Origin of the sequence: Nocardia fusca NBRC 14340 (genome assembly GCF_001618425.1) — a bacterium.
In the GTDB taxonomy this organism is placed as follows: domain Bacteria; phylum Actinomycetota; class Actinomycetes; order Mycobacteriales; family Mycobacteriaceae; genus Nocardia; species Nocardia fusca.
In genome coordinates, this window is the sequence record NZ_BDCU01000008.1 from 230686 (window position 1) to 288356 (window position 57671).

At 68.2% G+C, this 57671-nt stretch carries 51 protein-coding genes and 1 tRNA gene (2 of these 52 only partly in view); 33 read left to right on the forward strand and 19 right to left on the reverse strand.

The annotated features are described in order from the left end of the window. The 3 genes from NF4_RS02540 to NF4_RS38980 all read right to left on the reverse strand — a co-directional run. A protein-coding gene (locus NF4_RS02540; RefSeq protein WP_063125651.1) for a glycerophosphodiester phosphodiesterase crosses the window boundary here: on the reverse strand, positions 1-207 show its start. 579 nt of this gene lie to the left of the window's left edge; the window shows 207 of its 786 coding nt (coding positions 1-207); the start codon lies at positions 205-207; its stop codon lies beyond the left edge, outside the window. Next, on the reverse strand, positions 204-1199 hold the full coding sequence (locus tag NF4_RS02545; protein WP_063814480.1) for a DUF4328 domain-containing protein: 996 nt from the start codon (positions 1197-1199) through the stop codon (positions 204-206). Before NF4_RS02545 ends, NF4_RS02540 begins: the two co-directional genes overlap by 4 nt. Before the next feature lie 81 nt (positions 1200-1280). Then, positions 1281-1643, reverse strand: a complete 363-nt coding sequence (locus tag NF4_RS38980) for a rhodanese-like domain-containing protein (protein ID WP_063125653.1) — start codon at positions 1641-1643, stop codon at positions 1281-1283. 491 nt (positions 1644-2134) lie between these two features. Here NF4_RS38980 and NF4_RS02555 point away from each other — a divergent pair, with 491 nt between their 5' ends. From NF4_RS02555 to NF4_RS02565, 3 genes are all read left to right on the forward strand, one after another. Next, positions 2135-2773: a hypothetical protein gene (locus NF4_RS02555; RefSeq protein WP_063125654.1), complete on the forward strand. Its 639-nt coding sequence runs from the start codon at positions 2135-2137 to the stop codon at positions 2771-2773. Positions 2774-3075: 302 nt separating this feature from the next. Then, complete coding sequence (locus NF4_RS02560) at positions 3076-3699, forward strand: superoxide dismutase (protein WP_063125655.1); 624 nt, start codon at positions 3076-3078, stop codon at positions 3697-3699. Between the two features lie 173 nt (positions 3700-3872). Continuing rightward, positions 3873-4400: a hypothetical protein gene (locus NF4_RS02565; RefSeq protein WP_063125656.1), complete on the forward strand. Its 528-nt coding sequence runs from the start codon at positions 3873-3875 to the stop codon at positions 4398-4400. A gap of 82 nt (positions 4401-4482) precedes the next feature. On the opposite strand, the gene NF4_RS37440 is transcribed toward NF4_RS02565, so the two are convergent. After that, positions 4483-4941: a hypothetical protein gene (locus NF4_RS37440; protein WP_157119895.1), complete on the reverse strand. Its 459-nt coding sequence runs from the start codon at positions 4939-4941 to the stop codon at positions 4483-4485. Positions 4942-5476: 535 nt separating this feature from the next. On the opposite strand from NF4_RS37440, the gene NF4_RS02575 reads away from it, so the two are divergent. Further along, a complete protein-coding gene (locus NF4_RS02575) occupies positions 5477-6205 on the forward strand; it encodes a TMEM165/GDT1 family protein (protein WP_063125658.1) in 729 nt (242 codons plus the stop codon). Between the two features lie 123 nt (positions 6206-6328). Continuing rightward, a complete protein-coding gene (locus NF4_RS02580) occupies positions 6329-7096 on the forward strand; it encodes an SDR family NAD(P)-dependent oxidoreductase (RefSeq protein ID WP_030524392.1) in 768 nt (255 codons plus the stop codon). Between the two features lie 97 nt (positions 7097-7193). Here NF4_RS02580 and NF4_RS02585 read toward each other — a convergent pair whose 3' ends face one another. The 4 genes from NF4_RS02585 to NF4_RS02600 all read right to left on the reverse strand — a co-directional run bounded on the left by NF4_RS02585 (position 7194) and on the right by NF4_RS02600 (position 12636). Then, positions 7194-7601: a hypothetical protein gene (locus tag NF4_RS02585; protein ID WP_063125659.1), complete on the reverse strand. Its 408-nt coding sequence runs from the start codon at positions 7599-7601 to the stop codon at positions 7194-7196. Positions 7602-8139: 538 nt separating this feature from the next. Further along, positions 8140-8958, reverse strand: a complete 819-nt coding sequence (locus tag NF4_RS02590; protein WP_063125660.1) for a class I SAM-dependent methyltransferase — start codon at positions 8956-8958, stop codon at positions 8140-8142. A gap of 75 nt (positions 8959-9033) precedes the next feature. Further along, the gene (gene htpG / locus NF4_RS02595; protein WP_063125755.1) at positions 9034-10992 is read right to left on the reverse strand and encodes a molecular chaperone HtpG; all 1959 of its coding nucleotides are present in this window, start codon (positions 10990-10992) and stop codon (positions 9034-9036) included. Between the two features lie 15 nt (positions 10993-11007). Further along, positions 11008-12636, reverse strand: coding sequence for a TM0106 family RecB-like putative nuclease (locus tag NF4_RS02600; RefSeq protein ID WP_063125756.1), 1629 nt, complete (start codon positions 12634-12636; stop codon positions 11008-11010). Positions 12637-12961: 325 nt separating this feature from the next. On the opposite strand from NF4_RS02600, the gene NF4_RS02605 reads away from it, so the two are divergent. The 8 genes from NF4_RS02605 to rraA all read left to right on the forward strand — a co-directional run bounded on the left by NF4_RS02605 (position 12962) and on the right by rraA (position 17840). Then, positions 12962-13606 carry a DUF6474 family protein gene (locus NF4_RS02605; protein WP_063125661.1) on the forward strand — a complete coding sequence of 215 codons (645 nt, stop codon included), beginning with the start codon at positions 12962-12964 and terminating at the stop codon, positions 13604-13606. 146 nt (positions 13607-13752) lie between these two features. After that, positions 13753-14382, forward strand: coding sequence for a hypothetical protein (locus tag NF4_RS02610; protein ID WP_063125662.1), 630 nt, complete (start codon positions 13753-13755; stop codon positions 14380-14382). After that, complete coding sequence (locus tag NF4_RS02615) at positions 14343-14996, forward strand: YcnI family copper-binding membrane protein (RefSeq protein WP_063125663.1); 654 nt, start codon at positions 14343-14345, stop codon at positions 14994-14996. The genes NF4_RS02610 and NF4_RS02615 overlap by 40 nt, the downstream gene beginning before the upstream one ends. Next, positions 14993-15547, forward strand: coding sequence for a copper resistance CopC family protein (locus NF4_RS02620; protein WP_063125664.1), 555 nt, complete (start codon positions 14993-14995; stop codon positions 15545-15547). Before NF4_RS02615 ends, NF4_RS02620 begins: the two co-directional genes overlap by 4 nt. Further along, positions 15544-16470, forward strand: a complete 927-nt coding sequence (locus NF4_RS02625; RefSeq protein ID WP_063125665.1) for a CopD family protein — start codon at positions 15544-15546, stop codon at positions 16468-16470. The genes NF4_RS02620 and NF4_RS02625 overlap by 4 nt, the downstream gene beginning before the upstream one ends. Before the next feature lie 9 nt (positions 16471-16479). Continuing rightward, complete coding sequence (locus NF4_RS02630) at positions 16480-16863, forward strand: DUF5313 family protein (RefSeq protein WP_063125666.1); 384 nt, start codon at positions 16480-16482, stop codon at positions 16861-16863. A 52-nt stretch (positions 16864-16915) separates the two neighbouring features. Next, positions 16916-17302, forward strand: a complete 387-nt coding sequence (locus NF4_RS02635) for a DUF5313 family protein (RefSeq protein WP_063125667.1) — start codon at positions 16916-16918, stop codon at positions 17300-17302. A gap of 55 nt (positions 17303-17357) precedes the next feature. Next, complete coding sequence (rraA, locus tag NF4_RS02640) at positions 17358-17840, forward strand: ribonuclease E activity regulator RraA (RefSeq protein WP_063125668.1); 483 nt, start codon at positions 17358-17360, stop codon at positions 17838-17840. 47 nt (positions 17841-17887) lie between these two features. On the opposite strand, the gene NF4_RS02645 is transcribed toward rraA, so the two are convergent. Then, positions 17888-18109: an RNA-binding S4 domain-containing protein gene (locus NF4_RS02645; RefSeq protein ID WP_039821345.1), complete on the reverse strand. Its 222-nt coding sequence runs from the start codon at positions 18107-18109 to the stop codon at positions 17888-17890. 257 nt (positions 18110-18366) lie between these two features. Between NF4_RS02645 and lysX the strand changes: the two genes are divergently transcribed. The 3 genes from lysX (at position 18367) to NF4_RS02660 (ending at position 23015) form a co-directional block, all read left to right on the forward strand. Next, on the forward strand, positions 18367-21702 hold the full coding sequence (lysX, locus tag NF4_RS02650) for a bifunctional lysylphosphatidylglycerol synthetase/lysine--tRNA ligase LysX (protein WP_084532801.1): 3336 nt from the start codon (positions 18367-18369) through the stop codon (positions 21700-21702). 116 nt (positions 21703-21818) lie between these two features. Next, positions 21819-22256, forward strand: coding sequence for a hypothetical protein (locus tag NF4_RS39735; RefSeq protein WP_157119897.1), 438 nt, complete (start codon positions 21819-21821; stop codon positions 22254-22256). A 147-nt stretch (positions 22257-22403) separates the two neighbouring features. Further along, the gene (locus tag NF4_RS02660; RefSeq protein WP_063125670.1) at positions 22404-23015 is read left to right on the forward strand and encodes a histidine phosphatase family protein; all 612 of its coding nucleotides are present in this window, start codon (positions 22404-22406) and stop codon (positions 23013-23015) included. Here the strand turns inward: NF4_RS02660 and NF4_RS02665 are convergent, their stop codons facing one another. The 3 genes from NF4_RS02665 to gltB form a co-directional block, all read right to left on the reverse strand. Beyond that, the gene (locus NF4_RS02665) at positions 23016-23915 is read right to left on the reverse strand and encodes a cutinase family protein (RefSeq protein ID WP_063125671.1); all 900 of its coding nucleotides are present in this window, start codon (positions 23913-23915) and stop codon (positions 23016-23018) included. It abuts the gene before it with no gap. Positions 23916-24298: 383 nt separating this feature from the next. After that, positions 24299-25768, reverse strand: a complete 1470-nt coding sequence (locus NF4_RS02670; protein ID WP_063125672.1) for a glutamate synthase subunit beta — start codon at positions 25766-25768, stop codon at positions 24299-24301. 56 nt (positions 25769-25824) lie between these two features. Beyond that, positions 25825-30477, reverse strand: coding sequence for a glutamate synthase large subunit (gltB, locus tag NF4_RS02675; protein ID WP_063125673.1), 4653 nt, complete (start codon positions 30475-30477; stop codon positions 25825-25827). A gap of 915 nt (positions 30478-31392) precedes the next feature. Between gltB and NF4_RS02680 the strand changes: the two genes are divergently transcribed. The 5 genes from NF4_RS02680 (at position 31393) to NF4_RS02700 (ending at position 37422) form a co-directional block, all read left to right on the forward strand. After that, positions 31393-33066, forward strand: a complete 1674-nt coding sequence (locus tag NF4_RS02680) for a DUF4407 domain-containing protein (protein ID WP_232330280.1) — start codon at positions 31393-31395, stop codon at positions 33064-33066. A 116-nt stretch (positions 33067-33182) separates the two neighbouring features. Further along, positions 33183-34091 (forward strand): hypothetical protein, encoded by a 909-nt coding sequence (locus tag NF4_RS02685; RefSeq protein WP_063125675.1) that lies wholly within the window; start codon positions 33183-33185, stop codon positions 34089-34091. Beyond that, positions 34088-35122 (forward strand): DUF4129 domain-containing protein, encoded by a 1035-nt coding sequence (locus NF4_RS02690; RefSeq protein ID WP_063125676.1) that lies wholly within the window; start codon positions 34088-34090, stop codon positions 35120-35122. The genes NF4_RS02685 and NF4_RS02690 overlap by 4 nt, the downstream gene beginning before the upstream one ends. Further along, positions 35119-36123, forward strand: a complete 1005-nt coding sequence (locus NF4_RS02695; protein WP_063125677.1) for an AAA family ATPase — start codon at positions 35119-35121, stop codon at positions 36121-36123. The genes NF4_RS02690 and NF4_RS02695 overlap by 4 nt, the downstream gene beginning before the upstream one ends. A 3-nt stretch (positions 36124-36126) precedes the next feature. Then, positions 36127-37422: a DUF58 domain-containing protein gene (locus NF4_RS02700; RefSeq protein WP_063125678.1), complete on the forward strand. Its 1296-nt coding sequence runs from the start codon at positions 36127-36129 to the stop codon at positions 37420-37422. Between the two features lie 17 nt (positions 37423-37439). On the opposite strand, the gene NF4_RS02705 is transcribed toward NF4_RS02700, so the two are convergent. Then, a complete protein-coding gene (locus tag NF4_RS02705; RefSeq protein ID WP_063125679.1) occupies positions 37440-38240 on the reverse strand; it encodes an RDD family protein in 801 nt (266 codons plus the stop codon). Positions 38241-38414: 174 nt separating this feature from the next. Between NF4_RS02705 and NF4_RS02710 the strand changes: the two genes are divergently transcribed. Continuing rightward, positions 38415-39404: a stage II sporulation protein M gene (locus NF4_RS02710; protein WP_063125758.1), complete on the forward strand. Its 990-nt coding sequence runs from the start codon at positions 38415-38417 to the stop codon at positions 39402-39404. Positions 39405-40243: 839 nt separating this feature from the next. On the opposite strand, the gene NF4_RS02715 is transcribed toward NF4_RS02710, so the two are convergent. Next, a complete protein-coding gene (locus tag NF4_RS02715; protein WP_063125680.1) occupies positions 40244-41011 on the reverse strand; it encodes an SDR family NAD(P)-dependent oxidoreductase in 768 nt (255 codons plus the stop codon). 216 nt (positions 41012-41227) lie between these two features. Further along, positions 41228-41310 (reverse strand) — tRNA-Leu (locus NF4_RS02720). Between the two features lie 249 nt (positions 41311-41559). Between NF4_RS02720 and NF4_RS02725 the strand changes: the two genes are divergently transcribed. From NF4_RS02725 to pknB, 7 genes are all read left to right on the forward strand, one after another. Beyond that, positions 41560-42918 (forward strand): FHA domain-containing protein, encoded by a 1359-nt coding sequence (locus NF4_RS02725; protein WP_063125681.1) that lies wholly within the window; start codon positions 41560-41562, stop codon positions 42916-42918. Between the two features lie 202 nt (positions 42919-43120). Continuing rightward, complete coding sequence (locus NF4_RS02730; protein ID WP_030524421.1) at positions 43121-43588, forward strand: FHA domain-containing protein FhaB/FipA; 468 nt, start codon at positions 43121-43123, stop codon at positions 43586-43588. Then, positions 43585-45087 (forward strand): PP2C family protein-serine/threonine phosphatase, encoded by a 1503-nt coding sequence (locus tag NF4_RS02735; protein ID WP_063125682.1) that lies wholly within the window; start codon positions 43585-43587, stop codon positions 45085-45087. The genes NF4_RS02730 and NF4_RS02735 overlap by 4 nt, the downstream gene beginning before the upstream one ends. Beyond that, positions 45087-46565 carry an FtsW/RodA/SpoVE family cell cycle protein gene (locus NF4_RS02740; protein ID WP_063125683.1) on the forward strand — a complete coding sequence of 493 codons (1479 nt, stop codon included), beginning with the start codon at positions 45087-45089 and terminating at the stop codon, positions 46563-46565. The genes NF4_RS02735 and NF4_RS02740 overlap by 1 nt, the downstream gene beginning before the upstream one ends. Then, positions 46562-48028, forward strand: coding sequence for a peptidoglycan D,D-transpeptidase FtsI family protein (locus tag NF4_RS02745; RefSeq protein WP_063125684.1), 1467 nt, complete (start codon positions 46562-46564; stop codon positions 48026-48028). The genes NF4_RS02740 and NF4_RS02745 overlap by 4 nt, the downstream gene beginning before the upstream one ends. A 37-nt stretch (positions 48029-48065) precedes the next feature. After that, a complete protein-coding gene (locus NF4_RS02750; protein WP_063125685.1) occupies positions 48066-49565 on the forward strand; it encodes a serine/threonine-protein kinase in 1500 nt (499 codons plus the stop codon). Then, a complete protein-coding gene (pknB, locus tag NF4_RS02755; protein WP_063125686.1) occupies positions 49562-51469 on the forward strand; it encodes a Stk1 family PASTA domain-containing Ser/Thr kinase in 1908 nt (635 codons plus the stop codon). The genes NF4_RS02750 and pknB overlap by 4 nt, the downstream gene beginning before the upstream one ends. 78 nt (positions 51470-51547) lie before the next feature. Here pknB and NF4_RS02760 read toward each other — a convergent pair whose 3' ends face one another. Continuing rightward, positions 51548-52189, reverse strand: a complete 642-nt coding sequence (locus NF4_RS02760) for an aminodeoxychorismate/anthranilate synthase component II (RefSeq protein ID WP_063125687.1) — start codon at positions 52187-52189, stop codon at positions 51548-51550. Between the two features lie 154 nt (positions 52190-52343). On the opposite strand from NF4_RS02760, the gene crgA reads away from it, so the two are divergent. Together crgA and NF4_RS02770 are read left to right on the forward strand one after the other, a co-directional pair. Further along, the gene (gene crgA / locus NF4_RS02765) at positions 52344-52610 is read left to right on the forward strand and encodes a cell division protein CrgA (RefSeq protein ID WP_063125759.1); all 267 of its coding nucleotides are present in this window, start codon (positions 52344-52346) and stop codon (positions 52608-52610) included. Positions 52611-52702: 92 nt separating this feature from the next. Continuing rightward, positions 52703-53164, forward strand: a complete 462-nt coding sequence (locus tag NF4_RS02770) for a PH domain-containing protein (protein ID WP_063125688.1) — start codon at positions 52703-52705, stop codon at positions 53162-53164. 116 nt (positions 53165-53280) lie between these two features. On the opposite strand, the gene NF4_RS02775 is transcribed toward NF4_RS02770, so the two are convergent. Continuing rightward, positions 53281-54162: a rhomboid family intramembrane serine protease gene (locus NF4_RS02775; protein WP_439956722.1), complete on the reverse strand. Its 882-nt coding sequence runs from the start codon at positions 54160-54162 to the stop codon at positions 53281-53283. A gap of 187 nt (positions 54163-54349) precedes the next feature. On the opposite strand from NF4_RS02775, the gene NF4_RS02780 reads away from it, so the two are divergent. Then, positions 54350-54574: a hypothetical protein gene (locus tag NF4_RS02780; protein ID WP_063125689.1), complete on the forward strand. Its 225-nt coding sequence runs from the start codon at positions 54350-54352 to the stop codon at positions 54572-54574. On the opposite strand, the gene NF4_RS02785 is transcribed toward NF4_RS02780, so the two are convergent. Further along, complete coding sequence (locus NF4_RS02785; protein ID WP_063125761.1) at positions 54564-55358, reverse strand: ABC transporter permease; 795 nt, start codon at positions 55356-55358, stop codon at positions 54564-54566. The two genes, NF4_RS02780 and NF4_RS02785, sit on opposite strands and share 11 nt — an antisense overlap. A gap of 59 nt (positions 55359-55417) precedes the next feature. After that, entirely contained in the window at positions 55418-56512 is a 1095-nt protein-coding gene (locus tag NF4_RS02790) for an ATP-binding cassette domain-containing protein (protein ID WP_084532804.1), read from the reverse strand. Positions 56513-57385: 873 nt separating this feature from the next. Between NF4_RS02790 and NF4_RS02795 the strand changes: the two genes are divergently transcribed. Beyond that, a protein-coding gene (locus NF4_RS02795; RefSeq protein WP_063125690.1) for an oxygenase MpaB family protein crosses the window boundary here: on the forward strand, positions 57386-57671 show its beginning. It continues 620 nt past the right edge of the window; the window shows 286 of its 906 coding nt (coding positions 1-286); its start codon is at positions 57386-57388; its stop codon lies beyond the right edge, outside the window.

Sequence of the window (57671 nt, forward strand, 5' to 3'; positions counted from 1 at the left end):
GGTGCGGTCCACCGTGCGGTCGTGAACGCACACCAGATGTCCGTCGCGGGTGAGCCGGACATCGCATTCCACCCCGTCGGCGCCCTCTTCCAAGGCCAGTTCATAGGCCGCCAGGGTGTGCTCGGGGCGCGCCGCCGAGGCACCTCGGTGCGCGACCACGAACGGCGCACGGCCGTTCTGAACCGACTGGTCAGTGCCCTCGCTCACTTGGCCACAACCTCCTGTGGTGCTCGGTCGGCGCCGTCGGGGGAATCGGCGCTCTCGGCGTCCGCCGCGGTGCTCACCGTAGCGGTCGTCCCCGGGTGCACCGGTTCGATCAACGGTGTCGCCGGATCGACGGCGATCACCCAGCGCTGGGCGAGCCGGCGGCGACCGCGCAGGTCGCGGCCCTCCAGCGTGCGTACGACCCACAGCGTCAGCATCGCGACGGCGGCGGCCACCGCGTCGGCGAATGCGGTGAAGAGCACACCGTCGGCCTTCGCCTGCAGCGAGTCCGCGGTCCGCCAGTACAGCGCCGCGACGGTGACCAGCCCACCGAACACCCAGGCCGCCCACCAGACACGGACCGCGATTCGGGCCCGCGGGTCGGTACGGCCGGACACCATCTCGGTCAGGAACACTCCGGGCCAGATCAGATTGACGACCGGGATCAGGCAGCCCAGCGCGAGCATGCGCGGTGAGCGGGGATCGCGGCGTCCGGCCGCCGCGAAGGCGGCGCGCCGGGCTTCGATCAGCCACCCGAGCGTGGCCACCGCGGCGACGAGGGCCATGATCAGGGCGAACAGCGCCGCGGTGTTCACCAGGGCGTCGGAGAACCACAGCAGCGGCGGTTCGATGAGGCGGGTGCGGTTGCGCAGCAGGATCAGGTAGCGCACCGATTCGGCCACGGCGGATACCGCGAACAGTACGGCCGTGGCGAAGAGGGCGGCCTGCGTCCAGCGGGTCAGCGTGCTGAGCGGGCGGGGGTGGTGGTGCCGGTCCGCTTCGCGATCCGGGGCGGGCCGATCCCGCAGACCCCAGCGCGGGATCTCGGTGTAGCGCGGAGTCCCGGCGCTCGGCCGGCCGATGGCCGTGCCCCGGGACGGGTGACCGGCCCGGCCGGGCCGGCGGGCGACCCAGCGGTAGTTACGGCGTTCCGGCGGGGCATCGATCGGCCCCGGTGAGAGGAGTACCCCGCGGCAGCGCGGGCACCAGTGCATCGGCGGACCCTGCACCGCCCAGCGTGTACCGCAGCGGGCACATGGCTGCACCACCGTACTCACCGCGCACCTCGCTTTTCGTCAGTAGATCTTCGCGGGCTCGTCACCCTCGGCGGTCAGTGGACGACCGGTCTGCTGCCAGGCCACCATCCCGCCTGCCACGTTCACCGCTTCATAACCCACGTTCGCGAGGAACTTCGCGGCCTCCAGCGAACGACCGCCCTGCCGGCAGACCACGTACAGATCGGCGTCGGGGTCCAGTTCGCCGTAGCGTGCGGGTATATCGGCGAGCGGGATGTGCACGGCGCCGGGTGCGTGGCCGAGCTGCCATTCGTCGTCTTCGCGCACATCGAGCAGGACGGCGGCAGCCGCCTCCCCGGGCGGATGGTCGAATTCAGTGGGTACGGCCTCGACCGGTACCGACGGGACTCCGAAGCTCGTCACCCCCTTGATCCTGCCATAACCACCTCCGAGGCCGCCCGGCTCTCGGGGGAGCGGGCGCCCGGGCAGTACCTGCGCGCCCGGAGCCGATCGGCCGGGCGCCGCGGACGCCGACACGCCGGACGATGCGACATATTCGCCGACTGCCACCCGCCCCCGCGAAACCCACCCGAAGCCGGTGCAGCGTCGGTAGCCTCTCATGAGTTATGCGCATAACCCACTACGAAAGTCTCTGGTATCAGCTATCATTCAGCGCACCAATATCCCAGGTAACTCACCAAATGCCCAATGACCTGCGATAACGATGCAACCGTACGGCCGATCCGGTACTCCCCTCCAAAAATCCCGGAGCGGCCGCCCGGCCACTCGATCGGGTCACGCACCGTTGCGTGACCCGATACCGAGTTGGACGCAAGGAACCCCGGATCGGTTCCACCGGAACCGGAAATCGCGAAATCCCTTGTTCCCGGCCATGACCTCGGTAACCTGGCGCCATGACATCGACCAGGGGGTTACTCGACGGATTGGACGCGGCCGGCCTCGACAAGGCGCTGTCGGAGGCCGGATGCCTGGGATTGGAAATCGATTCCGAGGCCAAACGACTGGAGCTCGACCTGGAGGTACTGAGCCTACCGGAGCAAATTTCCGGCATATCGGAAGAACAACCGGAATCGGGTAGCGGTTGCCGGCGGGTTCGGCTGGTATTCCAGGGAGTCACCAGGATTGCCGCATCGTTGCGGATACAGCGGTGGGGCGACCTGGCGCCGCGGGTCCTGCCGCTGGAGCTGCCGGGACTACCCGCTGCCGTCGCGAGTTTCGGCGGTAGCCGCCTGCACGGCTGGGAATTCGTCGATCTGGACGACAGCAGCTGGACCCTGTGGAGTGAGCTGCTCAGTTTCGATACCACCATCGACACCGGGATCGCCCGGCATGTGCTGGAGTTCTCCCAGGAGGAGGGCATAGATCCGCGGGCCCTCGACGTCCGGGTGTGGTTCGACACCGTCACCGCACAGACCACCGGCGGCCGGCCCGTTCCGCTCCCGGAGCTCGTCGCCGGATCCGAACGCTGGTGGGTCGCACACGCCAAAGGCGATCCCCGGGCCACCCATCCCGGTATCGCACCCCCGCTGTAGCGCCGGGTCCCGGCGCTGCCCGAGCTGCGTATCGACCGGATACCGCGCGGGCGGCGCCGGAGTAACAGTCGACGGGCGCGACGCTTCGCCGCCCGGCTCGGCGCGGGCGCGGGAGTCGACCTCGTACCGCTCCGGAGCAGGTTTCGCCGGGCCGCGCGGCATGGGTCCGTTCGATCTCGAATGGTCGGTGGTGACCCGATGTGGAATGGTGGGGCGTCGGGGCGAGTTGGACCGATCGGGTGTACGAATGGTCGGGAGCATCCCGTACAGGACGCACTCGACCCGACAAGGAAGGGACATTCGTGGCTGAGTACACGCTGCCAGATCTGGATTACGACTACGGCGCCCTGGAGCCGCATATCTCCGGGCAGATCAACGAGATTCACCACTCCAAGCACCACGCGGCCTATGTCGCCGGAGTGAACACCGCGCTGGAGAAGCTCGAAGCCGCGCGCGAAGCCGATGATCACGGCGCCATCTTCTTGCACGAGAAGAACCTCGCCTTCCACCTCGGTGGCCATGTCAACCACTCCATCTGGTGGAAGAACCTCTCCCCCAACGGTGGTGACAAGCCGACCGGTGAACTGGCCGCCGCCATCGACGATCAGTTCGGCTCCTTCGACAAGTTCCGGGCGCAGTTCACCGCCGCCGCCAACGGCCTGCAGGGTTCGGGCTGGGCGGTGCTCGGTTACGACACCCTGGGCCGGAAGCTGCTGACCTTCCAGCTCTACGACCAGCAGGCCAACGTGCCGCTCGGCATCATCCCGCTGCTGCAGGTCGATATGTGGGAGCACGCCTTCTACCTGCAGTACAAGAACGTCAAGGCCGACTATGTGAAGGCCTTCTGGAACGTGGTCAACTGGGCGGACGTCCAGGAGCGCTTCGCCAAGGCCACCGGCCAGGCGCAGGGCCTCATCTTCGGCTGAACGATCGCTTTCGCGAAGGACCCGTGGGCCGCCGAGCCCGCGGGTCTTTTGCCTTTTCCGCCCGAATTGGCACTCTCTGGTACTTGTGTGCCAGATGCCTTCTGCGCGATCCTCTTCTTCCACGACAGTTCGAGGACGGGCAAAGCCGCCCCCGGTTACGCACGGGAGGCCTCATGCGCAGCAACAGTCCGATCGGCGTCACGCCGTTCCACGCCGGTGGCACGCTGCGCGGGTTCGTCATCTCCGGACGCTGGCCCGACACCACCAAAGAGTGGTCGCAGCTGCTGGTACTCGCCGTGCGGGTGGCGTCCATGCCCGGCCTGCTGACCACCTCGACCGTTTTCGGGGTCCGCGAGGAACTACCCGACGAGCCGGAGCCGGATACCGTCGGCCTGGTGATCGCCGAGGGCCCGGTCCTCGGTGAGGACGGGGTGCGGCCCGGCCGGTTCGCCGAGCACATTCCGCCCGCCCTGTTCATGCTGCACCCGCCCGCGGAGACCAATCCGTCCCTACCGGAGTGCACCGGCGTCGCCTCCGGGTGCGTACTGCTGCCGGGCCTGCCCCACCTGGGGCTCGAGCATCGGGCGGCCTGGGCCGAGGCGGAGGCGGACGGTACCGTCACCTCGCTGGTGAGCCGGGTCGGTCTGGATCCGATCAGCGACCCCGATACCGCCGTGCTGGCCATGCTGCTGGCCGCCTGAGCCGGCCGCCGAGCCCGGGAGAGTGCCGGGCTCACGTCGATGCCGGCACGGCCCGCTCCCCCGGAGACGACCGATCCGCAGGTTACGTCAGCTTCGACAAGACTTCCGCGAGCCTGTCCATGACGGCTTGCTGGCCCGCTTCGAGCCGCGCCTGCCCGCCACGCAGTTCCTGGACATCGCCACGCAGTTCCTGGACGTCGCCACGCAGTTCCTGGACGCCGCCACGCAGTTCCTGGACGCCGCCACGCAACTCCTGGACATCCCCACGCAGCTCCGTCTGCCCGGCCTCGAGCCGGGCCTGACCGGTCCGCAACTCCTGGACATCCCCACGCAGCTTCGTCTGCCCGGCCTCGAGCCGGGCCTGACCGGTCCGCAGATCCTGGACATCCGCGTGCAGACTGCCGAGTTCGCCCAGGACCGCATTGTGGTTGCTGTCGATCCGAGCTCGAAGGGCCCGGACCGAATCCGGCTCCCGATCCCGCTCGTTGATGATCTGCACGACCTGGGCTTCCAGGACGGCAAGGCGGTTCTCGATCGACATCTGGAGTGATCCTCTCGTTGGTCGGTAGTGTACCGATCGACCGGTTCCGTCAGGCTTCTGTCCGGTCTCGCGGCACCGTTTCTTTCGATGATTCGGCTGTTCAGCGGCCGGTGGCACTTCATGACTCATGGGGACGCTTCCGCCCCCGGTGCGATAGTCGCGGCCCCCCACGCCGCGGTTCAGGGCTCTCGATCGGTTTGCTGTAGCGATGCCATAAATCCGTTCCGGACGACCGGACAACGGTTATCAGGGCCCCCTAACTATGCCGCTACCTTAACCAAACTTATTGTCAGAAGCCATGTTTCGCCGTTGCGTAATTGCGACACCGGAGTGGGTGCGGTAGAGTTGCCGGCAGCGAAGGGGAGTAGCCCCCAATCACGCGGTCGACATACTGACCCACCACTCGTCGGTGGGTCCGGTCGCGTGAACCGGTCATTCCGGTGGGCGAGACCTTCGGCCGAACAGCTATTTCGTTGTCGGCCGGAGGCGAATCCGTTTCCGGCCGGTGTATCGGAGGATCGGGAGCACTCGTCAGATGATCGCCACCGTCGGGCTCGCCATCGGCATTGTTTTCCTGGCCGAATTGGGCGACAAGTCCCAACTCATGGCCCTGACGTTCGCCCTGCGCTACCGCTGGTGGGTGGTGCTGGGCGGGATCGCCACCGCCACCGCTGCGGTGCACGTCATTTCGGTCGCCGTCGGGCATTTCCTGGGCGCGGCACTGCCTACCACCGCCATCGCGGCGGTGGCATCGATCACATTCCTCGCCGTGGGCCTGTGGACACTGCGCGAGCTGGTCGGCGGCGCGGACGACGAGGAGGAACCGGCCCCGTCCCGGTTCGCCACCACGGCCCCCTTCTTCGTCGTGCTCTCGGCCTTCCTGCTGGCCGAACTCGGTGACCGCACCATGTTCGCCACCGCGGCACTGGCCACCGACAACAACTGGGCGGCGGTCTGGCTGGGTTCGACGATCGGCATGGTCGCCGCCGATGCCCTGGCCATCGCCGCGGGCATCCTGGTGGGCAAACACCTGCCCGAACGCGCCATCGGCTTCGGGTCGGGGTTGCTGTTCCTCTTCATCGGCGCACTCACCGGCATAGCTACCGCGGCCCCCGCACTCGGGTTCGCCGGTGCGGCCGGTATCGCCCTGCTCGTACCGGCGGTGGCGGCTCTCGCGCTCTGGCTGCTGCGGACACGCCGCGCGGCCGCGGATCGGCTCGCTACCGAGGCGGCTGCCACCGAGATTTCGCAGCGCTGGACGTAGCGCCTTTACTGAGTACGATTTGGCCGATCAGCGCAAGGGGACCGTCCACGAACTCTCCGCACGCACCGGTTAGGGTGCAATTGACGTTAGGCCAACTGGCTTGTCACGAACGAGAGGACCATCGTGGAGATTTCGGGTTCCGCCGCCATCGTTACCGGGGGAGCGTCCGGTCTGGGCGCCGCCACCGCCAAGCGTTTCGCCGATCTGGGCGCCACCGTCTTCGGGCTCGATGTACCGCAGTCGATCGAGCGCGCCGGCGACAATGTCCCCGACGGGGTCACTCTGCTCGCCGCCGATGTCACCAGCCACGACGAGGTCGCCGCCGCTGTCGCCAAGGTGGTCGAATCGGGTACGCCGCTGCGTATCGTGGTCAACTGCGCCGGGGTCGGCTGGGCCGGGCGCATCCTGTCCAAGAACGGACCGCACGATCTGGAACTGTTCCGCACGGTCATCACCGTGAACCTGCTCGGCACCTTCAACGTGATGCGCCTGGCCGCCGACGCCATCGCCAAAACCGACGCCGTGGACGAGGCCGGCCAGCGCGGTGTCGTCATCAACACCGCGTCGGTGGCGGCGTTCGAAGGCCAGATCGGCCAGATCGCGTACTCGGCGTCCAAGGGCGGGGTGCACGGTATGACCGTGCCGGCCGCGCGTGACCTCGCGCAGTTCGGTATCCGGGTCAACACGATCGCCCCCGGCATCATCGACACCCCGATGCTGGCCGGTGTCACCGAGGAATACCGGCAGGGCCTCGAGGCCGGTGTGCCGTTCCCCTCCCGGCTGGGTCGGCCGGACGAGTACGCGCAGCTCTCGCAGTACATCGTCGAACACGATTACCTCAACGGCGAGACCATTCGCATGGACGGCGCGCTGCGAATGGCGCCGCGCTAGGCCCACTCCGCAGTACGCGCCCGCCGCCCCGCCGTAAAGCCGGGACGGCGGGCGTTCGCGTACCGGGCGGGCGTGGCCCGGCGGCGCCGCGTACGGATCAGCCGGCGCTGCCGGTCGCCGGGCGTGCCCTCCAAGCATCACAGACCGCGCGGTCGGCCCCCGGCCGATCCTTGCCGTCGGCGCGGCATCCCGCGCGTGTATATCCCTCGCGGTCGAGCCCGGAGCGGTCGAAGCCGGCGTGGTCGCGGCCCCACCGGTCGAAACCGAACCTGTCGTAACCGAACCGGTCGAACCCGGCGTGGTCGCGGCCGGCGTGGTCGCGGCCCGACCGGTCGTAGCCGGACCTGTCGTAACCGAACCGGTCGAAGCCGAACCTGTCGTAACCGAACCGGTCGAACCCGGCGCGGTCGAACCCGGAACGGTCGTAACCGAAGTTGTCGTAGCCGTCGGGGCCGTACGGATCGTGCGGGGCCGGAGGAGGGGGGCAATCCGGCCCGACGGGCACTACGCCGCCCGGGCACGAGGGGACTGGCCCGGGTGTCGCCGGCGAAGTGCCGGGCGCTGTAGTTCCAGGAGCGCTCGGCGCTGTGGTCCCCGGAGCGCTCGGCGGCGTGGCGTCTGGGACGCTGGGCGGGGTTGTGGCCGGAGCCACCGGTTCCGGTGGCCCGTCTTCGAGGTCCACGGGAGTGGGTTGCGTTGTGACCGGTACAGCACCCGGATCCGCCGAGGCAGGTGTGACCGCCGAAGCGGGGGCGAGTATCAGCGCGCCCAGCAACGCGATCCGAAGCGAGGCCTGGCGCACTCCGCGGTATGCCACGGTAGTGGTCGACATTATCGATCTCCTGTCCGGAACACTCTCGCGCGTTCCGGACGATCTATCGTCTATACACCCTGACGGTTTACAAACCGCAGGTGAACCGTACCTCGACGGGTTTCGGACATCCGCGTCCGAAACCCGAGGCACACAACACGATCCGGATCACCGAACCGGCGGCGGCACGCTCTGTACAGCTCGAGGAACGCGGACCCGGCAGCGGTATCCGTTACTTGTGGCCGATCCCGAGATAGGCGGTGGTGGTCAGCGGGCTACCCGGACGGTAATGCTCGGTCAGGTAGGAGCGCATGGCTTCGATCCGGGCCGCCATCGCGCCGTCGCCGATACTGCGCCGCATCAACTCCAGCGGCGCGATACCGCGGGTGAGCCGGCCCAGCAGCTCCTCGGCGTCGGCGAAAATCATCTCCACGGTGTGCGGCACCACGGACACCCGTTCGAACCCCGCCGTGCGCATCTCACGATCGAACACCTCGGGGTTCTCCAAGCCTTCCGGATTCGGCGCCGGTGGCCGGATATCCGGATCGGCGGAGCCCAGGGCGCGCCACGACATCTGCATCCAGGTGGACCGATCGATCGGCGCCCAACTCGACACCACCGCGACACCACCGGGTCGCAGTACCCGGAACAGTTCGGCGAACCCGCGGGGCCGGTCCGGGAAGAACATCAGCCCGAACATGGAGAATCCGGCATCGAACTCGGCGTCGGGGTAGGGCAACGCCTGACCGTCGCCGACCCGGGCCGCCACATTGCCGAGGCCGGCTGCCCGCACCGCGTTCTCCAACTGCGCGATCATCGGCGCGGAGAAATCGAGTGCCTCCACCCGCTCGGCGTATTCGGCGGCCGGCAGGCTCAGCGTGCCCGGTCCCGCCGCGATATCGACCACCCGGGGCGGCACCGGCCGATCGGCGAGCCCGGCCAACTCCACTGCCCGCAGCGCGAACGGCTGCATCACCGAGATCGTGGAAGCGGCGTAATCCTCGGCCACCAGGTCCCATGGGTCCACGGCGGCGAGCGGGTTGTCGGGCACGAGCGATATCCGTTCTATTCGATTGCCGCCGATACGGGCGGAGGCCACGAAACGAGTCGCGGCCTCCTTCCCGCCTCAGAGCGTACGCGTCAACCGGTCGGCGAGGATCTGCGCGAATTTCGCCGGATCCTTCAGCTCGCCACCTTCGGCCAGCACCGCCGTGCCGTACAGCAGCTCGGCCGTCTCCGTGAGCTCGGGGACCTTGCCCGCGTCGGCGTCGTCCTTGCGGGTGTCGTACGCGTCGCGCAGTCCGGTCACCAGCGGATGGGTCGGGTTGAGTTCCAGAATGCGCTTGAACTGCGGCAGTTCCTGACCCGAGGCCCGGTACATCCGTTCCAGCATCGGCGTCATATCGAAGACGTCACCCACCAGGCACACCGGCGAGCTGGTCAGCCGCGAGCTGAGCCGGACCTCTTTGACGCTGTCCTCCAGAGTTTTACCCAGCCAGGTCAGCACCTCGGCGAAATCCTTGTCCTGCTGTTCGCGCAGGGCCTCGGATTCCTTCTTCTCCTCCTCGGTCTCCAGATCGACCTCGCCCTTGGCGATCGACTGGAAGGGCTTGCCGTCGAAGTCCGTTACCGAGCCGACCCACATCTCGTCCACCGGATCGGTGAGGATCAGCACTTCGCGGTCCTTGGCGCGGAACGCCTCCAGATGCGGCGACTTCTCCACCTGCTCACGGGATTCACCGGTCATGTAGTAGATGGCGTCCTGGCCCTCGGGCATCCGTTCCACATACTGCGCCAGCGTGGTCGCCTCGGAATCGGAATGGGTGGAGGCGAAGGACGACACCTCCAGGATGGTTTCCCGGTTGTCGAAGTCGGAGAGCAGGCCCTCCTTCAGCACCCGACCGAATTCCTGCCAGAAGGTGCGATACTTCGCCTGGTCCTCGGCGCCCTGCAGATCCTTGACACTGCTCAGCACCTTCTTGACCAGACGTTTGCGGATCATCTGGATCTGCCGGTCCTGCTGCAGGATCTCCCGGGACACGTTGAGCGAGAGGTCCTGCGCGTCGACCACACCCTTGACGAAACGCAGGTACTCCGGCATCAGCTCTTCGCAGTTGTCCATGATGAACACGCGCTTCACATAGAGCTGGACACCGCGTTTGTGTTCGCGGGTGAAGAGATCGAACGGTGCCTGCGAGGGCAGGAACAGCAGCGCCTGATACTCGAACGTACCCTCGGCCTTGAGCGGGATGACCTCCAGCGGCTCGTCCCAGGCATGGCTGACATGCCGGTAGAACTCCTGGTACTCCTCCTCGGACACCTCGCTGCGCGGGCGGGTCCAGAGTGCCTTCATCGAGTTGAGCGTCTGCTCCTCGACGACGGTTTTCTCCTGCTTCTCCTCACCCTCGCCCTCGGTGACCGTGCGCTCGACCTGCATCCGGATCGGCCAGGCGATGAAATCGGAGTACTTCTTGACGATCTCGCGGAGCTTGTGCTCCTGGGTGTAGTCGAAGAGATGGTCCTCGGGGTCCGCCGGCTTCAGGTGCAGCGTGACGGCGGTCCCCTGCGGGGCCTCGTCGAGGGTTTCGATGGTGTAGGTGCCGGAACCGGCGGTCGACTCCCAGCGGGTGCCGGTGGTCTCCCCCGCCCGCCGGCTGGTGAGCACCACCTTGTCGGCGACCATGAAGGTCGAGTAGAAGCCGATACCGAACTGGCCGATCAGCTCCCCGGCCGCGGCCTCGGATTTCGCCTCGTTCAGTTTCCGGCGCACCTCGGCGGTACCGGATTTGGCGAGGGTGCCGATCAGGTCCACCACCTCGGCACGGGACATGCCGATACCGTTGTCCCGGACGGTGAGGATCCGCTGATCCTTGTCGACCTCCAGCTCGATGTGTAGGTCGTCGGTGTCTACGTGCAGATCCTTGTCCCGGTAGGACTCCAGTCGCAGCTTGTCCAGCGCGTCGGAAGCATTCGAGATCAGCTCCCGCAGGAACGTGTCTTTGTTGGAGTAGACCGAGTGGATCATCAGCTCGAGCAGCTGATGGGTCTCGGCCTGGAACTCGAGTTGTTCGACGTGCTCTGTCACGGTGGACAATGGTAATCAAGCCTGCGCGGAACTCGTCCACAGGTCGGGTGGTGTTCCGGGCGGCGCGGCGAAGTCGCTCAGCGCGGGGACCTCACGTTCGGCGCTGTGCTCCCGCGGTACCCGGGGGTTCATCCACTCGCGGAGGACCGCGGTGGCCCGGACATCGTCCTCGTTGTACTCCAGCAGCCGGGTGCGCTGGGTGAGGTCGGGCTCGGCGTCGTAACCGACCGCACGCCGATACCAGCTCATCGACGCCTCCCCACCCGCCTCGGGATCGCGCCAGGCGAAACCGGCCACGGGTGCGATCTTCTTGAGCCCCTTACCGCTCGGGCAGATGAACTGATCGGTGACCGCCTGGAACATATCGACCCATTGGATCGAATCGACGAACTCGGTGACCTGCGCTTCGGTCGGCACCCCGGGACGCCCGGCGAACCGCCGCGCCGACTCGTAGAGCCATTTGTCCTCGGCGCTGCGCGAATAGCAGTAGGCGGCGAAGGTCTTCCCGGCGGTCAGGGCCTGCGCCCTGATCTCCATCAACCAGGTCCAGAACTCGCCGAAGGAGCGGCCCTCGTCCTCGGTGGGTAGCGGATCCCAGGTGACGAACGCCCGGTACCGCCCGTCGAGCAGGGTCCCCCACAGGTAGGCGCCCTCCTCCTGATAGCTCTCCAGATCGACATCCACCTCGACGTCGGCCCGGCGCACCCAGACCCGGTCGAACCGGCGCACCAGTGGGGCCTGCACCAGCCATGCCCGGGCGGTGACGACGGCCTCTTCGAACGGCCCGTGCTGCCAGTCCACGGGTTCGGGCCCGGACCAGGCGGCCAGTTCGTCGATGGTCCGCACGCCGTGCCCGCGCAGCACCTCCGCGCGCGAACCCGGCGCCACCACGCTCACATCACGATGCTCGTTCAACCAGGCCTGGCACCCGCCCTCGGTGCCCCGGCTCCACCAGATGCACTGGCGGCATTCGGGGACCTTCGAGGGCACGGTTTCCAGCTGCCCGCGCACCACCGCGATCCGATCGGCGAAACGGCTGTCGTAGTCGGGGAGGACCGCGGTCAGATCGTGGACGAGGATCCGGTCGAAATGGAAGCCGATGACCCCGCCGACCCGGGCGGCCGGCGCCAGCCCGTGCCGCTCCAGCATCCGGTACACATGGGCCAGCCGCTGCTGGTCGCGGGGTTGCTGGCGGAGTTTGCGGGCGCGGTCGGGAACGGGGTTCCAGGAAAACAGATCCGAGGTCAGCGGGTGAAATTCGGCCGGATCCGGTCGGCGCGGGTCGGTCACCTTGTGATTGACCACGATGACCGGGATATAGCCGCCGCCCCGCTCGTCGCGCAGCAGGATCTCGGCGCCGCCGCGGCGCCCGGTATCGGGCTCCTGCGGCAGCAGCCCACCCCAGATCCGGGGTGCACCCGCCGCGCAGGCACGCAACGTGGCCGCGGCACGCGCGCTCGCCGGCAGCGCCGGGTCGATGATCACCCAGCCACCCGGGTCGGCCGCGACCAGAGTGTCACGGACCCGTTCGCGATGTGCCTGCGCCGCCGCGCGCCGCTGCTGTACCCCCGTGTCCTCGCGCACCTCGGCGAGCAGTTCCGGGTGCGCGGCGTCCATCCCGAGCCGATGCCGGCAGCCGATCAGACCCCGGGCGTCGAGGAACGCGAGCCGGCCCGCACCGGCGGAAACCCGCCCGGCCGGCTCGGCGGACTCCCGCCGCTCGTGATCGGCGTGGGAGGGGTCTTCGCTGTCGATACTGCCCGGTTGCACGCAAGCAGTATGGTCCCTGTCCCCGACAGACCACCCAATCGAGCACCCGGGAACAGCGTCGCCGCACCGCCGCGGGCAGAGTCTCTCGCCGCCGCGGCCGGTAACCCGATAGGGTGTCCGCGAACCGTGTGACACGGGTGGACGGTGCGGTTTTCCGTGTCGTATCGCCGTAGCGAACCAGCATTACGGAGGGCCTTCGATGGGGTTGTTCACCAAGCGCAAACGGCGGCCGAGTCGGCGGGCCGAGGCCAAGGCTCTCAAGCACAAGGCCGCCATGGAGGCCAAACTCGGCGCGAAGAACGATCGGAAACGCCGACGGGCGGAGGCCCGTTCCCAGCGCAAGGTCGCCAAGGCCCAGGTCGCCACGCTGCAGGCCGAGGAGAAGGCGGCCCTCAAGGCGGCCGCGCGGGCGGAACGTGATCCGTTCAGCCCCGCCCAGATCAGGAAGTACATCGGGGTGGCACGGGTGCTGGTTCCGGTGCTCGCCCCGCTGGCCTACCGCGGCGCGACCTATCTGCGTGGACAGCTCGACGCCCGCCGCGCCCGGCAACTCGGCATCGGGGTGAGCCAGCTCGGCGACTACGCCGGGCACGGCGGCCGGTTGCAGGCCCGGATCGGCAGTACCGAGGCCGCACTGGACAAGATCGCGGACGGGCGATTCGGTAAGGAGAAGGACACCCAGCAGTTCGTCGCCGACGCCCGTAACCGGCTCGACGCACTCACCGCCGCCGTCCGCACCGCCGACCAGATGCCCGCCGGGCGGCGGCGGTCGGTGTACGCGTCCATCAGCACGGAGCTGTCCCGGATCGAGGCGGACGTCCTCGCTCGCCTCGGCGTCGCCTGACACCGGGCAGTCATCGAGTGGGCGTTCCCGGTCCGATTCCCGGGCCGGGTGCGCGGGCCCGGGGTCGGTCGGCGACCATGGACACTGCCCCGCCCACTCCCCGACCAGCCGGGCCCGGTCAGGTCGGCTGAATCCGAAAGTCCGCGATGCCCAGCACGTACCCGTCTCCCGCGCCGCTGCGGGGTTGCGTGGTGGGCACGACCACCGGGATCCTGGCCGTCGCCGCCCACGGCATCGCGGGTGGCGGATACCCGACGTCCGCCGGAGCGGCGTTACTCCTGCTGACGGCCCTGGTGACCGGGGCGGCCGCCGGTTCGGTCATCGGCGGATCGGGCCGGTTGCCGGCCGGGCCGGGCCGGGGCACCCTGATCGCTCTCGCGGCCGGGCAGTTCGCCGGGCACTGGGCGCTGACCGGCCTCACCGGCCATCACGGCACTCCCGCCGAGCCGGCCCCCGAGGCCCTGCCCGGGGCGGCGATGATCGCCTTCCACCTGCTCGCCGTCGTGGTCTGCGCGCTGGCGATCACCGCGGCCGAGCGGCTCTACCGTTGCGCGTCCTCGGTGCTGCGCGCGCTGCTCGAACCGCCACACCCCACCCCGGGCCCGCCCCGGGTCCGTATCGCCGCGACCACCTCGGTCACGGCCCATCGCTCTCCGAAGGGGACACCGGGTCCGCGCGCACCGCCCCCGCGCACCGCCCCCGCCATCCCTTCCCTCGGAGAGAAAGCTTCCACCACATGTCCCACGGGATCTCCCCCGTCCTGCGCCGTGGTCTGACCGCGACCTTCGCCGCGGGTTTCGTACTGGCCGCGGCCGGTACCGCCGCCGCGCACGTGAGTGTTTCCGCACCGGACGCCACACCCGGCCACGGCGCGATCGCCACCTTCAGCGTCCCGACCGAATCGGATACCGCCGCCACCACTTCGGTACGGATCACCGTGCCCGGTTTCTCCACCGCGCGCACCGAACCGGTGCCCGGCTGGACCGCGAAGATCGACCGTAATGACAAGGGCCAGGTCACCGCCGTCACCTGGACCTCGAACCCGGGATCCCCCGGTATCCGGCCGGGCGAATTCCAGCGTTTCGCGGTATCGCTCGGGCCGTTCCCGGAGTCGGAATCGGTCGCCTTCCCGGCGGAACAGACCTACAGCGACGGCACCGTCGTGCGCTGGAACGAGACCGGCGACCACGATTCGGTCGAACACCCCTCCCCCGTCCTCGCACTGACCGGCGCCGAAGCCGAGCACGGCGGTCACGGTGACGAGGCGGCCGCCGCGCCCGCCGACGACAGTGGCGACAGCACCGCCCGCTGGCTGGGCGGTCTGGGGCTGGTGCTGGGCGCACTGGCGCTGGGCGCCGGTGTCGGCGCGGTGCTCCGGAGCCGGCGATGAACCACCGTACGACCCGGTGGGGCCGGCGCTTCGCGCTGGTCGCCACCCTGCTCATGGTGACCCTAGGCGCGCTGGCCGGCCCGGCCGCCGCCCATTCCGCGGTGGTGGGCAGCGACCCCGCGGACGGCGCGACCGTCGAGGTGGGGCCGCAGCGCGCCACCATCACCTTCAACGAACCCCTGCAGCCCGACTTCCCCGCCATGACGGTGGTGGGTCCGGACGGCAATCTGTGGTCCAAGGGCGAGCCGGTGGTCGACGGCAGGAATCTCAGCGTCGAGGTCGGTGAACTCGGCCCGGCCGGCGAATACCGGATGGCCTTCCGGGTCACCTCGGCCGACGGTCACGTGGTCAACGGTGAGCGCGCTTTCACGCTGAGCAAGCCGGGTAACGGCACCCCGGGCCCGGCCGCGAACGCCCGCGGTGAGAGCGGCGGCTCGGGCGGCGGTATCCCGGTCTGGGTGTACATCGTGGGTGCGGTCGTCCTGTTCGGCGGCGGTCTCGGGTTCGCGCTGTTCGGCTCGAACCTGGGCAAGGGCAAGAACCAGCGGTGAGAAAAGGTGTCCCGAGCGGAACCGACGACCGGTTCGCGCTCGGACTCGTGATACCGGCGGGCCTGCTCGGGGTGCTGCTGGCCTGGGCGCTCGGCGGGGTTCCGGCGGCATCGGCCGTGCGCTTCTGCGCCGATATCGCGGGCGCGACGGTGCTCGGCCTGGCCGTGCTGCCCCGGCTGGCGGACCGGATCGAGCTGCCCTGGCGGATGATGGCGGTCCTGGCCGGACTGTGGTGCTGCCTGGAATTCGCCACTCTGGTCTTCGCCGCGGGCGAGGTGGTCGGTTCGGGGGCTACCGCGCTGAGCCCGGCCGATTTCGGCATCTACCTGGCGCGGATCAGCGCGGGCCAGATCGGCGTGGCCCTCCTGCTTGCCACCGCGGCGATCGCGGGGTACGCCGCGATTGCCTTCCGGCGGCCCGGGCAGCGCTCACCGGACCTGGTGCTGGTGTTCGCCGCCGTCAGCGTGACCCTGCGGCCGATCACGGGGCATATGTCGCAGCAACCGGCCGGGTCGGTATTGGCCGGGGTCCACGCGCTGGCGGCGTCGACCTGGCTCGGCCTGCTGCTGGCGCTGGCCCTGGTGGTGCGTGGCCGCCGCGGCTGGGCCGAGACACTGCCCAGATACTCGGCGGTCGCGCTGCCCATGATCGCCGCGGTGGCGCTGACCGGCGTGATCAACGGTCTGGTGCGCCTCGGCGGTATCGCACCGTTCGTCACCACCGGCTACGGGCGCATCATGCTCGCCAAGACAGTGCTGCTGGCGGTCCTGCTGGCGCTGGGCTGGTGGTGGCGGCGGAGCTGGGTGGTGGCGGCGGCCCGGCACCAGATGCGGGCCGAGGGCTCACTGCGGCGCGCGGTGGTGGAGGTTTCGGTGATGGCGGTGGTGTTCGGGCTGGCGTCGTCCCTGGCCGTCACGGGATAGCCTGGGTTCATGGCTGCCGGTGCCCCGACTCCGAATCTCTATCAGCGGATCGGGTACATCTGTGGCCGCCCCCTGCCCGCCGAATACTCCGACTGGGTGCTGAACGATCTCACCGGGCCGGGTGCGACCCGCCGCTACCTGGTGCGGATGCTGGTGCCGCTTGTCCTGGTGCTGTTGTTGTTCCTGCTGGTCCCCGGCCCGCTGTGGATAGGGGCGTCGATGATGGCGCTGCTCCTGCTGCCGCTGATCTACTTCACCGTGGCGCTGACCTACGTCTTCCGGCGCAACCGGCTGGTCAAGCACGGCCTGGATCCCGCACTGGCCGACGCCGATGTCCGCCGCCGGGCGGAGATCGAGCGCGCCGCCTACGAACGACGGCACGGCCGGGGTTAGCAGACCCGAATTACCCCTGGTGAGCGATATCACACAGGCATAGCCTGGAGCTATGGACAAGCCGACCTTCAAGCAACGGATTGCCTACGATCTGGGCGGCGAACTGCCCGCGGAGTTCCACGCGTGGGTGGTCCAAGACGTCGTCGGCCGCGGGGCGATGGAGCGCTACCTGATCCGGTTCGTCGGTCCGATCATCCCCTTCTTCGTGCTGATCCTGCTGTTCCCGGGCCCCATGACCCTCAAGCTGGGCCTGATCGTCATGATGATCGTTCCGCTGATCATCTTCACGATCGCACTGACCTATGTGTGGCGGCGGTACCGGTTGGTCCAGCACGGGTTGGATCCGGATCTGGTCGACCACGAAAAATGCAAGGACTGCGATCGTGAGGTGTACAACCTGCGCTATCGCCCGCAGCACCGCGACGCGCGGATGACGTAGCCCGGGCACGGGGGTTGATGGTCGCTGCCGGAACGCACCCGGCACAATCGGGACCGTGACCGAATCAGAGCAGCAGCTGGCCACCGCGGATCTCGCCGACGAGATCGGGCCCGATATCCGCAGTTGTGACACCCAGTTCATCCAGTTCGGCGGCCATGAGGTGTTCTCCGGCCGGATCACCACGATCCGCTGCTTCCAGGACAATCTGCTGGTCAAACAGACGCTCGGGGAGCCAGGCGCCGGGCAGGTCCTGGTCGTGGACGGCGGCGCGAGCATCCACACCGCCCTTGTCGGCGATATCATCGCCGGCCGCGGGGTCGACAACGGCTGGGCCGGCGTCGTGGTGAACGGCGCGGTCCGCGACTCCGCGATACTGCGAACACTCGGTATCGGCGTGAAGGCCCTGGGCACGAACCCGCGCAAGAGCACCCAGACCGGTAGCGGCGAGAAGAACGTCCCGGTGGAGTTCGGGGGCGTCACCTTCAATCCCGGCGAGATGCTCTACAGCGACCACGACGGCATCGTGGTCCGCGCCTAGTCCTGATCGCCGCGGTCCGATCCCGGCAACGGCCGGGCGGGTGCTGTTTATCCGCCGCTCACCCTGGCGGAGTGGCCGGCGATGGCGACCACGTCACCGACCTGCAACTGCCGGCCGCGGCGCAATTCGACCTCGTCGTTCACGCGCACCAGACCGGCCGCGATAACGGTTTTGGCCTCCGACCCGGATTCGATCAGATTGGCCAGCTTCAGGAACTGCCCGAGCCGTATGGCGCCGTCGTCGATCGGCACATCGATGGGATCCGACATAGGGTCATGCTTACTCCCCCGGTCACGGCGCTTTCCGACCGGCCCCGGGCACCCGGCGCGCGAACAGCCCCGGACGCGTAACAACAAGACATTTCCGGCATTTCACGGCAACTTCGCACGCCACGCCCGGGACCCGGTTTCCCATATCGGCCAACCGTGCCCGCGCACAGGGAAATACATGCGGTTCCGGCCCGATATACCACTAACACGCCGGGCCACAGCCATGATTCGGTGATTCCTGGCGGCAGACTGGAGCCGTGATATCCACGCAGGAACCGCGCCACCCCGCACCACCCGGCCCATCCGGCACGCCCGGGCGGTTCGCGACGATACCGCGTGTCGCCACGCTGGTGTCGGGTGTTCTCACGGCCGCCTGCCTGCTGTGGAGTCTTTCCCCGGCACTGTCGGCGGCGCTCGGCGGCGCCCGCCACTACCTGGACCGCTATTACCTGTACGCACCCGATACGAACCTGCTGTGGGCCGGACTGCTCGGATTGCTGACGCTCGGACTGGCCGAGCGCAAGCGGGTCGCCTGGTGGGCGCTGGTGCTCTACACGACGAGCTGGGTCCCGGCGAATCTGGCCGAGATCGTGCGCGCACACGACCGGCATGCCGCGGTGGCCCTGCTCATCCATCTGGCCGCGCTGACCGTACTGGTTCTGAGCCGCGCGGAGTTCGGCGCCCGGATGCGCCGCTGCGCGCTGCGCCCGGCCGCGCTGACCCTGGCCGCCGGCCTGCCGATGGCGGCCGTCACCGGTTGGGGTGTCGTCCAGATCTTTCCCGGATCGCTGTCGTCCGTGGCGCAGCGTGCGCTGTGGGTGATCACCGAACTCACCGTGCACCTGGTGCCCGGCGCACCGGACACCTCCGGCGTACCGCCTTTCCCGGCCCAGTTCCTGGTCGGACTGTTCGGCGCCCTGGCGGTCGCGGCGAGCGCCCTGGTCCTGCACCGCACCCAGCGCACGGAGTACGCGCTGACCGCCGCCGACGAATCGGCGCTGCGCGACCTGCTGGCGGGCGCGGACCCCTCCGGTTCCATCGACTACTTCGCGACCCGGCGGGACCGGGCCCTGATCTTCACGCCGAACGGCAGGGCGGCCATCGGCTATCGCGTGGAGTACGGGGTCTGCCTGGCCCTCGGCGATCCGATCGGCGCGCGTGACTGCTGGCCACAGGCGATCGAGACCTGGCGACGCCACGCCCGTGATTTCGGCTGGCGGGTCGCGGTGATCGGAGCGAGCGAATCCGCCGTTCCGGTTTACCAGCGTGCCGGGCTCACCGCCGTGACCGCCGGCGCGGAGGCCGTCCTCGACACCCGCAGCTTCTCCCTGGCCGCCCCGGAACTCGCGCCGGTCCGGCAGTCGGTGACCCGGCTCCGCAAAGCGGGGGTGACAGTTCGGATCCGCCGGCACCGCGATATCGGGACTGCCGAACTCGCCCGGCTCACGGTACGCGCCGAGGAGTGGCGGCACAGTGAGAGCGAACGCGGGTACCCGCTGCCCCTGGGCCGCCTCGGCGATCGCCGCGACGGTGACTGCCTGCTGGTGGAAGCCGTCGACGCCGACGACCGGGTACTGGGGATGCTGTCCCTGGTCCCCTGGGGGAAGACCGGCGCCACATTGGAATTGCTGCGCCGGGCGCCCGGCAGCACCACGGAGACGACCGACCTGCTGATCGCGGAATTCGCGCTGCGCGCCGAACAGCACGGTATCCACCAGGTTTCGCTGAGTTTCACCCTGTTCCGGTCGGTATTCGAGGCGGCGGCACGCGAGTACATTCCGGCGACCTCCCGGAAGCCCCCGGCCGCGCTGCACACCGCGGCCGGATTCGTGCGCGGTGCCCGCACCCTGCCGCTGGCGTTCTCGCGCTGGTGGCAGCTGGCCCAGTTGCACCGCGCGAGCATGCGATACCAGCCGCGGTGGGATCCCCGCTACGTCCTGTGCGACTCCTCGCGCGACCTGGCACGGATCGCCGTCGCCGCGGCGCGCGCCGAGGGTCTGCTGCCACGGGCGGATGGAAGATCCACAGCCTTCACGTATACCGGCCGGCACCGTGCCGCGCCGGAACATCCCGCTCCCGCACGCGCCGGCGCGAATACCGGGCCCGCGGAGATCGAAGCGGAGCCGATCGCCGCGCACCGCCCCGAGCAGGTGCGGGTGCGGATCGAGAAGCTGGACCGGCTCGCCGCCACGAATGTCGATCCCTATCCCCTCCCGTTCCCGCCGACGCATACGGTCGCGGCCGCCCGCCGGGCACCGCGCGGTACCACAGTCCGCGTCTCGGGACGACTGCTGCGCCGGCGTGACTACGGGGGCGTGATCTTCGCGGTGGTCCGGGACTGGACCAGCGATATCCAGCTGCTGCTCGACCGCGACCGGCTCGGTCGGCAACGCCTCGACGAATTCGGTGAACTCGTCGATCTGGGAGATCTGGTGTCGGTCAGCGGTCAGCTGGGGTACAGCCGGCGCGGGGAACTGTCCCTGCTGGTGGCCGATTGGCGGATGCTCGGTAAATGCCTGCACCCGCTCCCCGACAAATGGCGTGGCCTCAGCGACCCGGAGGTCCGGATGCGGCGCGGTTACCTGGATCTGATGATCGACCGGGAAGCGCGCGAACTGCTGGCCCGGCGCAGTGCGGTGCTGCGGGCCCTGCGCGATGCCCTGCACGACTGCGGATTCCTGGAGGTCACCACACCGGTGCTGCAGCACAGCCCCGGCAGCGCGGCCGCCCGCAGTATGCGCACCCATATCGACGCCGACAACACCGATCTGCATCTGCGGGCCGCTCCGGAGCCGGCGCTGAAACGGCTGTGTGTCGGCGGTGTCGAGAAACTGTTCGAACTGGGCCCGGGCTTCCGCAACACCCGCGCCGATACCCGCCACCTGCCCGAATACACCGTACTGGAGGCCTATGAGGCGCACAGTGATCACCGGCGCATGATGACGCTGTGCCGGCAACTGGTGCAGCAGGCCGCGCTGGCCGCCAATGATTCGATGATCGCCATGCGGCCGACCCCGGACGGTTTGCTGCACGCGGTGGACATTTCCGGCGAATGGCGGGTGCGGTCGATGTACGAGGCGCTGTCGGCGGAGGTCGGTGTCGATATCACGCCCCGGACCGCCCTACCGGACCTGCGGGAACTGTGCGAGAAGGCCGATATCGTCCATCAACCCGGCTGGGACGCGGGCCGGACGGTCTACGCCCTCTATGAGCGACTGGTGGTGGAGGCCACCCGGGAACCGACCTTCTACACTGACTTTCCGAGTTCGGTATCGCCGATGGCCCGCCCGGCCCGCCGCGACACCGCACTGGCCGAACGCTGGGATCTGGTGGCGTGGGGTATCGAGCTGGGCTCCGGGTGCAGCGAACTCACCGACCCGGTGGAACAGCGGCGGCGGCTCGCCGCCCAGTCCCGCATCGCGGCCGACGGCGGCCAGGCGGCCATGGAACTCGACGAGGAGTTCCTGTGCGCACTCGAACACGCCATGCCGCCGACCGGTGGCCTGGGTCTCGGCGTGGACCGGGTGATCATGCTGCTGACCGGGCGCGCGCTCCGGGAGACCCAGCCGTTCCCGTTGGTCCGGCCGCGATGATCGAGCGCTTCCCCGTACTGGTCGGATGGAATGTTTTCGTCCCCGCCGCTCGGGGAAGTACGGTGTAGTGACTTCGGCCCCGGGAGGAGGGGCCTTCCTTCGGAACGGGGTTCGATTTGAGTTATGTGGACCTGCTCACCCACGCCGGCCAGGTGGACTATTCGGCTTGGGCCGATACCGACACGCTGGCGTCCGCGGTCGAGCTGAGCGCCCGCAAGAGGAGCAAGGGCAAGGGCGGCGGCTTCGGCCTGATCGGCCTGATCTGCTGTGTGGTCGTGGTGGTGATCATCGTCGTCGTCATCCTGCTGGCCCGTAAGAAGAAGAACGACAACAACTCCTCGGGCCAGTTCCCCCAGCCCGGCCAGCCCCCGCAGGGTTACCCCCAGCAGGGCGGCTATCCGCAGCAGGGCGGTTACCCGCAGGGCGGCTATCCCCAGCAGGGTGGTTACCCCTCCCAAGGTGGCTACCCGCAGCAGGGCGGCTACCCGTCCGACCCGAACTACCCCAATCCCCCGCAGGGCGGCCAGCCGCCGTACCCGCCCACCGGGCAATAGGCTCCCCCAGTACACAGGGGCCGGTTCGCCGTGATCACGGCGAACCGGCCCCTGTGCTTTTCGAGACAACCCGGGATTTCCTCGATCGGCCGACCGGCTCCGCGACCTCGCTGCCGACCCACCGGGCCGATGCGGCAGAGTGGACGCGTGCAATTGATACTCGTTCGCCATGGCCAGCCGCTCCGGGTCGACAATGCCGGGCAGGCAGCCGACCCCGGCCTGGCGCCCATCGGCGTGGAGCAGGCCGAACGGGTACCGGCCGCCCTGGAACACCATCGCATCGTCCGGGTGATCAGCAGCCCGCAACGCCGGGCCCGCGAAACCGCCGCGCCCACGGCCGCGAAGCTGGGCCTGGACGTGGACATCATGGACGACCTGGCCGAATACGATCGCGACCTGCCGTCCTATATTCCGATCGAGGACGCCAAGGTGGAGTTCCGGGACGCCTACGACCGGATCAAGGCCGGGCACCTACCGGTGCAGATCGATGCCGATGCCTTCCGGCACCGGGTGCACGACGCGATCACCGAGATCGCCTCCACCACCCCCGCCGCCGATACCGTGGTGGTGTTTGCGCACGGCGGCGTCATCAATGTCACCCTGCAGGACATTCTCGGTCTGGCCCGGCCGCTGACCTTCCCGATCGATTACTGCTCGATCACCCGGATCCTGTTCTCCCGGACCGGTCGCCGCACCGCGGCGACCGTGAACGAGAACGGACACGTCTGGGAATTGCTTCCCCGCAATATCTCCGGCTGATCAGGCCATTCCGGCGATCCAGTTGTGCATCCAGGACAGCGCGGTCTGGCCCCCACCGACCTTGTAGCTGCCGTAGGCGACATGCGACTCGGAACGGTAGAAGGTGTCGAGATCCTTGACGCGCTGCTCGTTGGCGCCGCGGGTCAGCTGGGCCTGCAGCGTGGGCAGACCGCCCTTGGTGATCAGATCGCTCACGATGGCGCCGACTTCCAGCTGGTATCGCCAGATATTGGCCGGGTTGGCGTCGGAACTCTGGGCGAGGAAACCGGCGAACCGGGTGACGAAATCGTCCGACGCGGTGGCGCAGTAGAGATCGTCGGGGATGCACACCGTGCGGGTACGGTCGCTGACCCAGCCGAACCCACCGACCCGGGGGCCGCCGGCACCGGCGCCCGGCGCGGGCGGACCGACCTGGATATCACCGGGCGCCCGCCGCGGATCGGAGATCAGCCCGACGCCCGCGATACTCTCCGGCCGGATCGGGCCGAGACCCGTACCGATCTCGGCGGCGAGATCACCGGCGGCGTCGGCACCTTGGCTGTAACCGACCAGCGCGACCTTGGTGGCGCCGCAGCGCTGGAGCATATTCGTGATCATGCCGCGCGCATTGGACACGGCCTCGTTCTTGGAGTCGGCATAGATATCGCCTTCCCACGGAAAAGCGGTTGCCGCGTAGGTGACGTAGTCGACCTTCGCCGAGGACGGTAGGCCGCTGGTCACCCGGGCGAGCATGCCCGGCGTGGGGCGCTTGTCGTGGCCGGTTTCCCAGGTCCCGGGAATCGCTACCACGTACAGACTCGGGCATCCGGGGTCGGCCGAAGCCGATGATCCCCCGAAAACCAATCCCGACGCAACCGCCGCACAGGCACCCAGCGCCGCGGCAACCCTTTTGAACTGCATTCTGCTCCAGTCAACCCTGGCCCCTGATCGGGACGCTCCCGTTAAGCCATCGCCAAGATGCTGAACCCGGCCGATGACACCGATGTGTGTAACAGGTGAACAACAACCACGCGTCACAATTACACGATCGGATCACGATCTCGTACCGGGACACACCGCAGATAACAATAGAGCGACGATCTTGGTATCGCCAGCCCAACCCGGGCTGACCACCGGAGACGAGCGATCGACCGCAGTTCACCGGAAATGCTGCGTGTCGGATTCGGCCCCCGCCCGAAATACGTCGGCGCGGTGTCCCCGGAAAAACCGGGAACACCGCGCCGCGGCGTATTCATTTGTGCCGCAGCATCTCCGGCTCAGCGGTTCGGACCGCCGTGCCGAGATCAGCGCTGGGCGACGGCAGTCGGCGGAATCGGCGCGGGCAACGCCGTCTCGCCCTCCAGGTACCGGTCCACCGCGGACGCGGCGGCCCGGCCCTCGGCGATGGCCCAGACGATCAAGGACTGACCGCGGCCCATATCGCCGGCCACGAAGACGCCGGGGATATTGGTGGCCCAGTTCTTGTCCCGCTGGACATTGCCGCGCTGGTCGTAGCCGACCCCGAGATCGGTCAGCAGACCCGGCTTGTCGGGGCCGACGAAGCCCATGGCGAGCAGCACCAGATCGGCTTCGAGGGTGAAATCGGTGCCCTCGACCTTCTCGAACCGGCCGTTGACCATCTTGACCTCGTGCGCATCGAGCCCGGTGACCTTGCCGTCCGCGCCGACGAAACGCTCGGTGTTCACCGAGAACACCCGCTCGCCGCCTTCTTCGTGCGCCGAGGACACCCGGTACATGAGCGGGTAGGTCGGCCACGGAGTGGAGCCGGCCCGCTCCTCCGGGGGCCGCGGCATGATCTCGAACTGGTGCACGCTGGCCGCGCCCTGCCGGTGCGAGGTGCCCAGGCAGTCGGCGCCGGTATCACCACCGCCGATGATGACGACCTTCTTACCGTGCGCGTGGATCGGCGGCAGACCTTTGTCGTCGGTCACCGGGTCGCCGTGCTGGACCCGGTTGGCCCACGGCAGGAATTCCATGGCCTGGTGGATCCCGTCGAGTTCCCGGCCCGGGATGGGCAGGTCACGCGCCTGGGTGGCGCCACCGGCGAGGACCACCGCGTCGAACCGCTCACGCAGTTCGTCGGCGGTGATATCGACACCGACGTTGACGCCGGGCTTGAAGATGGTGCCCTCGGCCTCCATCTGCGCCAGCCGACGATCGATGAACCGCTTCTCCATCTTGAATTCCGGGATGCCGTACCGCATCAGACCGCCGATACGGTCCGCCCGCTCGAACACGGTCACGGTGTGACCGGCGCGAGTGAGCTGCTGTGCGGCGGCCAGACCCGCGGGGCCGGACCCCACGACCGCGACCTTCTTACCGGTGAGCCGGGTCGGGTAGACCGGTGCAACCCAACCCTCGTCGAAGGCGTTCTCGATGATCTCGACCTCGACCTGCTTGATGGTCACCGGGTCCTGGTTGATCCCGAGCACGCAGGACGCCTCGCACGGCGCCGGGCACAGCCGCCCGGTGAACTCCGGGAAGTTGTTGGTCGCGTGCAGCCGGTCGATACCCTCGCGCCAGCGGTCGGAGTAGACCAGGTCGTTCCATTCGGGGATCAGGTTCCCCAGCGGGCAGCCGTTGTGACAGAAGGGGATACCGCAGTCCATACAGCGGCTGGCCTGCCGCTGCAGGGTCTGGTGCGGGAAACCCTCCTGGTAGACCTCTTTCCAGTCCATCAGCCGCAAGGGCACCGGACGGCGTTCGGGTAGCTCCCGGGACGTGTGCTTCAGAAATCCTTGGGTGTCACCCACGAGCGGCCCCCGAATAGTCACGGCGCCTCGTCGACGCCACCTGCGAATTTTTCTTACTAGCCACGAGCGGCCTCCATGATCGCCTCGTCGACGTCCTTACCGCTCTTCTCGGCCTCGGAGATGGCGAGCAGCACCTTCTTGTACTCGCGCGGCATGACCTTTACAAAGTGGTTGACCTGCTGCGACCAATCGCCCAGGATCCGTTCGGCCACCGCCGAACCGGTCTGCTCGCGGTGCTGGCCGATGATGTCGCGCAGCCAGGTGAAATCGTCACCGGACAGCGGTTCGACGGCCTCGGCCTGTTCCGGGTTGAGCCGGCCGGCGAAGGTGCCGTCGGGGTCGTAGACGAACGCCAGTCCGCCGGACATACCGGCGCCGAAGTTGCGTCCGGTATCGCCCAGGATGACGACCCGCCCGCCCGTCATGTACTCACAGGCGTGGTCACCGACGCCCTCGACCACCGCGGTGGCACCGGAGTTGCGCACGGCGAAGCGTTCGCCGACCACGCCGCCGATGAACGCCCGGCCGCTGGTCGCGCCGAACAGGATCACGTTGCCGGCGATGATGTTCTCCTCGGCCCGGAAATCGGCCGGAGCGTTGGGCGCCGGGCGGACCACCAGGTGACCACCTGAAAGACCCTTGCCGACATAGTCGTTCGCATCGCCCTGCACCCGCAGGGTGATACCGGCGGGGACGAACGCACCGAAGCTGTTACCGGCGGAGCCGGTGAGGGTGATGTCGATGGTGTCGTCGGGCAGGCCGGCGCCACCGTAGAGCTTGGTCACCTCGTGGCCGAGCATGGTGCCGACCGTGCGGTTCACGTTCGTGATCTTGGTATCGATCCGGACCGGTTTGCCGAACTCGAGCGCGTCGCGGCTCTGCGCGATCAGCTCGTTGTCCAGGGCCTTGTCCAGGCCGTGGTCCTGTTCCTTGGTTTGGCGGCGGTCCTGGAACATGAACGCCGTCTCGACATCGTCGAGGATGGGCGACAGATCCAGTTTGCTCGCCTTCCAATGCCGCTTGGCCTTGGCGGTGTCGAGCAGATCGACCCGGCCGATGGCCTCGTCCAGGGTGCGGAAACCCAGTTCCGCCAGCAATTCCCGGACTTCCTCGGCGATGTACATGAAGAAGTTCACGACGAACTCGGCCTTACCGGTGAACCGCTCGCGCAGCACCGGGTTCTGGGTGGCCACACCCACCGGGCAGGTGTCCAGATGGCAGACCCGCATCATGATGCAGCCCGAGACCACCAGCGGCGCGGTCGCGAAACCGTACTCCTCGGCGCCCAGCAGGGCAGCGATCATCACATCGCGACCGGTCTTCATCTGACCGTCGACCTGCACCACGATCCGGTCGCGCAGACCGTTGAGCAGCAGGGTCTGCTGGGTTTCGGCCAGGCCGAGCTCCCAGGGACCGCCGGCGTGCTTGAGCGAGGTCAGCGGGGAGGCGCCGGTCCCGCCGTCGTGGCCGGAGATGAGCACCACATCGGCGTGTGCCTTGGACACACCCGCCGCGACCGTGCCGACACCGGGCTCGGCCACCAGCTTCACGTGGATCCGCGCTTGCGGATTCGCGTTCTTCAGGTCGTGGATCAGCTGGGCCAGATCCTCGATGGAGTAGATGTCGTGATGCGGCGGCGGCGAGATCAGGCCGACACCCGGGGTGGAGTGGCGGACCTCGGCGACCCACGGGTACACCTTGTGCGCGGGCAGCTGGCCGCCCTCGCCCGGCTTGGCGCCCTGGGCCATCTTGATCTGGATATCGGTGCAGTTCGTCAGGTAGTGCGCGGTCACGCCGAAGCGGCCCGAGGCCACCTGTTTGATCGCGCTGCGCCGCCAGTCGCCGTTGTCCTCCGGTTCGAACCGGGCCGGCGATTCGCCGCCCTCACCGGAGTTGGAACGGCCGCCGAGGCGGTTCATCGCGATGGCCAGGGTCTCGTGCGCTTCGGCCGAGATGGAGCCGTAGCTCATGGCGCCGGTGGAGAAACGCTTCACGATCTCACTGGCGGGCTCGACCTCCTCGATCGGAATCGGGGAGCGCGCGCCCTTCTTGAACTGGAACAGACCGCGCAACGAGGCCAGCCGCTCGGACTGGTCGTCGACCAGCTTGGTGTACTCCTTGAAGATCGAGTACTGACCGCTGCGGGTGGCGTGCTGCAGTTTGAAGACGGTGTCCGGGTTGAAGAGGTGGTATTCACCCTCGCGCCGCCACTGGTACTCACCGCCCACCTCGAGCTCGCGGTGCGCGCGCTCGTTGCGGTTCTCCAGGAAGGCGACGGCGTGCCGGGTCGCCACATCGGTGGCGATCTCGTCCAGACCGATTCCGTCCAGGTGCGAGCGCAGACCGGTGAAGTACTCGTCCACCAGTTCCTGCGACAGACCGATCACCTGGAACAGCTGCGCGCCGTTGTAGGAGGCGACAGTGGAGATGCCCATCTTGGACATCACCTTCAGTACGCCCTTGCTGGCTGCCTTGTTGTAGTTCGCGACGGCCTTGCGGTAATCGGCGGGCAGGTCCCCGGTGCTGCCGGGGATCTCCAGGGCGCCGCGCTCGAGCATGTCCTCGATCGACTCGAAGGCCATGTAGGGGTTGATCGCCGCGGCACCGAAACCGACCAGCGTCGCCATATGGTGCACCTCGCGGGCGTCACCGGCCTCGACCACCAGGCCGACCATGGTGCGGGTGCGTTCCCGGACCAGATGGTGGTGCACCGACGCGGTGAGCAGCAGCGACGGAATCGGCGCGAGCTTCTCGTTGGATTCCCGGTCGGACAGCACGATGATCCGGGCGCCACCGTCGATGGCGGCCGAGACCTGGGTGTTGATCGCATTCAGCGCCCGGCGCAGGCCCTCGCCACCGGCCGCGACCTCGTACAGGCCGCGTACGACGACCGAGCGCAGCCCGGGGTGGCTGCCGTCGTCGTTGATATGGACCAGCTTCGCCAGTTCATCGTTGTCGATGATCGGCTGCTGGATCACGATCTGCCGGCAGGATTCCGGGCTCGGGTGCAGCAGATCGGACTCCGGGCCGATATGGCGGCGCAGGCTGGTGACGACCTCTTCGCGGATGGCATCCAACGGCGGGTTGGTGACCTGCGCGAACTGCTGGGAGAAGTAGTCGAACAGCAGCCGCGGACGCGCCGACAGTACCGCGATCGGAGTGTCGGTACCCATCGAACCCAGCGCTTCGGCGCCGGTCCTGGCCATCGGCGTGATCAGCAGGTTCAGTTCCTCGGTGGTGTACCCGAAGATCTGCTGGCGGATCAGCACGCGATCGTGCGACATGTGGATATGCGGCCGGTCCGGGAGGTCGGACAGGTGCTTGATGCCCTCGTCGAGCCATTCCCGGTAGGGGTGTTCGGCGGCCAGCTGCGCCTTGATCTCGTCGTCACCGACGATCCGCCCCTGGGCGGTGTCCACCAGGAACATGCGGCCGGGCTGCAGGCGGACCTTGCGGACGACCTTGGACTGGTCGATATCGAGGACACCGACCTCGGAGGCCATGACCACCAGACCGTCGTCGGTGACCCAGACCCGGCTCGGACGCAGACCGTTGCGGTCCAGGACGGCGCCGATGACGGTGCCGTCGGTGAAGCACACCGACGCGGGGCCATCCCACGGCTCCATCAGCATCGAGTGGTACTCGTAGAACGCCCGGCGCTCCGGGTCCATGTTCTCGTTGCGCTCCCAGGCCTCGGGAATCATCATCAGCACCGCGTGCGGCAGGCTGCGGCCGCCGAGGTGCAGCAGTTCCAGGACCTCGTCGAAGCGAGCGGTATCACTGGCCCCCGGGGTACAGACGGGGAAGATCTTGTCCAGCCGGTTCTTGCCGGCCGAATCCTTGCCGAAGATGTCCGAACGCAGCAGCGCCTCACGCGCCCGCATCCAGTTCTCGTTACCGGCGACGGTGTTGATCTCACCGTTGTGCGCCACCCGGCGGAACGGGTGGGCCAGCGGCCAGGACGGGAAAGTGTTGGTGGAGAAGCGGGAGTGCACGATGCCCAGGGCGCTCTCCACCCGGTCGTCCTGCAGGTCCAGGTAGAAGGCCCGCAGCTGCGGGGTGGTGAACATGCCCTTGTAGACGAAGGTCTGGCCGGACAGGCTCGGGAAGTACACCGACTCCTTGCCCACCGCGCCCTCGCCGGCACCCGCGCGACCGAGTTCGTGCTCGACCCGCTTGCGTACCACGTAGGCGCGCCGTTCGAGATCCATCCCGGACAGCGGGTCGGCCGAATCGGCGGGCGAACCGATGAACAGTTGCCGGAACAGCGGCATGGCATCACGTGACAGTGCACCGAGGGACGATTCGTCGATCGGTACCTCACGCCAGCCCAGGACCGTCAGGCCCTCTTCCTTGACGATCTTCTCCACGCCGTAACAGGCGCGCGCGGCCTCGCGGCGGGCCTGTGGCAGGAAGGCGATACCGGTGGCGTAGGAGCCCTCCGGCGGCAGGTCGAAGTCGACGACTGCCCGGAAGAACCGGTCGGGTACCTGGATGAGGATGCCCGCGCCGTCGCCGGAGTTCGGCTCGGCGCCCGCGGCACCGCGGTGCTCCAGATTCAACAGGGCCGTAATAGCCTTGTCGACGATGTCACGGCTGCGGCGACCGTGCATATCACCGACGAAGGCGACACCGCAGGCGTCGTGTTCGTTCGCCGGGTCGTAGAGCCCGATGGGTCCGGGGGACCTGTGGCCAGGTAGTTGCGTCATGCCTCTGCCTTCGAGAAAGTCGACCTCGACGTGGTGCGGCCTTTGCGAGAACGCCCTGTCGAACGCCGGTACTGTCGAACGCTCCCTGCTTGGACTGCGTTCGTACGTTGGCCGACACCAGCCGCGCTGATGGTGTTCGGCGTGCAGTCACGTCTGAAGTTTTTCCACCTGTCGCTGTGCGCAGGTACCCGCCGGTAACGAAACGCTTACGCGTCCGGAACCCGGGAGCGGGATTTCGCCCGCTAGGCTGGCCTGATCGGTGGTCGCCCGAGCATGCCCTTCGGCCGGACATGGGTATGTGCGGCGTAAGAGCAAACGATAAGCCAGGTCCGGGACCCAACCAACCAAGGTTGCCCTAATAATCGGATCTAGCTGGGCTTCTTCATTCGTTCCTCCACATATGCGCGTTTTCTAGTGTAAAGCAGCTTTCGGGGGTGAATCGATCCCGGATCGGCCCTCCGAACAGCGGCGATCCATCGGTTCCGAGTCTTTCCCGACGCCGCGCCGCATCCGCCGAACCCGCGCTCACCTGCATCGAAGATGATTTCCCGACAGCGGCGGACGGCAAACCCATCAGCCTGCGGCTAACTGTTGCGCACCGCGGTGAGATGTTCGTGACAGCGTCGTGACAAGCGCAAAACAGGATCCGACCGTTCGGCCTGTTTTGCCGATCGGCGCCCACAGCACATGATCAGCAAACCACCCGCCGAGTGGTTTACGACACATTTTTCCGCGCCGCTCACGCATCGCTTCCGTTGCGCGAGCGCGGGTTTCGGCAGCGCCGGAAGTACGGCCCGGACGCGGCTCGCGGATCGGTCACCGTATGCTGCGCGACACCCCTGTGAAGATCCCCACACCCGATCGTCAAGGGTCGATGGACAGGCGTGTGTCCTGTCACGCTGAGACAACGAATCGATGGCAGCTGCAGAGGATATGGGCCCCATGAGCGTCACCGGCATGTTCATCCGGCTCGGCGGCGGGCAGCCCGCCGAAACCGCCGAGGGATACGAGCGCACGGGCTACACCGTCACCGGAGCGGGGGTGGCGCTGTTCGCCCTCGTCGCCGGCGCGGTCACCGCCTCCGCCATGAGTGCCGCCGATCAACCACCTGCCGCGGTCGCCGCCATCGCCCTGGTGGCCGGCGTCCTCGCGGGTCTACTCGGCCGGGCACTGGCCGGGGCCCAGCCCACCGCCCGCCCCGATCTGCCCGCCGGGACCGTCAATATTCCGGCGGTCGCCGCGCGGGTCGGTACTGCGCTGCTGGCCGGCGTGGTGGTCGCCGAGATGGCGGTGACCGTACTGTTCGGCGGCACCGTGGACCGGATACTCGACGAGCGGGCCGCGACCGCGGCCGCCTCGGCCCCCGCCGTCCGTACCGCCCAGGACGAGCTGGACCGTGCGGTCGCCGATCGCACCGCGCTGGACGGGACCATCGCGGCGGCCGCCGCGGATATCGACAATGCCCTGATCATCGCCCGGTGCGAGTTCAACCCCACCCCGCAGTGCCCACAGACCAAGATCACCGGGGTACCGGGTCGAGGACCGGAGGCGCAGACCGCCAACGCGATGCTCGACGACGCCCGCACCGCGCTGAGCACCGCGCAGAACCGGGTGGTCCCGCTGGACCAGCGCGTATCCGATGCCCGCCGGGCCCTGCACAACGCGCAGGCGGTGGCCGCCGAGGGTGACCGCGGGTTCGGTGCGCGGTGGTCGGCGGCACACGAATACACCGTCGGTGAGCTGGGCGCGCTGGGACTCCGCGCGCTGACCTGGGCGCTTTTCGGGCTGCTGGCGCTGCTACCGCTGATCCTGCGCTGGTGGCGCGGTGAGACCGCGCAAGAGCGGCGCCGGGCCGCCGACACCGTACGCGACCGCGCCGAACGCGCCGCCGACGCGGCAATCGCCGAGAAGGCGGCCCGGGTCCGGGCCGATACCGCCGCCGTCCGGCTCGAGCAGCAGCTCACCGCGGCCGAACTGGTGGCCGAGGCCGATACCACCATCGACCGGGAACGCCAGCGCACCCGGGTGATCGCCGCGCTCGGTGGGTTGGAGATCGGCGTCACCGAACGCGACCCCGACTCCGCCGTCCCGGCAGTGGCCCCGAACAACGCGTTGCCGCCGGGAAGTGATGGGTCGGACCTGCCCGTACCGCTGGGCAAGGAGGTCGCGCTCCGGCAGCCGGCGGGTCTGGAACTGCCGATCATCGGCACCGTCCCGTTCACCGATACCGCCGCCCGCTGGATCCGCCCGCTGCTCCCGGGTTTCGTCAGCTCGGCCATCGACACCGCCGTCGATACCGCGAGCCGGCCGCTGCGCACCGCTCGCCAGGTGCTCACCGAGGCCGAGGAGATCACCTTCACCCTGCGCCGGGCACGAAAGGTCACTGTGGACAGCGGGATCGAGGATTCGCGCACCGTCGGTGACCGTTCGGCCGGCCGCCGCGGCGACGCGGTGGGCGCCGATATCACCCTGGGCGCGGATGCCATCGTCTCCGCCACGACCCATCTCGAGCCGGCGACCACCGCCATGTTGCCCGCGGGTGGCGAACGACAGACCGCCGCGCCTCGCGAACTGCCCCCGGGCAGCTGACCACCACGCGGCCCGCATGCTCGCCCTCGCGCCGCGACCCACCGCACCGGCAGGCATATCGCCGCCTTCGCTGCGGACCGGCGCGGACAGCACCGGTGCCGATTAGACTCGGCCGCGTGCAGCCTGCCGCTGATACGGCCGGTTCCGTCGGGGCGGGAATACATCCGGAAGGCCGAGCCCAGGTAGCGACGGTTCCGATCCGTCCGCTGAGTTTCCGGGAACTGCTCGACGCGCCGTTCGCGCTGCTGCAGGCCGATATCCGGACGCTGGCGGGTTGTGCGGCGGTGCTGCTGGTGGCCGGAGAACTCGTAGTGGCCGGGTCGATCGGGCTGGTCTCGCATCTGACCGACGGCTCCGATACGGGGACCGCCCTCGCCGCGCTGTTCGCGACACTCGGTAGCGCCTGGGTCCTCCGGCTGGTCCTGCGCGGTGTCACGGTCGCCACCGGCCTGGCCCGGGCCGGCCGGCGGCCGATCGGACTGCGGGAAAGTCTGCGCCGCACCACCGGGAGGCTGGGCCCACTGCTGCTCACCCAGCTCTCGTTCACCGCGATCGGGATCGCGGTCCTCGGTATCAGCGCCGTGCTCTTCCCGTTCACGTTCCTCGGCGGCCTGCTCTGGTTCGTGGTCGCCTACCCCTGCTGCCTGCTCTGGCTGGCATGGCTGCGCGCGCGTCATCTCGCGGCCGTGCCGGTGCTGTTCGCCGAGGGCGTCGGCGCCGGGGCGGCGCTGTCCCGGTCGGGCGCACTGGTCGCGAACCTGCGTGCCCGGCGAACCGGTCTCTGGATCTGCCAGCGCCTGCTGTTCACACTGCTCATGGCACCGTTGCTGGGCCTCCTACTCTTCGTCGGTGATATCTCGGGCACCCACCGGTGGGCGTTCCTGGTACTGGCCACCGGCGCCGGCCTGCTGCTGGCGGCCTTCACCGAGATCGTGGAGTCCAGCGCCCGGGTGGTCGGTTATCTGGATCTGCGTTGCCGGCGCGAAGGCGCCGATATCCGGATCCCCGACGGAGGTAGCCGGTGACCGAGCCGTCCCGGACCGTTCCGGAGCCACCCCGGCTGGATGCCGCCGCGGTCCATTCGGCCGCCGCCGAACACGCGGCCGCCCGCGGTGACTTCGACACCGCGCTACGCGAACGTTTCCGCGCGGTGCTGCGCGGGCTGGAACAGCGCGGCCTGCTCGAGGTGCGCCGATCGCGCACAGCCCGCGAAACCTCACACGAAGCGGCGGCGAGCCTGCCCGCCGGGGACTCCGGTGAACTCCCGTCCGCCGCGAGATCGTTCGACGAGGTCGTCTACGGCGGCCGCCGGGCGGATGAAGAGGAATACCGACGCCTGACGCAGGCCGACCGGTTCTCCGCGGCGGCGCCGCCCCCGGCGGCCGAACCGTTCGATATCGAACCGGCCCGCCGCGGGTCGCGGTGGCGACCAGGTTCCGGGAAGTGGCCCACGATACTGCGCGACCCCCGGTTCTGGGCCTGGTCGGCCGCGCTGGTCGTGCTTCTGCTGGTGCTGTACGCGGTACTGCAGGGCTGCTCCGGGCCCAGCGCGCCGCGCGCCCCGGACGCGCCGCCGATCGACCCGCCCCCGATGGACCCGCCGAGCGGCGACTACGACCCCGACCTGCCCCGGCCGACCGGCGACGATTCCCTTTTCGAGCGAATCCCCGACCGGCTGGCCTTCGGCGGACTGCAGTTCCTGATCGCCGCTGCTCTGCTGGTGTGGTGGCGGGCGCGACGCCGGGGCACGGTGGTGGGTGAACCGCGGCCGGTGGAGGTCGCGGCCGATGAACTGCTGGCCGGACAGGCGGGGCTCTACCGCCGATCCGGTGATCACGCGCATATCGCGGGTGTGTTGCGCGCCGCGACCGTGCGCAGATTACGCCGCGCTCTGGGTACCGGGACCTCCCCGGAAGAACTGACGGCGGCGGTCGCCGCGCGGATCGGCGCCGACCCGGCCGTCGTCGGGTCGGCCCTGTACGGGCCGGTGCCCGACGCATCGGCCCTGGAACTCGTTGCCGCGCAACTCGAATGGATCGAAGCGGAGGTCGGATGACCAGCATTGACACCAGTAAGGCCGGCACGGGAGGCGCCACGGCCCCCACCCCCGCCGAGGCGGCCGCCGCCTTCGCGGCGCTGCGCGTCGAGATCGGCAAGGCAGTGGTGGGTAACGACAACGCCGTCATGTATCTGGTGCTGGCGTTGCTGTGCCGCGGCCACGTACTGCTGGAAGGGGTCCCCGGTGTGGCGAAGACCCTGCTGGTCCGTGCCCTGGCCACCGCCCTCGACCTACGGCACGCCCGGGTCCAGTTCACCCCGGACCTGATGCCGGCCGATGTCACCGGATCACAGATCTACGATCCGCATTCGGCCGAATTCACCTTCCGCGACGGTCCGGTGTTCACCAATTTGCTGCTGGCCGACGAGATCAACCGCACCCCACCGAAAACCCAGTCGGCGCTGCTGGAATCCATGGAGGAGCGCCAGGTGTCGGTCGACGGCGCGCCCCGGCCGCTGCCGGACCCCTTCGTCGTGGTCGCCACCCAGAATCCCATCGAGCAGGAGGGCACCTATCCGCTGCCCGAGGCCCAACTGGACCGGTTCCTGTTCAAGGTCGATATCCATCTCCCCGACCGGGACGACGAGTTCCGCGTATTGCAGCGGCACGCAGACGGTTTCGACCCCCGCGATCTCACCGCGGCCGGGTTACGGCCGGTGGCCGGGCCGGCGCATATCGCCGCCGCCCGCTCCGCGATCGCCGGGATCACGGTCCGCCCGGAGGTTCTCGCCTATATCGTCGATCTGTGCCGCGCCACCCGGAGCGCGGCGGCGGTCCAGCACGGCGCGTCCACCCGCGGCGCCACCGCGCTCATGTCCGCGGCCCGGGCGCTGGCCTGGCTGAACGGACGGGGATTCGTCACGCCCGACGATGTGAAAACCGTTGCCGTGGCGGCCCTGCGACACCGCCTGCAACTGCGTCCCGAGGCCGAGCTGGATGGAGTCACCGGCGAACAGGTGATGGCTTCGCTGCTGCTGTCGATCCCGGTCCCGGTGTAGCCCGTGGTCGTCACCGGCCGGCTGGTCGCCGTCGCTGCCGTCGCGGCACCGGCGGTCATGCTGTCGGCTCCGTCCTGGGCCGCGGTCCTGGTGGCCAGTGCGCTGATTTTCGCGCTCGCCGTGACCGACCGCCTGCTGGCCGCACGGAGCGCGGAGGTGATGCTGCACCGGCCCGAGTTGTCGGTGCTGCGTCTGGGCGCGCACACGGAGGTCGAGCTGACGCTGACCAATACCGGAGCCCGGACAGTGCGGGGACTGCTCTGGGACGACTGGCCCGACAGTGCCCACGCCACCGAGCGCGAACACCGGATCACCGTCCCCCCGTCCGGCCGGATCCGGCTGCGTACCACCCTCGCTCCCACCCAGCGCGGCGATCGCGCCGCCGGCCCGGTGACGCTGCGCCTGTGGGGGCCGCTGGGTCTGGCCGGACATCAATTCCACCGCGATGTCCCGGCCCGGGTCCGCGCCCTGCCCCCGTTCCGCAGCGAACGGCTCCTCGCCGCCAAGGTGAAACGGCTGCACCATCTGGAAGGCCGCAGTCTTGCCGATGTACGCGGCCAGGGCACCGAGTTCGACTCCTTCCGCGAATACGTACCGGGGGACGATGTCCGCACCATCGACTGGCGCGCCACCGCGCGAGCCACCGATGTACTCGTCCGCACCTGGCGCCCGGAGCGCAATCGGCAGGTGCTCATGCTCCTCGACACCGGCCGGATCAGCGCGGGCCGGGTAGGTGCGGGCACCCGCCTGGATACGGCGATCGAGGCGGCCCTGCTGCTGGGCGGCCTGGCCGCGGCCGGTGGCGATATGGTCGGCCTCCTCGCCTACGACCGGGCGGTGCGCGCCGAGGTGCCCACCGGTGTCGGCCGCGGCATCCAGCCCAAACTCATGCACGCCCTGGCCGGTGTCACCCCCGCGCTGGTCGACACCGATACCGACGGGCTGGTCCGGGCCGCTGTCCAGCGGGCTCGGCGGCGCAGCCTGATCGTCTGGTTCACCAGCCTGGACGGCGCGGCGGTCACCGAGAACCTGCTTCCGGTGCTGCCCGTCCTGGCCGAGCGACATCGGGTACTGATCGTGTCGGTCACCGATCCCGATATCGCCGCCGCGGCAGCCGACCGCGGCAGCCTGCCGGCGTTGTACCGGGTTGCCGCCGCCGAATCGCGGATCGCCGAGCACGCGGTACTTCAGGAATCGCTGCGCCGAATGGGGATCGCGGTGGTCGCCGCGGCCGGGGCCGATCTGCCCGCGGCCCTGGCCGACGAGTACCTGGAACTCAAACGATCCGGCGCTCTCTGACCCCGTGGCCGGCGACCTCAGGGCACGGGAGCGAACGACACCGGCGGCAAGGCGAACACCGCCGGGGGCGGGGGCGCCGGGAGCGCACGACGCTGACGTTCGGCGATCACGCTGCCGAGGATTTGCACCGGCGGATACCCGGCCGGCGGTGTGACCCGCAGCCGAGCGCACACCGCATGAACGAGTGCGTATCCGAGTTCGTGCTGCGCCGCCGGGGTCAGCGAGCCGATCCGGGTCAGGTATTGCCGCACGGCCAGGGCCAGCTCCTCGGGCAGCGCCGCGAGATCCAATTCGGCCGACCAGCCGCTCAGCCATACCGGTGGAACGGCCAGCGCGGGCACCGACAGTCGCTGCCGCATATGCACCACCACGGTGCCCGCGAGCACATCCCCCACCCGGCGCGCGTGCGGTGAGCACATGGAGCTCACCACGGCGATGACGCCGAAGAGCCCGAGCATCCAGAAATCCACGATCGCGCCGGTGAGGCCGCGGGTCAGGGCGTGCCGGAAATCGATCGGACCGCCGTCGGCGCGCACCACCCGCAGCCCGAGCGCGCGTTTTCCCGGGGTGGCGCCGCGCAACAGCGTCTCGAACACGACCGGATACCCGACGAGCACGGTGACCAGCGAAACCAGTGTCAGGGTCGTGAACCACGGGTCGGCGTCGTCGCCGCGGACGAGCAGCAGCACGCCGGTGAACAACACGATCGCGAGCACGGCCTGCAGAAGAAGGTCGACTACGAACGCCGCCGCACGGGTCGGGACGCGAGCGACCGGCAGTTCGATCGCCACGGCTTCGCCCGTCGTGAATTCGGCCATATCGCATAGCATTCTTCCACGGCGGCCGGTTTCCGGCCCCGCGTCGGTGACACGGGGGTACGGCCGTCGCCATCGGTTCGCCGAGTCCGGGCAATCGCTGCCGTTGTGCGCAGTCCGCGGCGGGTGGCCGGCGCGGACACGACGGCGGTACAGGCGGGAGCGAGAGGCGAGCCCATGGACGTGGACGCATACAGCGCGAGGAACCGGCACCTGTGGGCCCGGCTGGACACGCTGTCGCGCAAACGCACCCTCACCGGGCCGGAAACCGACGAACTGGTGCTGCTGTACCGGCGCACCTCGCAGCAGTTGGCCCGGTTGCAGACGCACAGTCCCGAACCGGAACTGGTGGCCGGACTCAGCGCGGTGATCGCCCGGGCCCGCGGCCGGATCGTCGGCAGCGCACCGAACACCTGGACCGAGATCGTCCGGTTCGTGACGCACGGTTTCCCCGGCGCGGTGTATCGGGCACTGGGCTGGTGGCTGGCCGTCGCAGTGGTCTTCCTGGGTGTGTCGGCGGGGTTCGCGACCTGGATCGCGAACGATCCGTCGGCCCGGAAGACGCTGGGCCTGCAGGGCAACACCGGCGTGCTGACCGCTCCCGGTGGCACTTTCGAGACCTACTACACCGAGCATTCCAACGACGCGTTCGCCGCATTGGTCTGGACCAACAATGCGTGGGTATCGGCGCTGGCCCTCTTTCTGGGCGTACTCATCGTGCCCGTGCTCTACCTTCTGTTCATGAATGCCCTGAATATCGGCATTACCGCGGGCTTGATGGCCGAGGCCGGCCGGCTGGACTCGTTCTTCGGATTCCTGCTACCGCACGGAATGCTGGAGCTGACAGCCATTTTCATCGCGGGCGGAGCGGGGCTGAAACTCGGCTGGACGCTGATCGATCCGGGCCGCCTCGGCCGGGCCGAAGCGGTCGCCCGGCAGGGTCGCGTCACCGCCGCCATAGCGCTCGGATTGGTGCCGACCTTGCTGGTAGCGGGCCTGCTGGAGGGATTCGTGACGCCGAGCGCCTTGCCCACGCCGGCCCGGATCGCCATCGGATTCGCCGCCGAGGCAGCCTTCCTCGCCTACATCTTCATCGCCGGTAGCCGTGCCGACCGGCCCGCCGAGACGGCGGTGGCAGAAGTAGCGGTAGCGCAACTTTCGCGGTAACGGGTAGACAACCTCGAGCACACAGCAATCAACCATGTTTTGTGAGGTCGCAGCAACGCGAACCGAATGACCTGCGTGGATTCCCCCGATTGAATTCCGCTGGCCGCAGCGAGTCGCCGCTCTAGCTGCGGCCAGCGTTACCGTTGACTCTACACAATCGTTATCCGTACGCAACCCGCTGCGGCTGAGGTCACAGGTATGCGTCGCAGTTCGGCAAACATCCAGAAACCCCCGCCTCGACCCTTGTTCAGCTAACTTCCAGCAGGCCGCGCCGGACTTACAGCGGTGCTTTCATTTGCAAGTACATTTGGTTTTTACTGGTCACAGACATATCCGTAACCATGGTTACGGATAACGAGAAACCGGTTCGCCGCAGGGTTCGCCAGAACGGCCGTTAACTCGGCCGTTCCCACCTCGACCTGCGCGTTCGCGCGCCGTTAACACGGTTGCCGAACAGGCGACACGAACGAAAAATACCTAGAGTTTGTTTAGCCGGGGCAAACCCGCCACAACCCCCGTACAGCGACCCGGTAAACACCTCGCGGTAGTTAACCAAGGCGGTTCCAGGGCGTGAACTGGGTCACCGGAGCCGCCGACTGAGGCAACCCTCAGCAGCGCCGCCGCAATCGAAAAGTTCTTGTGTGATCTCGGTCTCATTCAGGCATACCGGGAGTACGGCGCGCTGTTCGCGCCGGAGCCGGCAACCGCAGTCGTCCGCCGCGGCGGGCCGGAACACTCGCCCGGGACAGCCCCATCCGGGACCCCGGAAAAAGAAAAAGGCCGCAGCGGCGATCGCGACTCGCGCGAGCACCGTGGCGGCCTCGGAACACCGGGAGAGATCACATGAGCGCGCCGCCATCGACCCGGATCTCGGTGCCGGTGATGTAGCGGCCGTCATCGGATCCCACCATCGCCACGACGCCGGCGATATCCTCCGGGGTCCCCAGCGCACCACCGTTCAGCCAACCGGTCAGCCGGGCGAACAGGGTCCAGTCCGCATCCTCCGGCTGTTCGGTGATGGATTCGGTGGTGATCCCGCTCATGATTCCGGCCGGGACGATATTGACCGCCCGCAGTCCCTGCTTCGCGTACTCCAGACCGATCGCGTGGGTGAAAGAGGCCACGCCACCCTTGGAGGCGGCGTAGGCGGCCAGATAGGGGGCCGACTGGAAGGCCGACGTCGACGACAGATTGATCACCACGCCCCGGCCGGATTCCAGCAGGGGCGGCAGCAGCGCCTGGGTCACCAGGAACGTGCCCGTGAGATTGACGGTGATGACCCGGTTCCACTCGTCGAGCGGCATCTCATGCGTACGGGCCGGCTTCAGAATGCCCGCGCAGTTGACGAGCACATCCAATCCGCCCAGGGTTTCCAGCGCCGTCTCGGCGGCCGCCCGCACCGACTCGATATCCGCGATATTCACCACCACGGTGCTGAGCCGGTCGGCCACATCGCCGGCCTTCTCCACCGTGGCTGCCAAACCGGGCTCGTTGATATCGGCGGCGACGAGCCGGGCTCCTTCGTCCAGCAGTCGCAGGGCCACGCCCTGGCCGATCCCCGATCCCGCACCTGTCACCAGCACTCGACGGCCTTCATATCTCCGCATGGCATGAATTAGAACAGGTTCGAATCGTGAGTCAACGGGTTCTACGGATTTTCCGGCATGTTTCTGAAACACGTTCTAGGTGATCGTCGAGCCACGACGGACCGAGCATGACCAACGCCACACACCGGATTTCGCAGACCATGGTGCCGGAGGAGGACGCACTCGACGGCAAAGGAAGAAGCCGTGGACCCCGGAGGATCCACGGCTTCTTCTCAGTGGGCGAAGGGGGACTTGAACCCCCACGTCCCGAAGGACACTGGCACCTGAAGCCAGCGCGTCTGCCATTCCGCCACTCGCCCGAGCGACGGTCAGACACTAGCACGGAGATGTCCGGGAGACGAAATCACGTGGTCACGGGCTTTTCGAACCCGCCGCTGACCAGGGCTCGGAGCACGAAGACCGCCGGGAAGGGAACTCCGGCACGGTTCCGGTAGTTACAGGTACAGCGGAACGTGGATATCATGCAGAGAACGTGCTCGTAGAACGACACGCCGTATCCGCGTGTCGTCGTAAAGAATGAGGAGAGACTCACCGAAGGGAGGGCCCGGATGGGGATCGTCTCGCGTTTCGAGCGTCGCCTACAGGGCGCCGTCGGTGACGTCTTCGCCAGAGTCTTCGGCGGGAACGTCGTTCCCCAAGAGGTCGAGGCAGCGCTGCAGCGTGAGGCCGCCGACAACGTCCGAGATGTCGGTGGTGGGCATCTGCTCGCACCCAACAGCTACGTGATCACCATCAACTCGTCGGACCACCGGCAGCTCGACGCCGATCACGACCTCACAACCCGTGCTTTCGCCAAACATCTGCAGGATTACATCCGTGAGCAAGGCTGGCAGACCTACGGCGAAGTACACGTGGCGTTCGAGGCATCCCCTACGCTGCACACCGGAATGTTCAGGACGAGCGGTCGCGTCGACCCCGACGCCGGCCGCGGAGCCGCACCGGCTCACCGCCCCGAACCGCTACAACGACCCGCTAACCCGCAACCAGGAGCTGGCCCCATGACGCAGAACTCTGGCTACGACCCGAGCCGTGAGCACGCGGAGTCCGATCCACGTAATCGCGGGTACGCTCCCGGACCCGCGGGACGCGGGCCGCAGAACGGCGCGTACCCCGAGGACTACGGTCCCGGCGCGGCCTACAACGGCGGCCCGGACTATCAGAACGGCTACGACTACCAGCAGGGTGGCGCCGCCTACGACCAGCAGGCCTACGGCGCCCAGCAGGGCGGCTACGACCAGGGCTACGGTCAGCCGGGCTATGCCCAGCCCGGCTACGACCAGGGATACGACCAGCAGGCCTACGGCCAGCAGCCCGGCTACGACCAGGGCGGCTACCAGGGCCAGCCCGGCTACGACCAGGGTTATCAGGGCCAGCAGGGTGGTTACGACCAGGGCTACGACCAGCAGGGTTATGCACAGCAGGGTGGTTACGACCAGCAGGGCTATGCCCAGCCCGGCTACGACCAGGGTTACGACCAGCAGGCCTACGGCCAGCAGCCCGGCTACGACCAGGGCTACGACCAGCAGGCCTACGGCCAGCCGCAGGGCCAGGGCTATCCCCCGCAGGCCCAGCAGGCCGGTTACGGCGCACCGGGCGGATACGCGCCGGCAGCCGGGCCCGGTTTCTCCGCGACCCTCGCGCTCGATGACGGCAGCGGCCGGACCTACCAGCTACGGGAAGGCAGCAACATCATCGGCCGCGGGCAGGACGCGCACTTCCGTCTCCCCGACACCGGTGTCTCACGGCGCCATATCGAGGTTCGCTGGGACGGCCAGACCGCAATGTTGTCCGATCTCGGTTCGACCAACGGCACCCTGGTGAACGGGTCTCCCGTGCAGGACTGGCAACTCGCCGACGGCGATGTCATCCGTGCCGGGCACTCCGAGATCCTCATCCGTATTGTCTGATGCCGTAGGCTCGCCGTGCGGATCACGAGGCGGCTCTCGCATAATGGGGCGGCCTAATCGTGATCGGTATCGTCCGACGGCCCTATGATGTGCCAACACACGCGCGGCACCGCACAGCGGTCCGCCGGGACGAGCATCGCAGTGGGGTGGGTCGCACCACGCCTACAGCACCGACACACGGTCGAACAGGAGGTGGAGCGCCGTGCAGGGATTGATCTTGCAGTTGACCCGTGCCGGGTTCCTCCTGCTGCTGTGGCTGTTCGTGTGGGCAATCCTGCGTACCCTCCGCAGTGATATCTACGCGGCCTCCGGCAAACGACTGCAGACCCGGGGACCGCGCGGTTCCGCGGTGCTGCCGTCCATGCGCCGAGGCCAGAAGGGCGCCAAATATCTTGTGGTGACTCAAGGTTCTCTCGCCGGTACCCGCATAACGCTCGGTACCCAACCGGTGCTGATCGGCCGTGCGGACGATTCCACGCTGGTGCTCACCGATGATTACGCCTCCACCCGACATGCCCGGCTGTCCCTACGCGGTGACGACTGGTACGTCGAAGACCTCGGCTCGACCAACGGTACCTACCTGGATCGTGCCAAAGTCACTACCGCAGTCCGCGTTCCGCTCGGCACTCCTGTCCGGGTCGGCAAGACAGTGATCGAGCTCCGATCGTGACACTTGTTCTCCGCTACGCAGCGCGCAGCGACCGCGGCCTGGTCCGCGCCAACAACGAAGATTCCGTCTACGCCGGCGCCCGCCTGCTGGCCCTTGCCGACGGCATGGGTGGCCACGCGGCCGGCGAAGTGGCGTCGCAACTGATGATCGCCGCGCTGGCGCATCTGGACGACGACGAACCGGGCGAGGATCTGCTCGGCAAACTGAACCGGGCCACCCACGCCGGTAATGCCGCCATCGCCGAACAGGTCGAGGAAGAGCCCGAACTCGACGGTATGGGCACCACGCTCACCGCCATCCTGTTCGCCGGCAAGAAACTCGGCATGGTCCATATCGGCGACTCGCGCGCCTATATGTTGCGCGACGGCGAACTCGCCCAGATCACCCGCGACGACACGTTCGTCCAGTCGCTGGTGGACGAGGGCCGGATCACCGCGGAACAGGCTCATACTCATCCGCAGCGCTCGCTGATCATGCGCGCGCTCACCGGTAACGAGATCGAGCCGACCCTGGTGATGCGCGAGGCCCGGGCCGGGGACCGCTATCTGCTCTGCTCGGACGGTCTGTCCGATGTGGTGAGCGACGAGACCATCGCCAACACCATGCGTGAGGGCAGTACCGACGAATGCGCCGACCGGCTCATCGAGCTCGCGCTGCGCAGCGGTGGGCCGGACAATGTGACCGTCGTCGTCGCCGATGTCATCGATCTCGACTACGGCCAGAGTCATCCGATCGTGGCCGGCGCCGCGTCCGGCGAAGCCGAGGACAACCCGCCGCCGAATACCGCGGCCGGGCGGGCCGCCGCGATGCGCCCACCGGCCGCCGCCCCGCGCCGGGCCGCCGGTGAACCCGAGCCGCAACCGAAGAAATCCCACAAACTGCGCTGGCTGTTGCTGGCGGTCGCCCTCGTACTCGCGGTGGTGGTCGGTCTGGTCGTCGGCTACAAGATGATCCGGACCAACTACTACGTCGGGGCGGACAACGACAGTGTCGTGGTCATGCAGGGGCTGCCCGGGTCGATCCTGGGCTACTCGATCCACGATGTGAACCTGATCGGCTGCGTCACCGCCAAGGGCGAACTCGGCCTCGTCGATAGCGGCGCCGCGCTGCCGCAGGGCTGCCGGGTTCTGAAGGTCAGCGATCTGGAACAGACCGGCCGTGACCAGGTCGAGCGCGGGCTGCCGCCCGGCACCCTGGACAAGGCCCGCGAGCAGATGGCCGTACTGGCCGACCGTGAGCTGCTGCCGGTGTGCAAGAAGAACGCCTCGGCCGCGCAGCCGGGCGTGGTCACCACCACCCCGGCCCCTGCCCCCGCTCCGGCGGCACCCGCGCCGACGCCCACCGACGCGGCTCCGCCCGCCCCGGCCAACCAGCCGCCCGCGCCCGGCGCCAACGGGGAGAACCCCGCGCCGCCCGCATCTCCGACCACCACCGTCCCGGCTCCGACGACCACCGCTCAGCCCCAGATCGCCGGGGAGAACTGCCGGGTGACGGACTGATGTCCGCACCGGCACCACCGTCCGCCGGGGCTTTTCCGAGTCCCCCGGGCGGTTTCGCTCCGGCGCCGTCGCCGACGACCCGGCGCAATACCGAGCTCGTGCTGCTCGGATTCGCGGCGCTGATCACCACCGCCGCACTGGCACTGGTGGAAGCGAGCCAGGAAGAATCGCTGACCTGGGATATCGCCAAGCTCGGCTTGGCCTATCTCGGTCTCTTCGCCGTCGCGCACCTGGCGGTACGCCGTTTCGCCCCCTACACCGATCCACTGCTGCTGCCGATCGTGGCGCTGCTCAACGGCGTCGGCCTGGTGCTGATCCACCGGCTCGATCTGGCCGATCAGCAGACCGCCGCCTACAACTCCTGGGAGATCCCCTCCCCCGACGCGAACCAGCAGATCCTGTGGACCGCGCTGGGCATCGTCTTGTTCGTCGGGATCCTGCTGGTGCTGCGCGACTACCGCACGCTGGCCAAATACGCCTACACGCTCGGTCTCGTCGGATTGGTGGCGCTCGCGATCCCCGCGATCCTGCCCAGTTCGCTGTCCGAGGTCAACGGCGCCAAGATCTGGATCCGGCTGCCCGGTCTCAGCCTGCAACCGGGCGAATTCGCGAAGATCCTGTTGATCATCTTTTTCGCCTCGGTGCTGGTCTCGAAACGGGAGCTGTTCACCGCGGCCGGGCGGCACTTCCTCGGCATGGAGTTCCCGCGGGCCCGCGATATGGGTCCGATCCTGGCCGTGTGGATCGTGTGCATCGGTGTCCTGGTGTTCGAGAAGGACCTCGGCACGTCGCTGCTGATCTTCAGCACGGTCCTGGTGATGCTCTACATCGCCACCGAACGCGTGGGCTGGCTGCTGATCGGCGGCGGCCTGCTCGTCCTCGGTTTCGTGTTCGCCTACCAGATGTTCGGGCACGTCCGGGTACGCGTGGAGACCTGGCTGCATCCGTTCGACGACTACAACAACACCGGCTACCAGATCGTGCAGTCGCTGTTCGGCCTGGCCACCGGTGGTCTGGCGGGTACCGGCCTGGGTGCCGGGCGGCCGTCGCAGGTGCCGTTCGCCAAAACCGACTTCATCGTGACGACCATCGGCGAGGAACTCGGTCTCATCGGCCTGACCGCGATCCTGATCCTCTTCCTGGTGCTGGTGCTGCGCGGTATGCGCACCGCGCTGGCCATCCGGGACAGTTTCGGCAAACTGCTCGCGGCCGGGCTCTCGTTCACCATCGCCATCCAGGTCTTCGTGGTGGTGGGCGGAGTGACCAAGCTGATCCCGCTGACCGGTCTGACGACGCCGTTCGTCTCCTACGGCGGTTCCTCGCTGCTGGCGAACTATGTGCTGATCGCCCTGCTCATCAAGATCTCCGACGCGGCTCGCGAACCCGCGCCGGCCCGCCGCCGCGAACCCGCCCCGGCGCCGCTGGCGGAAGCGCAGACAGTGATGGTGTCACGACGGCAAGGGGGTCTGCAGCGTTGAACACACCATTACGCCGCGTCGCCATGGCGGTCATGGTGATGATCGTCGCCCTGCTGCTCAACGCGACCTACGTGCAGGTCATCAAGGCCGACGACTATCGCGCCGACCCCCGTAACTCGCGGGTGCTGCTCGACGAGTACTCCCGCCAGCGCGGCCAGATCTCGGCCGGCGGCACCGTGCTGGCCAGTTCGGTGGCCACCGACGACCGCTACAAATATCTGCGCGTCTACCCGACCGATCCGCAGGCCTACGCCCCGATCACCGGTTTCTACTCCATGCAGTACGGCAGCACCGGACTGGAACGGGCCGAGGATCCGGTGCTCAACGGTTCGGACGCCCAGCTCTTCGGCAGCCGGCTGGTCGACCTGGTCTCCGGTCGTGACCCCCGCGGCGGCAATGTCGTCACCACCATCGATCCGGTGATGCAGCAGGTCGCCTACAACGAACTGACCAGCAAGGGCTACACCGGCTCGGTGGTGGCGATCGAACCCAGCACCGGCAAGATCCTGACCATGGTGTCCACCCCCAGCTACGACCCGAACCTGCTGTCCGGGCACGACGGCGCCCAGGGCACCCAGGCCTGGGAGGATCTCGGCGCCGACGAGAACCAGCCGATGCTCAACCGCGCGATCTCGCAGACCTACCCGCCCGGTTCCACCTTCAAGGTGGTCGTCACGGCGGCCGCGCTGTCCAACGGGAAGGCGAATCCGCAGTCCCAGTTCACTGCGGCGCCCAACATCACCCTGCCGGGCACGAGCACGACCCTGGAGAACTACAACGGCTCGACCTGCGGATCCGGTGCCACCGCCACCCTCTACGAGGCGTTCCGGCGGTCGTGCAACACCGCGTTCGTGGAGCTCGGCGTCGATGTCGGGGCGGCAGCGCTGGAAGACGAGGCCGCGGCATTCGGTATCGGACCGCATCGCGGGATCCCGATGCCGGTCGCCGAGAGCACCGTGGGCAATATCCCGGACAACGCCGCTCTCGCGCAGAGCAGTATCGGCCAGCGTGATGTCGCGCTCACCCCGCTCGACAACGCTGTGATCGCCGCTACCGTGGCCAACGGCGGTGTCCGGATGGAGCCCTACCTGGTCGACCAGTTGCAGAACCCGGATCTGAGCGAGCTGTCCACCACCGAGCCGGTCTCGGTCGGCCAGGCCGTGAGCGCCGAGGTAGCGTCTACGCTGACCGACCTGATGGTCGCCTCGGAGGAGAACACCGCGGGCAGCGGCGGAACGTCCTATCGGATCGCATCGAAGACCGGTACGGCCGAACACGGCGCCGATCCACGGAACACCCCACCGCATGCCTGGTACATAGCCTTCGCGCCCGCCGAGAACCCGAAGATCGCCATCGCGGTCATCGTGGAGAACGGCGGTGACCGGGCGCTGGCGGCAACAGGTGGGTCGGTCGCCGCGCCGGTCGCCCGGGCGGTACTGGACGCAGGTCTGCGAGGTCGCTGAACGAGATGGATGTGCGAGTGAATCTGCGGGGAACCCGATGCTGACAAACGGCGCGTTGATCGCGGACCGCTACCGGCTGCAGCGGCTGATCGCGACCGGTGGGATGGGCCAGGTCTGGGAAGCCCTGGACACCCGGCTGGATCGCCGGGTCGCCGTGAAGGTCCTCAAATCGGAGTTCTCCGCGGACCCGACCTTCCGGCACCGGTTCCGCACCGAGGCCAAAACCACCGCGCAGCTGAACCATTCCGGTATCGCGGGTATCTACGACTACGGCGAGACCTACGACCCCCAGGGCGGCGAAACCGCCTACCTGGTGATGGAACTGGTCCAGGGTGAGCCGCTCAACACCGTGTTGAACCGGCTCGGCCGCCTATCGGTGGCCCAGGGTTTGGACCTGCTGGAACAGACCGGCCGCGCACTCCAGGTCGCGCATCTGGCCGGCGTGGTGCATCGCGATGTGAAACCGGGAAATATCCTGGTCACCCCCACCGGCCAGGTGAAGATCACCGATTTCGGTATCGCCAAGGCGGTCGATGCCTCTCCGGTCACCAAGACCGGCATGGTGATGGGCACCGCGCAGTACATCGCGCCCGAGCAGGCGGTCGGTGAGGATGCCACCGCGGCCAGCGATGTGTACTCCCTCGGCGTCGTCGGATACGAGGCGCTCGCGGGGCAGCGGCCGTTCACCGGAGATGGTGCGCTCACCGTCGCGATGAAACACGTCCGCGAAGTGCCGCCGCCGATGCCCACCGACCTGCCGCCGAATGTGCGCGAACTGGTCGAGATCACGCTGGCCAAGGACCCGGCCCAGCGCTACGCCGACGGCGGTGAATTCGCCGAGGCGGTCGCCGCGGTGCGCTCGGGTCGCCGCCCGCCCCCGCCCCGCAATCTCCCGGTGGCCGGGCCCACCAGCGTGATCGCGGCTCCTCCGCAGCCGGGTTACGACGAGACCGCGACCGTCCGGTACAACACACCTCCCGCCGCCATGGCCGGACCGGCGACCACATACGACCGCGGCGCGCACGACCCCGGCGACGACGACTACCGCGACAACGCCGGTGGCGGCCTACTCAACAAGAACCAGAAGTGGATGATCGCGCTCGGTATCGGCGCGCTGCTCCTGGGCGGTGCCGTGGTGTGGCTGCTGTTCGGCGGGGACACCAACCCGGAGGGAACTCCGCCGGTCACCTCGTCCACGGCACCCACCACCCGCCCGCTGCCGGCCCCGGTCACCACCACCTACGAAGTGACCGAGCCCCCGGTATGGACGCCACCCGTGGAGCCCACCACCACCGCGCCGCCGGCCGCGACGACCACCACACCGCCGCAGCCCTCGACCACGACGACTCAGCCGCCGACCACCACCACTTCGGCGGCGCCGAGCACCACCGAGACGACGGCGAGCGAAGAGACCACCGGTGAGGAAGAGGAGACCACCACGCGTCGCCGCCCGCCGGTCCCGACGATCGATATCCCCTTCCCGGGGAACCCTGTCAACAACCTCGCGCCGGACCTTAATTTGCAAGGACAGCCATGACGACCCCGAAGAATCTCTCCTCTCGCTACGAGCTGGGCGAGATCATCGGGTTCGGCGGTATGTCCGAGGTCCACAAAGCACGCGATCTGCGGCTCAACCGCGATGTCGCGATCAAGGTGTTGCGCGCCGACCTGGCCCGGGACCCCACGTTCTATCTGCGCTTCAAACGTGAGGCGCAGAACGCCGCGGCGCTGAACCATCCGGCCATCGTGGCGGTCTACGACACCGGCGAAGCCGAGATCGACGGCGGACCACTGCCGTTCATCGTGATGGAGTACGTGGAAGGTGACACGCTGCGCGATATCGTGCGCAACGAGGGACCGCTGCCGCCCCGGCGCGCGATGGAGGTCGTCGCCGATGTGTGCGCGGCGCTCGATTTCAGCCACAGGGCCGGGATCGTGCACCGCGATATGAAGCCCGCCAACATCATGATCAACCGTGCCGGTGCGGTGAAGGTGATGGATTTCGGTATCGCCCGTGCGATCGCCGACGCCGCCAATCCGATGACCGCCACCGCGGCCGTGATCGGCACCGCTCAGTATCTGTCTCCCGAGCAGGCGCGCGGCGAGACGGTGGACGCCCGGTCCGACGTCTACTCGGTCGGTTGTGTGCTGTTCGAAATCCTCACCGGACAGCCCCCGTTCACCGGTGACTCCCCGGTCGCCGTCGCCTATCAGCACGTCCGGGAGGATCCCCGGTTACCCTCGCTCGTCTACGAGGGGGTGCCGCGGGAACTGGACTCGGTGGTGCTCGAGGCAATGGCCAAGAATCCGGCCAATCGCTATCAGAGCGCGGCGGAGATGCGCGCGGATCTGATCCGGGTGCTGGGCGGTCAGAAACCCGGCGCGCCGATGGTGATGACCGACGAGGACCGCACCACCATGCTCGGCCCCGCGGACGGTTCCGGCCGTGGCTATCGCGGCGACGAGGACGACGACTACGACGATTACGGACACGACTCCGGGGACCGTTCCCGCCGTACGGCCTATATCGCGGCGGGTGTGGTCGCTGCGGTGGTGGCGGCCTTCGGGCTGTTCTGGATGTTACTCGGCCCGGGCAGCAGACCCGATCAGGTGGCCGTCCCGGACCTGTCCAACACCTCCGCCACCGAGGCCCAGAAGAAGCTCGATTCGCTCGGCTTCGATGTGGCCGTCCAGGAGAAACCCGACGGCAAGATCAGTGCCGGCAATGTGATCGCTACCCAGCCGCTGGGCGGCTCGCGCGCCGACGAGGGCAGCACCATCACCGTGCAGGTGTCCACCGGTCCGCAGCAGGTGCCGGTCCCCCGGCTCACCGGCCTGTCCCAGCAGGACGCCGAACAGGAACTCAACAACGCCGGTCTCCAGACCAACCCGGACGTGAAGCGGGAACCGTCCAGCGCGCAGGACAAGGACAAGGTGATCGGGCAGGATCCTTCGCCCGGTATCGAGATGGACGCGGGTAGTCAGATCACGCTGACCATCGGCACCGGTCCCAGGCAGGTCCGCGTCACCGAGGTGGTCGGCCAGCTGATCGATGTGGCCCAGCCGAACCTCGAGGGCGCCGGCTTCAAGATCGTGATCGAGCAGGTCCAGTCGGCTCGACCGCGCGGCGAGGTCCTCTCCACCAGCCCGGCCGGCGGTTCGACGGCCGACGAGGGTTCCACGATCACGGTCCAGGTGGCGCAGAGCGATCGGATCGCGATGCCGAACCTGGTGGGGCTCACCACCGCGGAGGTCGTGGACAAGCTGCGCGAAAGCGGCTGGCAGGGCAGCGCGAACCAGGTCCGTCAGATCACGCAGATCACGCTGAACTCCGACCAGGCCGGCAAGGTTCTCAGCCAGCAGCCCTCGGCCGGAACCACTGTGCCGTCGTCGACGACGGTGACGGTCAATACCGGTGTAGCGCCACTGGGACCACCCTGATCCGCTGCCGGGCACGGCCCGGCGATTCGGCAGGATACGAAACCGGGCGGCCGTGAATCGGCCGCCCGGTTTCGTATATCAGACGGCCAGAGAGGCGACCTCCGCTTCCAGCATCTGTACCAACCCCTCCTGGGGGCGCTCGCCGCAGACCTCCAGCCAGTTCGCCAGCATCCGGTGCCCGCCCTGGGTGAGGACCGATTCCGGATGGAACTGCACACCGTGGATCGGCAGTTCGTGATGGCGCAGGGCCATCACGATCCCGGTCTCGGTGCGGCCGATGACGTCGAATTCGGGCGGGAGCGTCTTTTCCACCACGGTGAGCGAGTGATAGCGGGTGGCGGTGAACGGATCGGGCAGCCCGGCCAGGACTCCGGTACCGATATGGAAGACCGAACTGGTCTTCCCGTGCAGCAGTTCCGGAGCCCGGGTCACCGTGGCGCCGAAGGCCGCGCCGATGGCCTGGTGGCCGAGGCAGACGCCCAGCAGCGGGGTCTCCCGGTCGGCACAGGCACGTACCAGGTCGATACTGGCGCCCGCGCGTTCCGGGGTGCCGGGGCCGGGGCTGATCAGGATTCCGTCGAAATCGCCGGCCACGGCCGTCGGGTCCGCCAATTCCGGGTCGTCGTTACGCCAGACCACTGCCTCGACGCCGAGCTGGCCCAGATACTGGACCAGGTTGAAGACGAAGCTGTCGTAGTTGTCGACGACCAGTACACGCATGCCCAAAGATTACGTGTTCGCACGCCGGCGCACCCGGTCCGGCCTGCGATTGCGCCACAATCGGCCACGCGGACTGTACGGCCGCTGGGCATCACACCGATTACCTGGTGGGATAGCCTTGGAAGACGACCTGCACGCTGAACACGAGGACATCATGCCCAAGTCGAAGGTCCGGAAGAAGACCGACTACACGATCAACCCCGCCAGCCGTACGCCGGTGAAGGTGAAGGCAGTCGGTCCGTCGCCTGTCTGGTACGTCACCATCATGCTGGGCTTCATGCTCGCGGGCCTGGTCTGGCTACTGGTCTACTACCTCGCGGCCGACCAGATCAGCTGGATGAGCAACCTCAATGCCTGGAACTTCCTGATCGGGTTCGGGCTGATGGTGGTGGGTCTGATCATGACGATGCGCTGGCGCTAGCGGCGCCTTGCCCGGGTTACACCGGTGTAATTAATGCACACCTGTGGATAACTCTGTGGATAACCCTCGACCTCAGATGGAGGTATACCCGCGTGCAGCCCGAGCGCACCGAACCCTGTCTCGCCTGGACGACACCCCTGCCCGCGTTGATCGCGGCGGTCGGCGGCGGGGTCGTCCTCGCGGTCGCGGCGGTACTGACTACCGAGCTGCCCGGCAAATTCATGCTCGGGGTGGCCGCGCTGGTACTGCTGGGACTCGCCGCACTCGGAATGCGGCAGCGACCACGGCTCTCGGTGGTGCCGGGCGAGAACCCGCGGCTGGTGCTGCGCACACTCACCGGCGTCACCGAATACACCCGTGATCAGATCCTGCGGGCGCGGGTGGTCGGCTACCGCCGCCTGGGCCGGAAATCGCCGATGCTGGAGATCGACGTGGACCATCTGGGATCCGAACGGCTGCTGATCTTCGGCCGCTGGGATCTGGGCACGAGCCCCGAGGATGTCTACGACGCGGTGCGGACGGAACTGCGGTTGCACGGCGACGCCGCGCGCTGAGAGCCCCGGCGGGCCACCTCGTGGTCGCACGAACCGCGCGAGCCCGAATGTTTCACGTTGAACATGCCGGGGCCCGCGAAGCCCACGCCCCGGAGCCTCGGCGCTGTACGTCCGGCTCAGCGCAGCGAAACCGCCGCGAGCACTATCACCGCCACAGCCGCCACCGCCAGGGCTGCCAGCGCGAACACCCCGACCAGCCGGGCCCGCTCCGGCGTCCGAACCCGCACCCAGGCGGGCAGGAACATGATGCCGAGCGTCGCCAGGGTGCCCGCGGCCAGGCCGCCCAGGTGACCCCACAGCGAGATACCGGGTAGCGAGAAGCTGATGAACACGTTGATCGCGATCAGGATCAACATATTGTTCGGGTTCTGCCGCAGCCGGATCAGCACGATCGTGATCGCGCCGAACAAGCCGTACACCGCGCCCGAGGCCCCGGCCGTGAGACTGTCCTGGGCCAGCAGCATCACCGCGGCCGATCCGCCGAGCAACGAGATGAGATATACGGCCAGGTAGCGGGCCCTGCCCAGCACCAGTTCGATATCGCGGCCGACGATATACAGCGCGAACATGTTCAGCAGCAGGTGGATCAGCCCGTAGTGCAGGAACCCGGAACCGAGCACGCGGAACCAGTCGCCGCCGGCCACCGCGGGTGGGTACATGACCCAATCCACGAACAGCGCCGATCCGCGCTCGTTCTCCATCACGCTGCGTGACTGCGCCGCGGTCACGGCGTAGACCAGAATATTGAGCGCGATCAGGGTGTAGGTGACGAACGGGACCGAACTGCGGGCCGCGGCCGAACCCGATACGGTCCGCACCTGCGGTGTGCTGCGCTGATCGGCGCGCACACAATCGACACAGTGTTGGCCGACCGAGGCGGGACGCAGGCATTCCGGGCACGCCGGACGTCCGCAGCGGGTACAGGACAGACCGGTCCGGCGATCGGCGTGCCGGACACACACCTGAGCCGGCGTCGAGGGCTGCTGGGGGTTCACCACGGCCTCCGCTTCGTTGCCGGAGCTGTTTCGCGGCGCGCTCCCCAGCCGGCCGGGCGTGTCTTACTCACCAGCCCATCGTGCCATGCGAGCCCGCGGTACGTAGCTCGCCGCTTCCGCACCCGCGGTCGGCGACGGTGCCCTGACCTGCCGGTCTGCGTTATCCGCCGGGCTGTGCCAGAGTTGAGCCATGAGCTCGAGGCCACTGCGTCCATCCAGTCGTTCGCGCTATCGGTTGCTGGCCGCCGCCGCGGTGGCGGCGGCGGGCGGTACCGCGTGGCTGGTGCGCAGCAAGCGCCCGCAACCACCCGAACCGGCCTCGGCGCCGCCCCGGATCGGCTATACGCGCAACGGCGCCGCGGTGGCCTCGGACGATCCCGAAGCCACCACGGACCGACCTGCTCTCAGCGACTGACGGTCTTGCGATACTGCCGCAGCGCCAGCGGTACGAAGACGGCCAGGATGATGACCACCCAGACCAGGGTGGTCGCCACCGGGTGGCGCATCGACCACGCGGTGGATTCCGCGGTGAGCGGGGCGGTATTACCGAACAGTTCCCGGGATGCCTGGGTGAGCGCCGATACCGGATTCCATTCGGCGAAAACGCGCAGCGGTGTCGGCAGTTCGTCCATCGGCACGAAGGTGTTGGCCAGGAAGGTGAGCGGGAAGATCACCATGAAACTGGCGTTGTTGAACACCTCGGGCGTACGCACGATCAGGCCGACCACGGCCATGATCCAGGAGATCGCGTAGGCGAACAGCAGTAGCAGGACGTAGGCCAGGATCGCGTCCACGACCGACCCGCGGATCCGCCAGCCGACCACCAGCCCGGTCAGTGACATGACCACCAGGCTGACCACGTTGATCACCACATCGCTGACCGTGCGCCCGATCAGTACCGAGGACGGGGCCATGGGCAGCGAGCGGAACCGATCGATGATGCCCTTCTGCATATCCTCGGCGAGGCTGAGCCCGGTGAACGTGGACCCGAACACCACCGTCTGCACGAAAATGCCCGCGATCAGGAATTCGCGGTAACCGCCCTCCATACCGGGGACCTTGATGGCGGTACCGAAGATATAGGCGAACAGCAGGACGAACATGATCGGCGAGAGGGTGCTGAAGATCAGCACGTCGGGCACTCGCTTTATCTTGATCACATTGCGCTTGGTGACGGTCAGACTGTCGCTGACCACCATGGACAGCCGCTCGACCAAGGTGGGGTTCTCCCCGATATCGCCGACGGTCGCCAGCGCGGTCATCTGCTTCTTCCTTCCATCGCCTCGATTGCTTCCACTTCGCGCGCCGGGTCGGATTCCTCGGGCCTGTCCGCTTCGGGGACCGCGCCGGGGCGTCCGCCGCCACCGGCCTTTCCGCCCTGCCCGTATTCGCCGGCATCATCGGCCGTTTCCTCGGCCTCGTGCCCGGTGAGCGTGAGGAACACATCGTCGAGCGAGGGGCGGCGCAACCCGACGTCCTGGATCCGCACACCCTCGTCGCTCAGCTTTCCGATGGCGGCGACCAGCGCCTGGGATCCGTCGCTGACCGGCACCACCAGTCGGCGCAGCCCGGGTTCGACATGGATTTCACCGTCGGCCAGCGGCGCGAGCGCTCGCTGGGCGACGGCCAGATTGTCGGTGTGGTCGACGGTCAACTCGATCCGGTCGCCTCCGACCATGCTCTTCAATTCGTCGGCGGTGCCGCGGGCGATCACCTGGCCCCGGTCGATGACCGCGATGGCATCGGCGAGTCGGTCGGCCTCTTCCATGTACTGGGTCGTCAGCAGCAGGGTGGTGCCGCCGGCGACGAGCTCCTCGATGACATCCCAGAGGTCCAGCCGAGCTCGCGGGTCCAGACCCGTGGTGGGTTCGTCGAGGAACAGCACCGGCGGGTTGGCCACCAGCGCCCCGGCCAGGTCCAGCCGCCGGCGCATACCGCCGGAATAGCCGCGGACCGGGCGGTCGGCGGCATCACTGAGACGGAACCTCTCCAGTAGCTCGCGCGCGCGTTCCTTACTGCGCCGCGTGCCCATGTGGTACAGCCGCCCAACCATCTCCAGGTTCTCGAAACCGGTCAGATACTCGTCGACCGCCGCGTACTGCCCCGAGGCCCCGATTCGTGAGCGCAGCGCACGCGGCCGGGCGAGTACGTCGATCCCGGCGACGGTCGCCCGGCCGGCGTCGGGCACCAGCAGCGTGGTGAGCACTCGTACGGTGGTGGTCTTACCGGCTCCGTTGGGTCCCAGAAGCGCGGTGACCGTGCCTTCGGGCACAGTCAGATCGAGACCGTCGAGTGCGCGCACCCGGCGGCCGTAGTGTTTGACGAGACCCTCGGCGACTATTGCGTCGGGCATGATTCTCCTGAACTGAGTGATCGACAAGGACGAGTCGTATATCGCCGGTGGCGGGCCACCGACCTCAGGCGCTTCGGCCGCCGGCCGATACCGTGCAGTATCGTCGCCGCCACCGACGTTTTCATCCGATTTATCCGGTTCTCCGGCACCCTCCCCCACAATGCACAAGGCCGCATCCCGGACCGGACGTGCTCGGGGTAGCCGAGACGGGATGCGACCGCTCTGGTATTCATCGCGCCGGGTCGCGAAATTTCGCACAGCGCACTACTCGATTCGGTTTCCGCGGCTACTGGATCCCGCTCCGGAGCACGACAGTCGAGGTGGCCGTGCGCACGCTCACAGTGCACAGGGGCATAGTGCCAGCGGGGTCCGACAAGTAGGCCCGGGCAGCACTCGGTGCGCGCCCCGCGCACCCGTGTTCCGCCGGGCGGAATACACCCGTCCAGTGGGACGATTCCATTGGGCTGCAACAATTTTGGACACTCGCACCCGCAGTGCACCGACCCACGCACGGCGCTGTGATCTGCACCGAAAAAAGTTCGAAACTCTTGGGCCCCTTATGGGCGCATTTTCGCGATATCGCGTAGGATCGTTTCCGTCGGCCCCTCCCCCCCGGGCCGACCTTACGCGGGCCTCGGCTAACTCCCCCCCTTCGCCGAGGCCCGCTCTCATATCCGGGTTCGGCCGTCACAGGACAACCCGAACCCCACTCCCCGTCTTCAGGTACCGCGTTCCGCTGCGCGAACACCGCTCGCTGCCGAACCCCGCCCCGGCCACCGTTCGGGATGCCGCGCGAATCTTTCTACGCAATGATGAGAGACTTGCAGTATCATCGTCTCATCAGATCGATGCAGTAGATCAAGGGAGATCCGCATGACCGCGTCCGTCGCAGCCACCGACACGCACGCTCCGGTGGAGCGCCGTCCCTTCGGTCCCGGCACCCGTACCTGGGAGGAAACCGGCCTGATCACCTTCTCCCTCACCGCGGGCTCGGCCTTCCTCCTGCAGACCATGGAACCCACCATCTCCGCGGTGGTCGATGCCCACTCCACCTTCCGCACCGACCCGATCGGCCGCGCGGTGCGCAGCCTCTCGGCGGTGATGATGTGGACCTACGGCGGCGAGGAATCGCTGGGCGAGACCGACCGGCTACGCAAAA

Bases quoted from the DNA above. Each gene is read 5' to 3' on its own strand.
- NF4_RS02545 (WP_063814480.1), bottom strand. From the start codon at position 1,199: ATGCACTGGTGCCCGCGCTGCCGCGGGGTACTCCTCTCACCGGGGCCG.
- NF4_RS02555 (WP_063125654.1), top strand. From the start codon at position 2,135: ATGACATCGACCAGGGGGTTACTCGACGGATTGGACGCGGCCGGCCTC.
- NF4_RS02565 (WP_063125656.1), top strand. From the start codon at position 3,873: ATGCGCAGCAACAGTCCGATCGGCGTCACGCCGTTCCACGCCGGTGGC.
- NF4_RS37440 (WP_157119895.1), bottom strand. From the start codon at position 4,941: ATGTCGATCGAGAACCGCCTTGCCGTCCTGGAAGCCCAGGTCGTGCAG.
- NF4_RS02575 (WP_063125658.1), top strand. From the start codon at position 5,477: ATGATCGCCACCGTCGGGCTCGCCATCGGCATTGTTTTCCTGGCCGAA.
- NF4_RS02605 (WP_063125661.1), top strand. From the start codon at position 12,962: ATGGGGTTGTTCACCAAGCGCAAACGGCGGCCGAGTCGGCGGGCCGAG.
- NF4_RS02610 (WP_063125662.1), top strand. From the start codon at position 13,753: ATGCCCAGCACGTACCCGTCTCCCGCGCCGCTGCGGGGTTGCGTGGTG.
- NF4_RS02615 (WP_063125663.1), top strand. From the start codon at position 14,343: ATGTCCCACGGGATCTCCCCCGTCCTGCGCCGTGGTCTGACCGCGACC.
- NF4_RS02620 (WP_063125664.1), top strand. From the start codon at position 14,993: ATGAACCACCGTACGACCCGGTGGGGCCGGCGCTTCGCGCTGGTCGCC.
- NF4_RS02630 (WP_063125666.1), top strand. From the start codon at position 16,480: ATGGCTGCCGGTGCCCCGACTCCGAATCTCTATCAGCGGATCGGGTAC.
- NF4_RS02635 (WP_063125667.1), top strand. From the start codon at position 16,916: ATGGACAAGCCGACCTTCAAGCAACGGATTGCCTACGATCTGGGCGGC.
- NF4_RS02645 (WP_039821345.1), bottom strand. From the start codon at position 18,109: ATGTCGGATCCCATCGATGTGCCGATCGACGACGGCGCCATACGGCTC.
- NF4_RS02665 (WP_063125671.1), bottom strand. From the start codon at position 23,915: ATGCAGTTCAAAAGGGTTGCCGCGGCGCTGGGTGCCTGTGCGGCGGTT.
- gltB (WP_063125673.1), bottom strand. From the start codon at position 30,477: ATGACGCAACTACCTGGCCACAGGTCCCCCGGACCCATCGGGCTCTAC.
- NF4_RS02680 (WP_232330280.1), top strand. From the start codon at position 31,393: ATGGCAGCTGCAGAGGATATGGGCCCCATGAGCGTCACCGGCATGTTC.
- NF4_RS02695 (WP_063125677.1), top strand. From the start codon at position 35,119: ATGACCAGCATTGACACCAGTAAGGCCGGCACGGGAGGCGCCACGGCC.
- NF4_RS02705 (WP_063125679.1), bottom strand. From the start codon at position 38,240: ATGGCCGAATTCACGACGGGCGAAGCCGTGGCGATCGAACTGCCGGTC.
- NF4_RS02710 (WP_063125758.1), top strand. From the start codon at position 38,415: ATGGACGTGGACGCATACAGCGCGAGGAACCGGCACCTGTGGGCCCGG.
- NF4_RS02715 (WP_063125680.1), bottom strand. From the start codon at position 41,011: ATGCGGAGATATGAAGGCCGTCGAGTGCTGGTGACAGGTGCGGGATCG.
- NF4_RS02725 (WP_063125681.1), top strand. From the start codon at position 41,560: ATGGGGATCGTCTCGCGTTTCGAGCGTCGCCTACAGGGCGCCGTCGGT.
- NF4_RS02740 (WP_063125683.1), top strand. From the start codon at position 45,087: ATGTCCGCACCGGCACCACCGTCCGCCGGGGCTTTTCCGAGTCCCCCG.
- NF4_RS02750 (WP_063125685.1), top strand. From the start codon at position 48,066: ATGCTGACAAACGGCGCGTTGATCGCGGACCGCTACCGGCTGCAGCGG.
- pknB (WP_063125686.1), top strand. From the start codon at position 49,562: ATGACGACCCCGAAGAATCTCTCCTCTCGCTACGAGCTGGGCGAGATC.
- NF4_RS02760 (WP_063125687.1), bottom strand. From the start codon at position 52,189: ATGCGTGTACTGGTCGTCGACAACTACGACAGCTTCGTCTTCAACCTG.
- crgA (WP_063125759.1), top strand. From the start codon at position 52,344: ATGCCCAAGTCGAAGGTCCGGAAGAAGACCGACTACACGATCAACCCC.
- NF4_RS02780 (WP_063125689.1), top strand. From the start codon at position 54,350: ATGAGCTCGAGGCCACTGCGTCCATCCAGTCGTTCGCGCTATCGGTTG.
- NF4_RS02785 (WP_063125761.1), bottom strand. From the start codon at position 55,358: ATGGTGGTCAGCGACAGTCTGACCGTCACCAAGCGCAATGTGATCAAG.
- NF4_RS02790 (WP_084532804.1), bottom strand. From the start codon at position 56,512: ATGCCCGACGCAATAGTCGCCGAGGGTCTCGTCAAACACTACGGCCGC.